This window comes from Capnocytophaga leadbetteri (assembly GCF_003054025.1).
GTDB classification, from domain to species: domain Bacteria; phylum Bacteroidota; class Bacteroidia; order Flavobacteriales; family Flavobacteriaceae; genus Capnocytophaga; species Capnocytophaga leadbetteri.
The window spans coordinates 115062-172732 of sequence record NZ_QBKG01000004.1 but is presented as its reverse complement, the minus strand read 5'-3'; the positions used below and the strand labels follow the sequence as shown (position 1 = coordinate 172732).

The following is a 57671-nucleotide window of genomic DNA, read 5'->3' as shown; positions in this document are numbered from 1 at the left end:
GGTTTTTTATAGTAAGTGATAAGGTTTTCTAATTGGTAGTCTATCGTAGCCTGTTTATCTTCATCGGTTTCTGCATCGCCAGTTTTAGGGCGTGCGGCTAAGAGTAATTGCACATCAGGGTCTTGAGTGTAGTTAGAGAGCGCTATTAAGACCTTTACAACCTCTTTCAGCGGCGCTTTAGGATTGCTGAGTACTCTATCGGCTAAACTTGCTTTAGCAGCTGTGCGCAACAGACCGGTATGGTTATACTCCAATGTTTCATCAGCTAATACTTGTGCGATGGTAGCCGGTTCGTGGTAAATCACCTCTCCTTCAGAGGTCAGAATGATAAGCTGGTCTTCGTTAGTGAGCCCTTTAGCTTTCAGACTTTTCAGCTCTTTAGCCGTCGCTAAGTAAAGTTCAAAGAGGTAAGGGTCTGTCAGCACTGTCTCCCCGTTCTGCTCATACCATTCAAATAGCTCTTTAAATTCCTTAGTAGCATTCTTGTTGTTAGGCTGATAAAGCAGCGCTACCAATCGATTATTTTTCTTAGCAGCTGCAAGGGCTGCACTAAGGCTATTAGCCTGTTTTAAGGTACTAAGGGCTTTCTTCTCTGGGTTAAATTCAGGTATATCTTTCTCTTCGTCAAAAGCGATAAGATGCTTCCACTGCTTTACCTTTTCGGTAGCTACAGGTTGCAATGCCTGCGCATCATTAGCCAACACTTTACTAAATACTATAGGATTAGACGAGAGTGATTTATCATTAAGTGTAAGCGTTTGCTTTTCAGGGTTATAGGTTGCTTGCAACTCATTTCTAACCGAATTTTCTGTATCAAAAGTAATTTCTACTCCGCTAGTATTTTTACCAATAAAATATTCTTCAATAATTACAGCTGTCTTTTTATCGCCTGTAATAGCTACACCATAAGCATTCACAAGGTAAAGATTATCCGTGCGCGGTATTTCTATAGTGTAATCATCTTGCCCTTGCAGTTTATTATACGCGCTTTCGTACACGATTTCTCCTTTGCTGTTTTCATAGCCTATATACAAGAAACGAGGGTCGAACATATTTATATCAGCCTCTTTAAACGTAAGGGTCAGCTGGTCTGTTGTACCTTGCGTTTTCACTACCCTAAAGCTATTACCGGTACCAAACTGCAAACTAATATTCTTATCTTTTGCGGTATAAGTACCCGTAGCCATCAGCGCATCTACCGTATTATCAGCATTGATGCGAAGCTGAAACTGTCGCGCTTCTTTTGATTTGTATACCCCGATAATGTCAGACGGCTGTGCTACTGCCACCAAAGGGAATAATGCACAAAGTGTAAGTATCTTGTTCATATTTTTAATTTGCTAATTTCCTAATTGTCTAATCGCTTCATTAGCTCATCTTTTAGTTTTTGTATGCCTTTGCCCGAAACTGACGAAATAAACAGATAAGGCACTTTCAGCTTAGCAGCCAATTCCTTATCTATAGCAGCGGTCAGTTCCTCATCAAGCATATCCGATTTAGAGATTGCCACCAACCGCTGTTTGTCCAAAAGTTCAGGATTGTACTTCTTGAGCTCATTGAGCAGTATCTCATACTCTGCCACTATATCATTAGCGTCTGCGGGAATGAGAAATAGCAATAGCGAGTTGCGCTCAATATGTCTCAAAAAGAAATGCCCTAATCCTTTCCCTTCAGCTGCCCCTTCTATAATACCAGGAATATCAGCCATTACAAACGATTGAAAGTCACGGTTCTCTACAATGCCCAAGTTAGGTTTGAGGGTAGTAAAAGGATAATCGCCAATTTTAGGCTTAGCAGAAGTGATAACTGATAGTAGGGTCGATTTACCTGCATTAGGGAAGCCTACCAATCCTACATCGGCAAGCACTTTCAGCTCTAACAACAGCTCGCGCTCCTCCCCCGGTAACCCCGGTTGTGCGTAGCGTGGCGTCTGGTTAGTAGCTGTCCGAAAATGCCAGTTGCCTAAGCCTCCTTTGCCGCCGCGTAGAGCGATAACCTCTTGCCCATCTTCGGTGATTTCAAAAAGGACTTCTTCTGTCTCTGCATCTTTTACGATGGTGCCCAGCGGCACTTCTAAGTAAATATCCTTGCCATCAGCCCCGAAACTGCGGTTAGCCCCTCCTGCCTCACCGTGTTCAGCGCGAAAGTGCTTCTGAAATTTGAAGTGTATGAGCGTCCATAGGTGCTTATTACCCTTTAGGATAATATGCCCCCCACGACCCCCATCGCCTCCATCAGGACCGCCTTTGGGTACGAACTTCTCGCGGTGCAGGTGCATAGAGCCTGCTCCCCCGTTGCCCGATGCCGCGTATATCTTTACGTAATCTGTAAAATTACCTTCCGTCATTATTGGGCTTTTATTTGGTCGATAGCCTTAGATAAGCGTACCGTAATCTCTTCTACTGTACCGATACCATCTACAGCGTGATATTTACCTTGTGCTTTGTAATAAGCGATAAGCGGAGCAGTCTTTTCGTTGTATTCTACAAAACGATTTTTTATCTTTTCTTCATCTTGGTCATCAGCGCGTCCGCTCACTTTACCACGCTCTACGATACGTTTTATAAGCACCTCATCATCAGCTTCTAAGGCAAGAGTACCGTGTATGCGCATTCCTTTAGACGACAAGAAAGCATCAAGAGCCTCAGCCTGTGCTATCGTACGTGGGAAACCATCAAAAAGGAAGCCTTCAGCATTAGGATTTTTTTCTACTTCCTCTTGAAGCATCTGTATAGTCACCTCATCAGGCACAAGATCGCCTTTTTCGATGTATGATTGTGCTAATTTACCTAATTTCGTCTCGTTTTTGATGTTGAAACGGAAAATATCACCGGTAGAGATATGCACTAAGTTGTATTTGTCTTTCAAAAAAGCGGCTTGCGTGCCTTTGCCAGCACCTGGTTTGCCAAAAAGTACTAAATTTGTCATTGTTATAGAGGTGTTTAATTGATATACTTGCGGTAAGTTGCGCCCTACCTCGTCAAAATCTAAGCCATAACCTACGATGAAACGGTTAGGAATAGGCTTGCCTACGTAGTCTATTTTGAAGTCTTTTTTGTAGGCATCAGGTTTGAAAAATAGGGTAGCAATTCTAAACGATTTCACTTTTTTATCTTTGAAGATACGGTATATCTCTTCCAATGTATTACCAGTATCTACAATATCTTCTAGTATTACCACGTCGCGCCCTTCTACCGAACCTGATAGCCCGATAAGTTCGTGTACCTTTCCGGTGGATTGAGTGCCTTCATAAGAAGACATTTTTACGAAAGAAATCTCGCATTCGCCTTTGTAATGTCTCACGAAGTCGGCAGCGAACATAAACGAACCATTAAGGACAGCAACAAACACAGGTCGCGACTCTCCTAAGTCCTGATAGACCTCAGCTGCCATACGGGCATTAATCTCATCAAGTTGCTGAGCACTGATATACGGCTCAAAAGTTTTATCGTGTATTTTTATAAGTTCCATTATATAATTATTAATGGTTATTTGTAAATGGTTAAAAACTAATTCTGTTAAATACTTTTTTAGGGTCTTCTTTTTGATGCAAGAAAGAATAAACTAATACAGCCATCTCTTCTTCAAATACAATATAATAGACAGCCATCTTATATTTTTTTGTGTATAATATCCTAGTATTTTTATATTTTTTAGGAGATATAAAAGGCATTGTTTTTAGGTAATCAAGATTTTTCAGAATTTCTTCATATACTTTATCTCCTAAACCTTCTTGTATTATATTATACCTTGTAATAAGGGCTTTAAGCTCTAGTTCAGCTTCTGTAAGAAAAATTAAATTATATTCCAAATTCACTTTTAATACTTCTTTTTAGTTCTTCATATGATATAACATCTTCTGGGTGGTTTTTGTATTTTTCAATACGTTGGTCTAATATTCGCTTGTGTTCTTCAGGGATGTCGTCTATTTCTTCGCAATAGGCTCTATCTCTCAAAAAACGATATTCTTCAATAGGCAATACAGCCCAAACATCATTTCCTTGAAAATCTTTAATATATTGTACAGCGCTATTCATTGTCTTAGAATTTTAGTGCAAAAGTAATCATTTTTTTAGAAACCAGCAAACTTCCTAATCCCTACGGCAAAGTAGCCCCCACTGCTATATCGCAACGGTGACCGGGTTGTCCGTGTGGCGGATTAGGTTTTCCTGAGAAGCCTGGTTCTGTTGTTCCCGTATGTTGTTGTGCCTGCTGAGGGTCTATCACCACCTGCTGTTGTACTACTTGTGGTTGTTGGGCTGGCGCTGCTGTAGTAGCCGCTGCGGGCTTGCTGTTGAGGGGGGCTCCTACCGGTATATCACAACGGTGACCAGGTTGTCCGTGTGGTGGATTGAGCTTTTCGCCATTAACCCCTACATAATTCTGAGGCTGCGACACTTGTATCACTTGCGGCTGCTCCATACCGTTCGATACTACCGGCATCGCTTCTCCCTGACCTACGGGGTGACTTACATTTTGGGCTTGAGCTATCACGTTGCCGTCATTAGGCAGAGGGGCTCCTACTGCTATATCGCAACGGTGACCAGGTTGTCCGTGTGGCGGATTGAGTGTCACCCCACCTCCTTGCTGGGTAGCAGGAGTTGAAAGTGCTGTCCCTTGGGCAAACGGATTAGCATCATTTGTTTTATCGCGTTGTTCTTCAGCCAACTGAGTATTAGCCATAGCATCTTCAGCTACGGTTATTTCTTGCGGATTATTTTTGCACCCTATAAGTGCCGCCGCCGAAAGAGCTATAAAAAATTGTATTTTCATTGTAGATAATAATTTCGGCAAAACTACAACATAATTTGCTAATTAGCAAATTTGCTAATCGACTAATCAGCTAATTGATAGTATCGTACCCAATCGATATACATAGCCACAGGCTTGTCGAAAGGCTTAACAAAAGGATTTATTATGATTTGTTGATATTCTTCTTCTGGCAGCACTCATTTGCTCTCTTACGCCACCTTTTTGCAAAAACACCTCTTGTTGTTTTTCTATTAATCGCCGAAGTAAAAAAGTAGTTTGGTTAATAAGAGTAATGCAAAGATTTGCTAAAGACGCATCATCATATTTAGGCAGCAAAGACGGATAAAGTTCAAAGATTTCCTTACTCGAAGCAAAAGTGCGAACCTTATCATAGCGAGGGTGTCCTATATGCCATTGTTCTTTATTTCTAACTCTCAAATAGTCTTCATAATCTATGAGTAGTTCCTCAAGACTTGCTTTAGCCACGTTAGTAAGTTTTATTTCAGTTTCAATCGAAGTAGTCGAAGCCTTACTTCCCTCAGCAATATTTTGTTTACCAGAGCGAGCCGCTTGGAGCATTTGGTCTATAGTACGGTCACCTTTAGTAAGAAAATGTTGAGTAAAGTAAAAAGTAATATCATAAATTACCTCTGCTTTTTGGTAAGCATACAAAGATCTGTAGCCTCCTTTCAATTTCAAAAAAGTTGTCATTATTTTGTTTTTAGTTTGTTATTATAGAGCACAAAGTTAGTATTTTTTTCGATACAACGGCCTATTTCCTCAATTTTTTTATCCCACCTGTCCCACTCGTCCCACCTGTCCCACTCGTCCCACCTGTCCCACTCGTCCCACTCGTCCCACCTGTCCCACTCGTCTCACCTGTCCCACTCGTCCCACCTGTCTCACTCGTCCCACCTGTCTCACCTGTCTCACCTGTCCCACCCGTCCCACTCGTCCCACCTGTCTCACAATCGCCGCTGCGGCTGGCACTCCCAGCCCTTTCAGCCCTCTCAATCCTCCTACCAAAAAAACTTTGCCAAAGGCTATAACATTATATGCTATAACCTTTGGCAAAGTTAAAATATACTAATTGGATAATTATTTAAGGGCTTCGTTTGCCACTTTACTCCAACCTGGGTTTTGGTAAATCACCGAATTATCTAAGTTAGTTTCATCAGGCGAAGTTAGGCGGAAGGCATCCATTGGTATAGGATTTAGATAGTGGGCATCATTCCATTTATAACCATCGTAGTATAGGTTGTTCACCTTATTGCGTTGGTAAGGACGTAGATACACGCTATTGGCTTGTGGGTTTACATTACCATTAGTAGCATCGCTTACTACCAATTTTGAAGTTCCATCTTGTTTCTTATACCAATCTTTCATTGGTCCCCAAATTCTAAAACCTTCTATAATGTAAGGAGTAGTTTTCATTTGGTCTAAGGCACGCCAACGTTTTAGGTCAGCCCAACGCATACCTTCTGCTATAAACTCGCAACGGCGTTCGCGACGGATGTTATAAAGAGTAGCATCTACTAAAACTCCTGCTGAATAAGCTCCCCAGTCACCGAGTTTTTCTTTGTTCATATCGGTATGGTTGATAGTATTTTGGTAGTTAGTATCTACACCTGCACGGCGGCGTAGTGCTTGCCAATAACTGATTGACGAACCATCTAAAGTACCATCAAGTACATAGTTAGCTTCCATATAGTTTAGCAAAGCCTCTGCTCCGCGAAATACTATCGAACCGGTAGTACCCTTATAGTGAGTAGTCGCATCGGTTTCAGAGTAGTTCAAACCTTTCTTTATACGATAACCTGTGGTAGCTCGGGTTTCTGCTGGATTAAGTATTTCAGGTACTGGAGCTTTTACTGGAGTGCCTTCGTGATAGTAAAGCGTATCGTTTTCTAATTTAGTAAAGATGCGTAAGCGGTCATCGCGTTTCTCTATAGTGCTAGTAAGGGTTTCATCACCTAAGTAGCCTGAAGCTCCATCATAGATAGGCAGACCGTTTTTCATTAGGTATGAATCTACCAAACCTTTGGTATAACCTGAACCCCCACCGTTGCGTGCTAATTCCATTTGTATATTATGTTGTTGCTCTGTTTTTGAATATCTTCTCCAGAATATTACTTCTTTATAAGCTTCCATATTATCATCAGCAAACATCATAAAATAAGGGTTTTTAGTTGCCATATTAGCATCTCTAGCTAGGCGTTTCCCTGTATTAGGGGTCAGATTACCCACCATTTTATCAGCTACTACTTTAGCAGCTGCTTTAGCTTCTGTTAAGAAGAATCTAATTTCATCATCTATATTGATGCTAAAGCCACTCAAATAGCTAGCTTGTGCACCAGGCCAACCGTTACCACCAGGCACTTGGGCAGTACCTTTGTGATATTTTAGCCAAGTACCTTCGTATAGAGCTACACGCGATTTTAGTAAGTAAGCCGCATCTTTGCTAATACGGTTCTTGCCATTTGGAGTGCTTTCGCTCAAAAGAGCAATCGCCTTATCAAGGTCTGAAAGTATAAAGCGTGCTACTTCGTTCTGAGGGCGGCGTTTACTTTGCTCAGTAAGAACTGCTTTTTCATCAGGCAACACCTCAGTGATGATAGGAAAGTCACCAAAGTTTTGCAACTTGTTAAAGTAGGTAAAAGCACGTAGAGTGTACATTTCACCTATGTATTGCTTAATATTAGCAGGATTACCTTGTATTTTGCCAGCTTCGTATTTAGGCAATACTTTCTCAAAGAAGTAGTTACACTCGCGTATCATACCGAAATCCCAGCCCGCACCATTAGCACTTACCCGCCATTCACCAGGCAAAAAGCGTGCACTTCCCCCAGGGGCTGCTTGGTTATCGGTAGCGTCGTCGTATCTGAACACAGAAAGTCCATACACACCAGGAGGTATAGTCGAAAATCCTACATTAGGGTATAAATTGATAGCATAGGCTGCCAAATCTCCTTCGTTTTCAAAGAACGCCTCAGGGGTTACCTTGTCCAAAGGTTCTCTGTCTAAGAAATCATTACAAGAGCTTAATAGTACTCCTGCTGATAGTGCTATATATTTAAAATATCTTTTCATCGTTTTGTCAAATTATAAGGTTAGACTTAGCCCAAGAGCCCATGTTTTTGATAGTGGATAGGTTTTAGAGCCTTCGCCTCCATAACCTATACCCAACATTTCTGGGTCGTATAGTTTGCTGAGCTTAGTGAAAGTGAAAATGTTTTCACCAGAAATATACACACGTAGATTGCTAATACCTACCTTTTGTGATACTTCTTGAGGAAGTGTATAGCCTAATTGTATGTTTTTAACCCTCATATAAGCTGCATTTTGTAAATAGCGTGTTTGGGTTTGACGGTTTCTACCAGAACCCCAGTCAGGACGTGGATAGTAAGAGTCTAAGTTAAGCCCAAGAGGGTGATTAGGGTCGTTACGGAAATAGTCTAAGTGTTCTTTAAACACTACTGTTTGCCATTTTCCTCCATTAGCTCCCCAGAAGTATGAACCTCCTACAGCATAGTCACGTTTTCCTACCCCTTGCAAGAAGATTTTGAAGTCAAAACCTTTGTAAGCAGCATCTAATGTAATACCATAGTTATAACGAGGAGTTTGGTTACCTATGATAGAAAGGTCGCCGTGGTCTTCTAAAGTATTCTTACCAGCTGATATTTTACCATCGCCATTAAGGTCTTCATACATTATATCACCAGCACTCCAGTTACTACCTAATTGTGTTTGGTTTACTTTAGCCAAGTGTTCGTTCATCTCTTCTTGGGTTTTAGCTATACCTTTAGTGGTATATCCCCATATTTCACCATCATATCTACCTTCATACCAAGTACTTAAACTACCTGAAGGGTTAGGGTATTTCAATATCTTTTGGCGAGAGTCTGCAAGAGTCAATCCTATACCGTAGTGGAAGTCTTCACCTATCTTATCACGCCAGTTTACTATCAATTCAAAACCTCTACTTTCCATATCGGCATTATTAGTTTTAGGCACAGCAGCTCCAAGTGTATGAGGCAATTCGCGTGCAGGCCCTATCATACCTATAGTAGTACGTACGAAGTAGTCAAAATTAAGGTTCAAACGGCCTTTCAAAGCGGTAACGTCAAGTCCTGCATTCCAAGAGCGAACGTTTTCCCATCCATAACTACTACTGATTAGCCCTGGCATCCAAGCCACATTAGGTTTCTTATCTCCCAATATCCAGCCTCCTGCACTAGTAGCATAGCCCATAACGGTATATAGTGGATACCAGTTTTGCGTATTTTGGTTACCCAATTCACCCCAAGAACCTCTAAATTTAAGAGTACTTACATAGTCGCGATAAGGCTCCCAGAATTTCTCTTGTGCTACGTTCCAACCTGCTGAGAAAGATGGGAAGAAGCTCCAACGTTGGTCGCGCAAGAAACGGCTAGTACCATCATAACGACCGTTTATTTCCAAAAGGTAACGACCTTGGTAGTCGTAGTTCACACGTCCAAAGAAACCTGCAGTAGCCCAGTGGTTATAACCTCCATTAGTAGTTTCCTTACCCGAAGCTGTGTTAAGGGTAGGCACTGATGAGTTGATAAGGTTTTGCTTATTACCGCTTAAGGCTCTACTCTTCAACAACTCTGACTGAAAACCTGCCATAAACTTAAAGTTATGCCCACTCTCTAAATTCAAATGATAATTAGAATAAATGTTAGGGTTTAAGAAGTTTTCTTTAGAACCTGATTCATATACTGATGAAGTTTCATTATCAACAATGTAAGGCTGATTTTGCGCGTCTTTAGCATAAGTAGTCAAATTATCTTGATGATAAAATTCGCTATAGATACGGTAGTTAAACTCTGCGTGCAAATCCCAGTTTTTAGTAAAGTTGTAGTTCAACGATAGTTGAGTATACATCCAATCTTTCTCTGATTTCTTTCTACCTCCATCGCGCAAATAAGGCACTTTACTTTCACGAGTAAAGTTACCATTAGGGTCTTTTAGCGGAATGATAGGCCAATAACGTATAATATCGTGGAAGAAAACTGCATTGTGTCCTAAATAAGAAGGTGCTTCGTAATTCTGACGAATAAAACGCACATTATAACCAACTGATAACTTATCGTTAACCTTAGTATTAACTTTACCACTTAAGGTATAGCGGTCTAAGTTTTCAGGTGCGTATTTAAAAAGACCATCGCGGTTTAGATAGTTAGTAGATAAGTAGTATTGACTCTTATCGCTACCTCCACTCACACTTAGGTTGTGTTCGTAAGAGTAGTAAGTTTTTTTGTAGTGCTCTTCTAACCAGTCAGTATTGGCGATAGGTAGTAGGTCGTGGTTATCCCACGCTTCCCATTTACCAGATGAGTTTTTAAACATCGCCTGACCTATTTTACCGTCTTGGTAGTCTTTTATTTGTTGTAATTTCCAATCTTGAAACTGAGTTCCTCCTACATCGGCATCATTAAAGTAAGTTGCCCAAGAGTAAGAGTCCGCATTTTTAGGACGAATGATAGGCGAATCAGCACGTAGATTAGAACTGTAGTGTACGGTTACTTTTCCTGATTTACCTTTTTTAGTAGTGATAAGTATCACCCCGAAAGGAGCACGCGAACCATAGATAGAAGCGGCGGCTGCGTCTTTTAGTACTGATATATTTTCTATATCATTAGGGTTGATAGCATTCATATTCCCTTCCATACCGTCAATAAGTACTAACGGACTAGAAGTAGAACCTGCACCTATAGTACCTGCCCCACGAATGTTGAATCCTTTGGTAGCATCAAGCTGACCTCCAGCTCCCGATGTAGAGATATTAAGACCAGGTACCAAGCCTTGCAAAGCCTCAGTAACGGTAGCTACTGGGCGCGACTCAATAGCTTTAGAGTCTACTGAACTAACCGAACCGGTTAAGTTCACTTTCTTTTGGGTACCAAAACCCACTACTACTACCTCACTTAGTTGTTGGGTGTTCTCTTTTAGTACCACACTAAGCGAGTAACTTTTACCCCCCCCTACGACTTTTTTAGATTGGGTGGTATAGCCTACTGAACTAAATTCAAGTACATCGCCGGCTTTAGCCTGCAATTCATACTTACCATCAATGTCAGTCGAGGTACCGTGTGTAGTGCCTTTCACCACTACTGAAACCCCTGGCATCGGTAGTTTGCTTTCATCAGTAACTGTCCCTTTTACTGATATGGTCTGCGCTAAGGCTGCACTAAAACAGCAACCTAACACAAACCAAATGACTGTTAAAAATTTTACTTTCATAAGTTTGGTTTTATTAAAATGAAATTACGGCGGTAAAAGTACACCCCTTTTTTTATATAAGCAAATATTTTGTTAATTATTTTATTTCATTTAACAAAATAAATTCTTAATAAATTGAAATACAATCGAAAATAAAAAAGAAAATAAAGAAATTAGAAAGGTACTAAACAAGAAAATGAAAGGTGAAAAGATAAAACAAATAAATTAGCAGGTTAACAAAATTGCTAACCTGCTAATTTCTATTGTTTTTATAATTCTCTAAACTTCTACCATCCAGGGTTTTGTCTGTAGCCTACTAACTGAAGTTGGTCGGTAGGTAGCGGATATAAATATTGTTTATCATTCCAAACACGGCCAGTTAGAGGAAGTGAAGGATACATTATCAAATAGTTATTGCTATCTACAGGTAGATTAGCTACTCCCGATCTGGCAGGGTATAGTGCTTTTAGGGCAGCGGTAAGTTTCATACCTCTGATAGTTTTAGGATTTTCTATCAATTTTCCTGCTTTCCAACGTACTATATCATCAAAACGGAAACCTTCTCCTATTAATTCAATACGGCGTTCTCTGCGAATTTCGTATAGTAGAGGGGTTACTGTATAGCCGTAGTTATCGGCATTAGCATCAGCACTCACTGTAGTGGTTAGGTGTGGCATACCCACACGGTCTCTTAGCTTGTTGATGCTGATATCCAAATCACCTTGACTCAAAGTTCCTAATTCATATTTAGCTTCTGCGTAGTTTAACAGTATTTCTGCGTAACGGAATATGAATAAATCCAAATCACTTTGCTGAGCTATCCATTGTTCTGGGTCGCTTGAGCGTCCTTTTATAAACCAATAACCAGAGCTTGTTTGTCCACTACCTACAGCAGGCAGGGTTACTACTTGTTGTCTTGTAGGGTCAGGATTTTCTGTCCATACAAATCCTGGGGTAGCAACTGTCTGTGCATAGCGAGGGTCGCGGTTAGCAGCTTCTCCTGCAGGAGTGGTATCGTCATAGGTAAATGAAGTACCACTAATAGGCTTACCATCAGTAAATAGGTAGTTTTCCATAAAGTCTTTGCTACAGCCGGTACTATTTTCACCCGCAGTACGAGTATAACCGTGGGTACCTATCCCTTGTATATAGGTGCGTGCCATTATAGCCTCACTATTGGTAGAAAGGTCTTTTTGTATAAACAAATTGCGGTAATCCTTTGTCGGATTTCCTGTGCTATACACTCTATATCTGCCTGAGTTTATAAGAGCTTGCGAAGCATCTGCTGCTGCTTGTAGCCAGCTTGTCTCATCACCTAATCCGTGATATTTCCTAAAAGTACCTTCCCATAGCGCTATTCTCGATTTTAGTGCTAAGGCAGCATCCTTATGTAGGCGTCCAGCTTCTGCCGATGCTTTTGCAGGCAAATGTTGTACCGCAAAGTCCAAGTCTTCTAATACTTTCTCCATCACTTGCTTATGTGGTACTCTAGGACCGTAGATAATAGGCGAAGCGTCGTTTACCTTAGTCAAAACCAAAGGCACATCACCAAAGGTCTTTACTTTATCCCAATAGTACAATGCTCTGAAGAAACGCACTTCTGCAGCAAATTGTTCTTTGTGCAAACCTGTTGAGCGGCTGTAGTTGTCTAAGAAAAAGTTACAGTTATAAATACCATTCCAATCTCCTGTAGACCAACCTCCTCCTGAAGCAGGCACTGTATAGTTCCCTGCCAAAAAGGTATTCACATTTCGGGGCACCATATTGTCAGAGTCGCCATCGTTATAGATAAGAATTTGCACTGGCAAACTACCGTAAAAACGATTAGCAAAAATCTTCAAGTCATTATCTGTGTTGAAGTACCCCTTTTCGTTAAATGAATCAGGTGGATACTTATCCAAAAAATCGTCATTCTTGCAAGCGGTTTGGCTTAAGCTCGCCAACAAAATACCCGCAAATACTATGTGTTTATATAGATTTTTCATTGTTTATGTTTTTTATGTTTAGTACTAAAAACGTGCTTGTAAGCCTAACGTTACGATACGGTTGATAGGATAATCTTGCGATAGCAACTCTGGGTCGTATGATTTAAGTAGCTTAGTCCATTCGCAAAGGTTCTGACCTGTCACAAACAAACGCAAATTTTGTATTCCTACGCGTCCCATTACATCTTTTGGTAATGTATAACCTATAGTTATTTGTTTAAGGCGTATGTACGAAGCATCTTGCATATAGCGTGTTTGAGTATTCATATTACCTCCACCAAAACGTAAACGTGGGTAATAAGCATCTCTGTTATCAGGTGTCCAGTGGTCTAACTGATTAGTAGCAGGTACATCCCATTCGTTAGTAAAGCCCCAGAAATAAGCACCTCCAAGTACCGCATCGCGTTTGCCTACTCCTTGGAAGAAGACTGTAAAGTCGATGTTCTTATACTCACCTCCTAAGTTCAAACCAAATGTATAACGAGCTTGCGAATTACCGATAATTTTTCTATCACCAGGGTTGTCTAACGTATTATTACCCCAGTCAATTCTGTTGTTACCATCTTGGTCTTTATACTTCACGTCTCCCGCTAACCATCTGTAGTTCCCTAATCTCGAATTGTCTACAGCAGCAGCTTCAGCATCTGTTTGATACAAACCTTCTGTTTCATAACCCCAAATTTCTCCTATCTCTCTACCTACGTAGTAATGACCCAAATCGTTAGTAGGGTTAAGGTCGTATTTGGTGATAAACGAACGGCTATCTGCTAAGTTGAAAGATACGTTATATTTAAAGTCTTCTCCTATCTTGTCTTTCCAACCTAATACCAACTCAAAACCTTTAGTTTCTAGGTCAGCTGCGTTACGTTGAGGAGCTCCTGTACCCAATACCGCTGGTAGAGGTATACCACTTACTAACATTCCATTAGTATTACGAATATAGTAGTCAAATGACCCTGTAAAGCGGTTGTCAAAGAAACCAAAGTCTACCCCAAAGTTGCGAGTCGCTACCTCTTCCCAAGTAAAGTTATTACTTACTAAGCCAGGAGCTGAAACGTATGGCAATTGTTGGGTACCAAATATATAACCTGTTTTAGTACCATATCCCATTGTAGGTAGATAAGGGTAAAGTGCAGATACTTGTTGGTTAGGCAGTTTACCGTATGAAGCTCTTAGTTTCAAATCGCTTACAATAGTATTGATAGGTTCAAAGAATTTCTCTTTAGAAATACGCCAACCCAAAGAAGCTGACGGACTAAATACATAACGGCTTTCACGGCTAAAGCGTGATGAACCATCATATCTACCATTTACCTCTACCAAATATTTTTGGTCAAACACATAGTTCAATCTGAAGAAAGAACCTATCAATGCCCAATCGCTTATGCCGCTACCTACTGATGGTTTTTCATCGTTGTTAAGTTTCAAAAACGGATAGTCTTGGTTTACTAAGTTTTTAGTCGATACACTGAATGATTCATTGTGTTTTTCTTCTTGGTTGTACCCCACCATTGCCTTTACATAATGTTTTTCAGCAAAAGTATTTTCGTACTGAGCGTAAATATTAGCTGCCTGATACAAATCGTGACTATTGTTTTCTGACACTCTCGAAGGGTTATTGTGTGGGTAATAACCCAAATCAGTTGCTTTCAGAGGGTCGTAAATGCTTGTGCCATCAGTAGGAGCTCCGTATTCTTTAAATTGCTTTACAAAGCTCTTACCATTGTAGTGATACGGATTCCAAGTGTAATCACCTACTATTTTCACGTGTTTAATAGGGGTAAGGGTAAAGCCGCTAGTTATCCAAATATCATCTGATTTATAAGTACTTCTACCTCCTGTTGCTATTACCGCAAAAGGGTTAGTAAAGTTTCCTTGTCCTGAGAAGTGTCCATCAGGGTGATATACAGGCATCAATGGTTTTACGTCTGTAGCAAAACGTTCTGGCGAGAAACCTAAACCAACATCTGAAGGCTGGTTGTTATCTTTGTGATTGATGGCAGATTTTAAGTGAAGTGATAACCACTTAGTAATATCAGTATTTAAGCTAAGGGTTACGTTATAACGTTCAAATTTTTGTTTAGCGGCTTTAAATAGCCCATCTTGGCTAAACATACCTACTGAAGCCAAGTAAGTAGTCTTTTCACTACCTCCTGAAAGAGATACGTTGTGCTGTGCTTGCGGAGCCCAACCTGGGAACATCTCTTTCACCCAATTGGTATTGCCCACATATCTGTATTTTTTAGGGTCATTAGGGTCAGGATATACTGAATTGGCAGGAGTCGGATTGTTCAAATATTCTTGTGCTTTTTCAAGGTCTGTTTGAGTGAAGTTTTGAGACCCTGTTCTACCACCTGATATTCTTCCTGTATTATCTGCCTCCATATACATTTTTAGATAGTCTACAGAGTTTACTAAGTCAGGTAATCTAGTAGGTCTTGTGATAGAGTAGTCGGTAGAGATATTTATCTGCATAGGAGTACTCTTTTTACCTTTTTTAGTAGTGATAAGCACCACCCCAAAAGCAGCACGTCCCCCGTAAATAGCAGCTGAAGCAGCATCTTTTAGTACAGTTACGTTCTCTACATCATTAGGGTTGATTTGGTTAGGGTCCATTTGTACTCCATCTACTAACACTAATGGCGAACCACCGTTAATAGAGGTAAAACCCCTAATGTTAAATGAAGAGCCAGCCCCTGGGCGACCGTTAGAGGTGCTGATGTTCAAGTTCGGAATAACCCCTTGTAGTCCTTGTCCTATAGTAGTAAGCGGACGGCTTTCAAGTACTTTAGCATCTACTGTCGCTATAGCTCCTGTTAAGTTTTCCTTTTTCTGAGTACCATACCCTACAACCACTACTTCAGTAAGTTCTTGGGTACTTTCTTTTAGTACTACACTAAGCGAAAGGCTTTTACCACTTCCTGCCACTTTTTTAGTTTGGGTAGTATAGCCTACTGAACTAAATTCAAGTACATCACCGGCTTTAGCCTGCAATTCATACTTACCATCAATGTCAGTCGAAGTACCGTGGGTAGTGCCTTTCACCACTACTGAAACCCCTGGCATCGGTAGTTTGCTTTCATCAGTAACTGTCCCTTTTACTGATATGGTTTGCGCTAAAGCTGCACTAAAACAGCAACCTAACACAAACCAAATGACTGTTAAAAATTTTACTTTCATAAGTTTGGTTTTATTAAAATGAAATTACGGCGGTAAAAGTACAGCCCTTTTTTTATATAAGCAAATATTTTGTTAATTATTTTATTTCATTTAACAAAATAAATTCTTAACAAATTGAAATACAATCAAAATCCGAAAGTAAAATAAAGAATTTAGAAGATGTAAAAATTAAAAAAACGAAGAGAACAATATAAGAAGAGTAAACAATGAGCGAACAATGAGCGAACAATGAGCGAACAATAAGCGAACAATAAGCGAACGATAACCGAATAATTCTCCCACTCGTCCCACCCGTCCCACCCGTCCCACTCGTCCCACCTGTCCCACTCGTCCCACCTGTCCCACTCGTCTCACCCGTCCCACATTTCTGCCCGTGCGGCTCGCACTCCAAATTAAATTTTGCCAATTCAAAAAATAGTAGTACCTTTGCACCGATATAAAAAGAGAAAGGCAGCAGGAGTTACCGCTCCCACTGCCTACCCATTAATAAGTAATTTTAATGAGGAATTTCTTTTTAGAAATTCTTATCAAAATCTTAATGAGCTTGAAGCTAAAGTTGAGGTTTACCTTCATTTTTCTCATTTTATATCGCAAAACACCTGCCCGTCTTGCATTGGCACCTTTGGCTTTCAAAGGTGCTGCAAAGGTAGGATACGCTAATGGCTTTAGCAAAATTTTGCCAATTCAAAAATTAAGGTTGCTTGCGTCTGCAAGCAACCTTTTTCAATTTGCTAATTTCCTAATTTCTGCAAGTTCTTCTTTCAGGTGCGCTACATCGGCTTCCAGCTCAGCTATTTTTTGGTAGTTCGTCACAGGGTCGAGGAACTCAAACGAAAGATGCATCTTACACTCCCATATCTCCTTCACATCTTCTATATGTATAGATAGGTGCGGATAGTCGCGGTTGTCCGACTTGCAATACAGCGTACCATACTTACTGATGCTATTCACCACGCGCTTCACTATCACCCCATCATTAGCCGTCACCACCACACACACGCGGTTGTTAGAGAGCGTATCCCAATCTTCAACAAACTTCCCCACCACATAACTACTGTCTTGCAAAGTAGGGTACATCGACAGACCGCTCACCTGAAACATACGGTAAGTACCATTTTGCATAGTAGGCAGACTATAGGTAGGTAGCTGCTCTATGAAGCGCTCATCGTCATATCCATTCAGGTACCCCGCTTGCGCACGCACAGGCACTAACGGAATGCGGTCATTATCGCGGTCATCTACCACTATCACCTTAGGCACCAAACTGCGCCCTTCCACCTTTATAGGTTTAATAATCTCCACTCGGGGCAACGACGGCAATGCACCCCCCGACTTTAGCATTTCGCCTTTTCCGGTGATAAGCCACTCCACATTCAGTTTAGGGTATTTCTCTAAAATCGTATTGAGTTTGTCAATGCCAATATTCTTCGAGATACTATTGATGTAGCCATTCGAGGCGTTTATTTCCTTCTCAAAAGCCGAAATAGTAAGGTTTTGGGCTTCTATAAATTGTTTTATTCTTTCTTTTACATTCATATACAAACACTTAAATACCAAAAGCAAAATTTTTAGAGAATTTCTTTTATAAAAATTTGCACAATAGAGAATATCTCTATACTTTTGCCTTGTAAAAAAGAGGGGACAAAAAGTTGCGACAAAAATACAAAACAATTGATAATTAACAACTAAATAAGATAAACAACAATGAAATCAACAAAGAAAACAAGCAAGAGCTATCAAGTCGAGAGGATGTTGATAGAGAGTCACCATTCGCGTCAGCAGAACTTAGCGCTGCGGGACAGAGCGGTGATAGAAGAATTTAATCGTCACGATGCCCGCTACATCCCCATCACCGTGATATGGCGCGAATTCATTCACCCCAAATTTTTCATCTCCCGACAGACTTTATACAGAATACTCAACCGCGAAATTTAGAAATCGACAAATTGGCAAATCGACAAATTGACAAATCGACAAATTGACAAATCGACAAATTATTTTTTGTAATTAAAAAAAAGTTCGTACCTTTACCGAAATTTTAGTACAGCTCACATTTAACCCTATCGGTCTAATTTATGAAAGACTTTAAAATAAGATTGCTAAAAAGTTTTTCGTGTATGCTGACCATCACATCTCCCCCTTTGAAGGGGGCTGGGGGGATGTTACAAACCGACAAATTAAATTAAAAAAATAGTAAGAATTATGACAAAATTTAGAACTGAGTCCGACCTTATTGGCGACTTACAAGTGCCTGCAGAGGCATACTACGGAGTGCAAACCCAACGTGCTATCGAAAACTTCCGCATTACCGGAACTAAAATGGGCGACTATCCTGAGTTCGTAAAAGCCATCGGCTACGTGAAGTTAGCGGCAGCACAAACCAATCACGAACTTGGGCTTCTACCCGACACCCTGCTAAAGCCTATCAGCCAAGCCTGCGAAGAAGTGATAAGCGGCAAGTTCGACAACCAGTTTTTGGTTGATATGATTCAAGGGGGCGCAGGTACCTCAGTGAATATGAACGCTAATGAGGTCATTGCCAACCGCGCGTTAGAGATTATGGGCTATGGACGTGGCGAATACCAACACTGCTCGCCTAACGACCACGTAAACCAGTCTCAATCTACTAACGATGCCTACCCTACTACCGTGAAGTTGGCTGTTATTAAGATGAACAAAAAGCTCATCGAACGCCTATCATTGCTCATCGAGGCATTCCGTCAAAAAGGAAAAGAGTTTTCTGATGTTATAAAGATGGGGCGCACCCAGCTACAAGATGCCGTACCTATGACTTTAGGTCAAGAGTTTGAAGCCTTTGCAGCCAACCTCGAAGAGGAAATCGCACGCCTACAAAGCAACGCCAAACTTTTCTTAGAAATCAATATGGGCGGTACAGCTATTGGTACAGGGCTTAATGCTCCTAAGGGCTATGCTCAGCTATGCGCTCAGAAGTTAGCGGCTCTCACAGGCGAAGCCTTCGTTACAGCAGCCAACCTTGTAGAGGCAACCCCCGACACAGGTTCGTATGTAATCTACTCTTCTGCCCTAAAACGTATGGCGGTAAAACTATCAAAAATATGCAACGACTTGCGTTTGCTCTCTTCAGGCCCTCGTGCAGGTTTAAACGAAATCAACCTACCTAAGATGCAGCCAGGGTCATCAATTATGCCAGGCAAGGTAAATCCAGTGATTCCCGAGGTAGTAAACCAAGTGTGCTTCAAGGTGATAGGCAACGACCTAACGGTTACCTTTGCAGCCGAAGCAGGACAGTTACAGCTAAACGTAATGGAGCCAGTGCTTTGCCAATGTATTATCGAGTCAATCGTATTCTTAGAACGTGCTATCGACACCTTGCGCACTAAGTGTATAGAGGGCATCACAGCCAACCGCGAAGTTTGTCTCAATATGGTGAAACACAGTATAGGTATTGTTACCGCGCTCAACCCACATATTGGGTATAAGAACAGCAGCAAGATAGCCAAAGAAGCGTTAGAGAGCGGCAAGTCAGTCTACGACTTAGTCCTTGAGCACAAACTGCTATCTAAAGAAGAACTCGACCAAATCTTAGACCCCAAAAATATGATTTAATAAGGTCTTTAGTGATGAATCGTTAGTCGTTAGCAGTCAGCATTCTAATGACTAACGACTCGTTACTAACTACTAATTCAAAATTTTCTTCTCCGTTTTATAAAATTTGGAACGATTTTGGCTGTGTATTTTTACGCATAAGAATCTTAATGTATCTTTTTTATGAAACGCTTATTATTAGTAAGTTTGCTACTTTCGGTTTTTGTTACCGCTTGTTCTGATAGCAAGGGGGGCGAAACCTATCTGCCTGCCTCGGTAGGCCCTATTAACAGCTTAGCTGTAGTAATTGATAACGACCTGTGGGAAGGGTCAGTAGGCGATACTATACGCCGCTACTTCGCTGCCCCTATCGACGGACTTCCTAATGAAGAACCCACTTTCTCCCTTCACCAAGTGCCTCCCCAAGTATTCGAGGGCAACACACGCAACAGCCGCAATGTGCTGATAGTCAGCCGTGGCAATCAGCCACAAGGCGCTATTAAAGAGAATGTGTATGCTAAACCTCAGGTAGTAGCCATTATCGAGGCTAAGAAAGTGCGCGACATTGCTTGCAAAATAGAGGAATATCACCGCCTATTTATCAATGCTTTCAAAGAAAACGAATTAGCCGAAACGCGTCATCGTTTTCAGAAATCGCTCAATACCGAAACCGAATACACACAGGCTCTGGGGGTAAAGCTACAGATGCCTTCTTTCTATAAAATAGTAAAACACGAAAACAATTTCTTCTGGATAGAGCGCCCTATCAAAGGGGGTCGTGCAAGTGTTATCCTTTACGAAATGCCGCTTAAGAGCATTCCCACTGACGAAGAGGGACGTGCTAAAGCGATTGTAAAAATGCGCGACTCGATAGGCGAAAAGTACATTCCCGGACCTGAAAAAGGAATGTATATGGTTACCGAAACCTATCTAGCACCCAGTGTAAGCGAAGTAAAGATAAAAAACCATTTTGCTTTAGAGAGCAAAGGCTTGTGGGAGGTAAAAGGTTTTGCTTTAGGTGGCCCTTATATCAACTACATTATTGAGGACAAAGCCAAGAACCGCCTATTAGTTGCCGAGGGCTTTCTGTATGCGCCAGGCGTATCAAAACGCGATGTACTATTTGAACTCGAAGCTATTATCAAATCAATTAGCTTTAATGATTAACAGCTATTTGGTAATTAAAAAAAATAATGTACTTTTGCACTATAAAATGATTTTGACATACAACCAATAAAAGTTATAACTCCCTCATTCCCCCTTTGGAGGGGGCAGGGGGAGGTCAAAAGACAAACCAACAAAAATTATAGCTACCCATTCCCCCTTTGGAGGGGGCAGGGGGAGGTCAAAAGACAAACCAACAAAAATTATAGCTACCCATTCCCCCTTTGGAGGGGGCAGGGGGAGGTCAAAAGACAAACCAACAAAAATTATAGCTACCCATTCCCCCTTTGGAGGGGGCAGGGGGAGGTCAAAAGACAAACCAACAAAAATTATAGCTACCCATTCCCCCTTTGGAGGGGGCAGGGGGAGGTCAAAAAAGAACCACCAATGCCAAACATTATACCTTATAACCCTAAACTCAGAGAGTTTGCTCGATATTTACGCAATAACAGTACTTTATCTGAAGTACTTTTATGGAAAGAAATCAAAAACAAAGCTTTAGGAGTAGAATTTAAGCGACAAGTACCTATATTAGAGTATATAGTTGATTTTTATTGCCAAGAATTGAAGTTAGCTATTGAAGTAGATGGTCATATACACGATTTCAGATATGTAGAAGATAAAGTTCGACAAGAGCAAATAGAGCAATGGGGAATAACTTTTATTCATTTCTCAAATGAAGATATTAAAACAAATATGTTTAGTGTAGTACTCTCTTTAGAAAGTAAAATAGACGAACTAAAAAAGATAACCTTTTCTGAGGAATAGGTAGCTAACACCTTTACTCAGTTATAAAAATTAAGAAATACAACAATTAACAACATAAAATATATGAATATTTTTTTAGGAATGGTAGGGCCTTGGCAAGTAGTAATTATTGTAGCCCTTATATTATTGCTTTTTGGGGGCAAGAAAATCCCTGAATTAATGCGTGGTTTAGGCACAGGCATCCGCGAGTTTAAGGACGCCACTAAAGACCCTGCTAAAGACAACGAGCAAATTAGCAAATCAGACAACGAACAAATCAACAAATCTGCAAATTAACAGATTGACAAATCGACAAATTGATATTATGCTTTTAACAACAACACCTACAATCGAAGGACATCCTATTAAGCAATATTTAGGCATCGTTACTGGCGAGACCATCATCGGGGCGAATGCTATTAAGGATTTTATGGCGGGGCTTACCGACTTTTTCGGTGGGCGCTCTACTACCTACGAAAAAGTACTTATCGAAGGCAAAGAAACTGCTTTAAAAGAATTACAACAGCGCGCTGCAGCCCTCGGTGCTAATGCAGTGGTCGGCATCGACCTCGATTACGAAACCGTAGGGGCTAATGGGGGTATGCTAATGGTAACCGCTAGTGGCACAGCCGTACAAGTATAATTAGCTCATCTGCGAATTGGCAAATCAACAAATCGGCAAATCGGCAAATTGGCTAACCAGCAAATTGCTCTCTTGGTACGCTACGGCTAAACGCGACTTGCCGTGGCGTGGCACAGCCGACCCCTATAAAGTCTGGCTCTCCGAGGTTATCCTCCAGCAAACGCGCGTAGTACAAGGGCTCCCTTATTACGAGCGATTTATCACTCATTTCCCTACCGTATCCGATTTAGCAAAGGCTTCAGAAGAAGAGGTGCTAAAGTTATGGCAGGGCTTGGGCTACTACTCACGCGCTAAGAATCTACATCATACCGCTCAGCACATAGCCACAGTGTTGGGGGGTGTTTTCCCTAAAAGTTATCAAGAACTTGTAAAACTCAAAGGCATAGGCGATTACACTGCCAGTGCCATTGCTTCTTTCTGCTATAACGAGCCTTGTGCAGTAGTCGATGGCAATGTATATCGCGTATTATCACGCCTCTTTGGGGTGCAGACGCCTATCAATACCCCTGCTGCTGCCAAAGAATTCAAAGCCTTAGCCAATGAGTTGTTAGACAAGCCTCGGGCAGGCGAATACAACCAAGCCATAATGGAGTTTGGCGCAATCGTCTGCACCCCTCAGTCTCCCGACTGTGCTAACTGCGTATTGCGCGACAGCTGTTGGGCTTGGGCTCATAATCAGGTAGGTGTTTTGCCTGCCAAACTCAAGAAAATCAAGATAAAGCAGCGTTACTTCAACTACCTCGTATGGCTGAGTGCCGATCAGCAAACCCTCCTTCAGAAGAGGGAAGGCAAAGATATATGGCACGGACTCTACGAATTTCCGCTTATCGAAACCTCTACGCTCCTCTCTGCTGCTGCCCTTACTGAGCTGCTAAGAGAGCAACACCCCCTCATCACTCCTTATTTGTATAACGAAAGCCCTGTTGTGCATAAGCTCACGCACCAGCACATACACACCTCGTTTTGGGTACTTACCACCCACTCTCCACTCGAAAAAGGCATATCTATCAGCCAGTTAGAGCGCTATCCTGTATCGGCTCTTACCGCAAACTTTATCAAAAACTTTTGGAAGTTATAAAAAAAATCGTACTTTTGTAACATCTTTTAACCCCATAACCCAATTTACCAATGAACGGATATGTAAATAAAGTTATCCTTGTCGGACGCATAGGCGAGGCAATAAAGCTAACCTATTTCAGCGAAGGCAATTGCGTAGGTCAGTTCAGACTCGCTACCCACGAAGAGTATACTAACCGCAATACTAATGAGCGCGTAGAGCACACCGAGTGGCACAATATAGTGGTACGCAATAAGCTGGCTGAAGCCATAGAAAAGTACACCCAAAAAGGCGACCTTATCTATTTAGAAGGACAGTTGCGCACACGCTCTTGGCAGGCTGAAGACGGCAGTCCTCGCTATATTACCGAGGTAGTAGTAAGCGATATGAATCTGCTGCCCAATATGCGCGCCCCTAAAGCTGCTACCCCACCGCCGGTAGCTGGCACCCCTACTACTCAATCGTCGCCTGAGTTAGATGCTAATGGAGTGCCGTTTTAATGTATAACGAAATTCTTTTATTTTGGAAACAGAACCCCTCTCGGCATCGTTGCTGATGCCCTTTTTAACCGTAGATATTGCGCTGATAGTACAATTTGCTATTTTTTGCTTACTGCTGCTCTGCTCTGCTATCATCTCTGGCTCCGAAGTGTCCTTATTTTCGCTCTCGCCTACTGAAATAGACGAGCTGAAAGAAGACCATAATTCTGCCAATAACCTGATAGCCAAAATGGTAGAAAACCCTAAAAAGCTGTTGGCTACCGTACTCATCGCTAATAACTTGGTCAATATCTCTATAGTGCTTATCTCACCAGAGCTGACCAACTTTGCCTTCGGAGGCATCAAAAACCCTATATTGCGCGATGTGATGGATATTGGGTTGGTAACCTTTGTGCTCTTGCTATGCGGCGAGATATTGCCCAAAATTTACGCTAACAGAAATAATTTAGCTTTCGCTAAGAGAGTGGCCTACTTCATCTATATACTCGATACCATTTTCACCCCTATCAGCCTACCGATGAAGTCTTTCACCGTATGGATTCAAAAGCGATTAGGCAAAACTAAGAGCAATATATCAGTTGGGCAACTTTCGCAAGCCTTAGAATTGGCATCAGAAGAGGATACTACCAATGAAGAAAAGAAGTTATTAGAGAGTATCGTATCATTTGGTAATACCGAAACCTGCGAAGTGATGGTGCCCCGCGTAGATATTTTTGCTCTCAGCGAGGATACCCCTTTTAGCGAAGTGTTGAGCGAGATAGTAAAAATAGGCTACTCGCGCATACCCGTATACCGCGAAAATTTAGACAATATTACAGGGGTTATCTATATCAAAGACCTGTTGCCTTATATCGAAAAGACTGATTTTGAATGGACTAAGGTAATGCGAAAAGCTTTCTTCGTGCCTGAAAATAAGAAGTTAGACGATTTGCTCAGCGAGTTCCAAGAAAAGAAAATACACTTAGCCGTAGTGGTAGACGAGTATGGCGGCACTTGCGGTATCATCACTTTAGAAGATATTATGGAGGAAATAGTAGGTAGCATCAATGATGAGTTTGACGATGATGATGTTACATACTCTAAGATTAATGATCACACCTATATTTTTGAAGGCAAGACTGTGTTAAAAGATTTTTACCGCATCGTAAAGATGAACGATGAAAACATCTTGCTTTTTGATGAAAAAAGAGGAGAAGCAGAGACCTTAGCAGGCTTTTTGCTCGAAATATCAGGCAACTTCCCTCAAAAAGGCAAACCTATTGTGTTTCACAACTATAGTTTCACCGTAGAAGCCTTCGACAAACACCGAATAAAGGAAATTAAAGTAAAAATTAACAGTTAATTGACGTGAAGTATTCAAAAATTATAGAAGCAGCCTATAAAACAGTAATGGAAGCTGAGAATGTAGGCACAGTACCTACTTATATCCCCGAATTGGCACAAGTAGACCCTAATAAGTTTGGGGTGTATTTCTATAGCCTCAACAAGCAATCCTTTGGCATAGGCGATTGCGACGAGAAGTTTTCGTGCCAAAGTATCTCAAAAGTATTAGCGTTGTGCTTAGCCTACAGCATCATAGGCGACAAACTCTGGAAACGCGTAGATGTAGAACCTTCGGGCACTTCGTTTAACTCGCTTGTGCAATTAGAGGCTGACAATGGTATTCCACGCAATCCGCTTATCAATGCAGGAGCCATAGTTGTATGCGACATTTTGCTATCTATTTTAGAAGATGCCGAAGCCGATTTCCTTACTTTCGTCCGCGATTTGGCAAATGATGAGTCAGTAAACTATTCTATCAGAGTAGCCGAGTCTGAAAAATCAGTAGGGTATAGAAATTTTGCGCTATGCTATTACATCAAATCGTTAGGAAATATAGAAAACGACCCTATAGAGGTGCTTAACTTCTACTTCAAACTCTGTTCGTTAGAACTCAGTTGCAAGTCTTTAGCCTATATATTTTCATTTTTAGCCAATGATGGTATTCGTATGCACGACCGCGTACAAATACTCACCGACACTTGTACTAAGCGGGTAAATGCAATTATGCAAACCTGTGGTTTTTATGATGAGTCAGGTGAATTTGCTTTCAAGGTAGGCTTACCGGGCAAGAGTGGTGTGGGCGGAGGCATCGTAGCCTTATTGCCTAACCACTACAGCATTGCCGTGTGGAGCCCTAAGCTAAATAACAAAGGCAACTCATACCGCGGAATGCTATTTTTAGAGGAATTTACTGCCCAAACCCATACCTCAATTTTTTAATCCGTAAATTTTATCGATTTGCTAATTAGCTAATTATTTGTATCTTTGCCGCCCAAAAACACACACTCTAATGACTATAGAAGCAATACAAAACGAGATAATAGAAGAGTTTTCACTCTTTGAAGATTGGATGCAGCGATATGAATATATGATTGAGTTGGGCAAGTCGCTGCCCCTAATAGCAGAACAGTACAAAACTGACGATTACCTTATCAAAGGGTGCCAAAGTCAAGTATGGCTACACGCTGACTACCAAGAGGGTAAGATATTCTTTACAGCTGATAGCGATGCCATTATCACCAAAGGTATTGTAGCCTTATTGGTGCGCATGTATTCAGGCCACACCCCCGAAGAGATTTTAGCGGCCAAAACTGACTTTATCGACCAAATAGGACTCAAAGAACACTTATCGCCCACCCGTGCTAACGGATTGGTGAGTATGCTCGAGCAGATGAAGCGATACGCCCTGCTACAAGCAAAAAAATAAGGACATAAATCTATAAACAAATGGCTGAAGAGACCACAAATACTCAAAAAATAATAGACACTGAAGTACTCGGCGAGAAAATCGTAGAAGTGCTTAAAACAATATACGACCCCGAAATACCTGTAGATATCTACGAATTAGGCTTAGTATATGATGTATTCGTAAATGAAGACTGCGATGTGAAGATACTTATGACCCTCACCTCGCCTAACTGCCCTGTAGCCGACGCCCTCCCTATGGAAGTAAAAGAAAAGGTACAGAGCATTGATGATGTTCACGAAACCATTGTTGAACTCACTTTCGACCCGCCTTGGCATCAGGATATGATGAGCGAGGTAGCGAAACTCGAACTCGGATTTTTGTAAACTAATTAATAAATCACTTATGAAAAAACTTTTATTCTCAGCATTATTACTTTCTGCTGTATCAATGGGTTTTGCCCAAGAAGAGAGCACCGATGGAGTTGCTCAAGACCCTACTGTAGCCCCTGAGCAAGAAGCTCCTGCTACCCCTCGTTGGACAAAAGGAGGCAATGCCTCATTAATGTTTTCGCAAGCTGCCTTCAATAACGATTGGACAGGAGGGGGTACTAACAACGTAGCAGCAAGCCTTGCTGTTAGCTATGCATTCAACTATAAGAAAGACCGTTTAGCTTGGGATAACAACCTATATATCGATTACGGTCTTACTAAGTTAGAAGGCGATGAATTCACTCGCAAAACAACAGACCGTTTCGAAGTAAACTCTGTCCTTGGTTATCAGATGACCAATCCAGAGTGGTTCTACTCATTCTTCTTCAACTTCAAAACCCAAATGACCGATGGTTATAAGTACACTTCTGGCACTCAGCGCGACCTTATAAACCAATTGCTTTCACCTGGGTATGTACAATTTGGTCCTGGTATCTTGTGGAAGAAAAGCGACAACCTAAAAGTGAATATCGCTCCTGCAACTTCTAAAATTACTACTGCCAGAAGCAGATGGACACAAGCTGGTAGTTTCTACGGAGTAGAGAAAGGTAAAACAATACGCTATGAGCTCGGTTTCTCACTTAGTGGCTATGCTAAATTCAATGTAATGGACAATGTTTCATTTGAAAACATACTATCATTGTATAGCAACTACCTTGATAAACCTCAAAACATAGATATTGACTACACTGCCAACTTAGTGATGACTATCAACAAGTATCTAACAGCAAACTTCACTTTCCAAGCTATCTATGATGATAATGCCGCTAAAGCCTTCCAAATACGCGAAGTATTAGGTTTAGGAGTAACTTACAAATTCTAAACATTTAGTAAATTTAATAATTAATAAATTAGCCCATTAACAGACGTGATTGTCTGTTAATGGGCTAATTTGTTAATATACTGACAAATAAGTAAGCAATCCTTAATAATATATTATTTTTTCGTAAAAAACTTTTGCGAATATCAAAAAATTATTTTAATTTTACGGCGAAATTAAGTTTGACTTACTCAAAAGCCTTACTCAATGACTTTTCCATAAGCCAAAAAAATACCACCACTATGATCGACCCACTTTTATTACCCTACCTCAGCATTATAGAGGATAGAAAAAAACACTTTACTGCCACCGCACGCACTATGCAAGGCGATGCCGCCCGATTGGCAGATAACTGCAACTCTCACCTGTACTACGGCTTACATTTTGAAGCTAACGAATGGGTGTTGCGCGAGTGGGCTCCTAACGCAACGGCTATATACCTCCTTTTTGAAGGTAATGACTGGCAAAAAAACAATCACTTCTCATTTAAAAAACTCAACAAGGAAAATTGGGAACTACGGCTCCCCACACATCTTTTGCACCACCAAATGCTCTACAAACTGTTAGTAGAGTGGGACGGCGGTAGCGGTGAGCGGTTGCCTTCACATACCCTACGCGCAGTACAAGACGATTATACTAAAGTATTTACTGCGCAAGTATGGCAACCCCTTGTGCCCTACCAATGGAAGCACTCTCGCCCCAATACTGCCGAACCGCCCCTTATCTATGAGGCGCATATAGGTATGAGTACCGAGCATCAGCGCGTGAGCACCTTTGTAGAGTTTCGTCTATACGTACTGCCTCGCATCGCTGATTTGGGCTATAATACCATACAGCTAATGGCTATACAAGAGCACCCTTACTATGGGTCGTTTGGCTATCAGGTAGCTAATTTCTTTGCGGTGAGTTCACGCTTCGGCACCCCCGAAGAGCTCAAAGAGCTCATCGACACAGCACACGGCCTAGGCATACGCGTAATTTTAGACCTTGTGCATTCGCATTCGATAAGCAATGAGGCAGAAGGGCTCAGTTATTTTGACGGTACTGATTATTTGTACTTCCATAGTGGTGAGCGCGGCAAGCACCCTGTGTGGGACTCTCGCTGCTTCGACTATGGCAAGCCCCAAGTACTCAACTTCTTGCTCTCTAACTGCAAGTATTGGCTCGAAGAATACCAGTTTGACGGCTTCCGCTTCGATGGAGTAACCAGTATGCTCTATTACGACCACGGACTTGGCAAAGCGTTTACTAACTATAGTTTTTATTATGACGGCAATGAAGATGTAGAGGCAATAACCTACCTAACGCTTGCCAACTTAGTCACACATCAGCTCTATCCTCAAGCTATTACTATAGCCGAAGAGATGAGTGGTATGCCGGGCTTAGCTTCGCCTATAACTGAAGGGGGTATGGGTTTCGATTTCAAGATGAGTATGGGCATACCCGACTATTGGATTAAGTTGCTAAAAGAAGTACCCGATGAACAGTGGCACGTAGGCGATATTTATTATGAACTGACCAACAAACGCGCCGAGGAACGCACCATAAGCTACGCCGAAAGTCACGATCAAGCTCTCGTAGGCGATAAGACCATATTTTTCCGTATGACCGATAAAGAGGTCTACACCGGTATGAGCGTGTTCGACCACAATCTCATCATCGACCGCGCAATGGCTCTACATAAAATGATACGCCTCGTAACGTTAGGCACTGCCGGCGGAGGCTATTTAAACTTTATGGGTAATGAATGGGGGCACCCCGAGTGGATTGACTTCCCTCGCGAGGGCAACGGCTGGAGTTACGCCCACGCACGCCGCCTCTGGAGTTTGGTTGATGACCCTAACTTAAAATTCAAATATCTGAACGCTTTCGACCGCGCAATGATACACCTAATAGCACGCAGCCGATTATTGACCTACGAGCCTCGTGTATTAGTACGCGACATCGAGCGGCAAATACTCGTATTCGAGCGTGGCAACTATCTATTCGTATTCAGTTTTAACCCTACCACCTCATATAGCGACTATCCGTTTGAGGTGCGTGCCGGCAAGTACCTAACCGTACTAAGTACTGACAACCCCGCTTTTGCAGGAGCTAACCGCATAGATGAGAGCATCGAACACTTTACCCAGTACTTAGAGAAGAAGAACCTTTTATCGCTGTATATACCCGCGAGAATTGCAATGGTTTTAAAATTTGACAATTGACAAAGGTTATATAAATAGTACCTCACATTTTGAAAAAAACATTATGAAACTTAAAAGACTCATCGGCATATTGTTAGATACTATTTATCGTGATAATATTTACTTGATAAGCCCTATAATTAATTGGACATTAATCGATGGGGTAAATAGGCACTTTAGAGATAATTACAACAAAGTATTACCAACCTTATTAAAATGGCAGGAAAAAGGGTATATCTCTTTAGTAAATGATGATGATATTATTTTTATTTTTCACCCTGAAAAACTACCTTTAAAAGAAGATTTGCGATCAGAGAGTGTTCTTGTAAAAAAAGAAGAAATTATTGATGATTTCATACAAAAAATAGAGGTATACTATAGAAATTTTGGAAGTGAATGGTCTATTTGTGATTTTTCTCAAAATGAAGTTCGAAAAGAAGTAATGAAAATTTTTCTACCTACTCTTGAACAAAAAGGCATTATCAAAATGATAACAGATGAAAGATTTGAAATCATTGATTTACCATCTAATCAATTAACAAGTGAGTAACAGTTTTTTAGACAAGAGCTCTAATATTTTATATATTTTTTTCACAGATCTAAGTAAGCAAAAAACAAGAAAATGGAAATCATAAGTTCAAAAAACCAACAACTCATCAAAGATTTATGTGATTGGAAAATCAATAGAGAAAAGTTTATAGAAAAAACTGCTTTTAAAGCTAATTATGAGCAGTTAAGATATTTATTGTTGAGTGTTAGTGTTAAGGATTATCTAGACGAAAATGATTATAATCAGTATTTTGATACCATTCTTTGGAAATTACCTAATAGTATGAGTAAAGAAGAAGATGAAGCTTTATTTCAAGAGTTTTTGTTATGTGATTTTCACTCTGAACACGAGGATATGGCAAGTGCTTTTCAGTCGACTTTTAACAATAATATAGAAAACATTCCTATCTTACTAAAAGCAATAGACAACGTTCCCAAATATTTAGAGCCTGAAGATTTTAAATACCCTTATGTAAGAAAAATCATTTATGCTATAGGTGCCCAGCCACAACCTGAGAGTTTTTTAGCTTTAGAGCAATTAGTTTCTCAGACTAACGATGTAGAAATAAAAAAATTAGCCTTACACCAGCTTGAGAAACGAAAAGAATTAGGTCGATGGGAGTATGAAAGAAATAATAAGTTATAAACTTAGTCAAAAGTTTAAAACTTTAACTATCTCTAAAACATAATAACGCGTATTATACTACAACCTAATTATTATTAATTATCAATTGTTATGTATTTATCATTCAAAAAAGACCAACTTATCAATCTAGAGTACTCTCTTAACAGAGAGTTCTTAGGTACCAACCGCGGAGGAGGCTACTGCTCCTCTACCCTTGTATTTTGCAATACCCGTAAATACCACGGGTTATTAGTAGTGCCTATCGAAAAATTTAGAGGCAAAAACTATGTAATGCTTTCATCACTCGATGAAACTATCATACAGCACGGACGCGATTTCAACTTTGGGGTACATAAGTACGAGGGCACTTATGAGCCACGCGGACATAAGTATATCGTAGATATTTCTTACGAAAAAGCTTTTACCGTTACCTACCAAGTAGGCGGGGTATTGCTAAAGAAAGAAATACTAATGATGCACAACGCTCCACAAGTATTGGTGCGCTATACACTACTCGAAGCGCACTCAGCTACTAAATTGCGCTTAAACCCTCTATTGGCTTTCCGCGATATACATTCGCTTAGCAAACAAAACCCTGTAGCTAGCACTCAACCCGAAGCTGCTGATAATGGCATACGTGCTCGCCTGTACCCTGAGTTTCCATACCTATATATGCAGTTTAGCAAAAAAGTTGACTTTATAAACAATGCGTATTGGAATAACAATATCTATTACACTAAAGAAAAAGAACGCGGCTATGACTATCAGGAAGATTTGCTAAGCATTGGTTATTTTGAAGTGAGCCTAAAGAAGGGCGAAAGCATCGTCTTTTCTGCTAGCATTGAAGAGGCTGAAAGCAAAACCCTCGAAAAGAATTTCAACAAATACCTAAAAGAACGCACTGAGCGCAACTCTGCTCAAGAGTGCCTACAGTACAGTGCTGCCCAATTCTTGATACACAAGGCAGGCGAAACACGCATCAAAGCAGGATATCACTGGTTTGACAGCAACACCCGCGATACCTTTATCTCTCTACCGGGTATTGCTCTTTCCGGCAATACAGCCAAGATATTCGATGAGGTGCTTACCTCTGCTTGCAAGTATTTTTATGAGGGACTTTTTGCCCGCGACATTAGTACCCACGTCACCAATCCTGTGTTTGATGCCGATACCTCATTGTGGTTCTTCTGGACGCTTCAGCAATACGAAAAAGAAACCAACAAGAGCAAAAAACAACTGTGGAAAGAATATGGCGAGCTGCTGAAAGCTATCCTACAAACCTACCGCAGCCGTAAGCACAAAACAATGTGTATGGACGACAACGGACTGATATGGAGTGATAACCTAAGTCGCCCCCTTACGTGGTTTGACGCTGAGGGCAATTACGGAGCTATCGTACCTAGAAATGGATATGTGGTAGAAGTAAACGCGCTATGGTATAATGCTGTATGCTATGCTATTGCAATGGCTGATGAGGCTAAAGATAAAGCATTTTTGAGCGAATGGGCTACTCTGCCTGCTACTATAGCCGAGAGCTTCAATCAGACTTTCTGGTATGAAGCCGAATCTTACTTAGCTGACTATGCTAACCACACTCATCAAAACACTGAAGTACGTCCTAACCAGCTATTGGCTTGTGCGCTTAACTACTCACCTCTTACTGAAAAAAGACAACGCAAGGTGTTAAAGATTATCACCCAAGAGCTCCTTACCCCACGTGGTTTGCGCACGCTATCACCTGAGAGCCCTCGTTATGAAGGCGAAGGTGTAGGCCCCGTATACGTACGCGATAAGGCAACTTTCAACGGGTCGGCACACCCTTGGTTGATAGGTTTCTACATAGAAGCTAACTTAAAGCTCTACGGCGATGCCTACATACCTGATGCTGAAAGTATCCTCGCTGACTTCGAAGAAGAACTCAACGACCACGGAGTAGGCTGCATTTCGGCTATCTATGACGGCAATCCACCATTCCAATCAAGAGGATGTATCTCTAAAGCCAAGAATGTATCAGAGATTTTAAGGGCACAATGGCTGCTAAAAGGTAATAAATAACTCAGAATTTAAACCCTTCAAAATCGAGGGGTTTAGAAAAATCAATAAAAGCGTATGAAGAATGCAAGAGTATTAATGTTTGGTTGGGAATTCCCCCCACACATCAGTGGAGGGTTAGGAACGGCTTGCCTCGGTATAGCTCAGGGGTTAGCCAAAAATGGCGTACAAGTACTATTTGTAATGCCCAAAGCCTCAGGTGATGAGGATAGTAGTGTGGCAAAGATTATCAATGCCAGCGATGTAGAAATGCTTCAGAACACCGAGAAGATAGAAGAGTTCTGGAAACATATCAATTTTATGGAGATAGGCTCTAACCTTGTGCCTTATCTCGACCCCGAAACCTTTGCTCGCGAGCGCGACCGATACCTCAAAGAAGGCGAAAACCGTGAACGCATCAGCTACCATAATAAATTTCAGTTTTCGGGCAAATATGGGGCTAACCTAATGGAAGAGGTATATCGTTATGCCTTAGTAGCTGGTACAATAGCCAAAAACCACGATTTTGATGTAATTCACGCCCACGACTGGCTAACCTATAGTGCAGGTATCATCGCTAAAAAAATATCAGGAAAACCGCTAATAGTACACGTACACGCTACCGAATACGACCGCGGAGGTGAGTTTAACCGCAATACCTTAGTGTACGACATCGAAAAACGAGGTATGGAGGCTGCCGACAGGGTAGTAACGGTAAGTAACTGGACGCGCAATATCGTTATAGAAAAATATGGTATCCCTGCTGAAAAAGTTATCACAGTGCATAATGCCGTAGACTTTAAAACCGATACCGAAGACCGTGAGGAACGCGGCATCAAAGATAAAATCGTAACTTTCTTAGGGCGCATCACTCTACAAAAAGGTCCTGAGTACTTTGTAGAAGCCGCTGCCAAAGTGATGAAACGCCTGCCTAATGTCCGCTTTGTGATGGCTGGTAGTGGCGAGAAGATGAACCCTTTAGTACGCCGTGTAGCCCAATTGGGCTTAGGCACTCGCTTCCACTTCACAGGTTTCTTGCGCGGCAACGATGTACAACGTATGTTCCGCTATAGCGATGTGTATGTGATGCCCTCTGTATCTGAACCCTTTGGTATTTCACCTTTAGAGGCAATGCGCTCTGGGGTGCCCACCATCATCTCTAAACAATCGGGAGTAGCCGAAGTGCTCCACCACGCTATAAAAGTAGATTATTGGGATATCAACGCCCTCGCCGATGCGATATACGGCGTACTGGCTTACCCCACCCTATCTAACTTTATGCAACGCGAAGGTTATGAAGAGGTAAACCAATTGAAATGGGAAACCGCCTCGCTGAAACTCAAAAAAATCTACGAATCTTTAATGTAAAACCACCATTATGAAAAAGTCAATTTGTATTTATTTTCAAATCCATCACCCCGAACGTCTTAGAAAATATCAATTCTTCGACATAGGAAAGAAACACAACTATTTTGACAACTACGCTAACCGCTCAGAATTAGAAGATTTAGCCGAAAACTGCTACTTGCCTGCTAACGCTTTATTGTTAGACCTTATCAAGAAATACGAAGGCAAATTCAAAGTTGCTTTCTCTATTTCGGGCTCAGCTATTGACCAGCTCGAAATGCACACCCCAGAGGTAATACGCTCTTTTCAGGAACTCGCCCAAACAGGACAAGTGGAGTTCTTAGCTGAAACCTATTCGCACTCATTGGCATCGCTATCTGAAGACACTGATGAGTTTGAATTGCAGGTAAAACGCCATAGTGCCGCTATCAAAGAGCTTTTTGGCAAAAAGCCGGTAACCTTCCGCAATACATCTCTGATCTATTCTGATAAAATAGGCAAAAGAGTAGCCGACTTGGGCTTCAAGACGATGCTTACCGATGGAGCTAAGCACGTATTAGGGTGGAAGAGTCCTAACTTCGTCTATAAAAATGCTTTAGACGAAAACCTCAACCTCTTGCTAAAGAACAGTAAGCTGAGTGATGATATAGCAATACGCTTTTTTGACAAAAACTGGAGTGAATACCCACTTACTTCAGAAAAATACGTTGATTGGGTATCGCACAGCCTACAAGATACTGAAGTGCTCAACCTGTTTATGAACTACGAAGTAATAGGGCACTACAACCGCGCTGAAAGTGGTATTTTCGATTTTGTGAGATATTTCATACAGCAGATAGCCGAAAACCCTAATTATCAGTTCTTATTGCCTAAGGAAGTTACTAAAAAGCATACGGCTAAAGATATACTACCTGTGCCTTACCCTATTTCGTGGACAGACGAAGAGCGCGATATCACTTCGTGGTTAGGAAACGAACTACAAAAAGAAGCCTTTACCGAGCTATTCAAAATACAACCTTTGGTGAAGAAGAAAAAGAATGCAGAGCTAAACGAAGACTATAGTAGGCTGCAAGCCAGTGAGCATTTCTATTTTATGCGCACTAAGCTATTCTCAGGTGCTGATTATCACAAGTACATTTTGCCTTACGAATCGCCGTATGAAGCGTTTATCAACTATATGAACGTGCTAAGCGACTTCATCGAGCGGGTGAAAGGCTAAATTAGTTACGAGTTTATAGAAAGTTTAATAATAATTTTAAAAAACAGACAAAATGAAATTAGAAAATGCTAAACCCAAAATCAATCATCTCTACGAAGAGATTGTCAGCAATGACGCCGTCGAAATGTCTGTATCTAATAGATTTGCAAGAAAAACCGTTGATGCGGAACGTAAGGTGAAAGCGTTAGACTCGGAAGAGTTTTTCTACGCAAATCCTCCTAAGGACAGGCAGAAAGGTGCCAAATATGAGGCTGATGAAAGCCTCATAGACAGTTCGCTGTATCTACCTTAATTTAGAAATTAATAATTTAGTCGTCAGTAGTGAATATTGGCGACTATTTTTTGTAGCAAAAATTGTTTTTCCATATATTTTTTATACCTTTGCCTCTGATAATAAATACGTTTAATTAAAAAAAAGAATATGAAAAAGTATTTAGCAGAAATGTTTGGCACTATGGTGCTAGTTTTAATGGGATGTGGTGTAGCTGTGAGCTTAGGCTGCACAAATGACATTCCTTCAACAGTAATTGGTACAGCCTTAGCATTTGGCTTATCGGTTGTAGCGATGGCTTATACCATAGGTGGCGTTTCAGGCTGCCATATCAATCCAGCGATTACGTTGGGGGTATTCCTTTCAGGAAGAATGAATGGCAAGGACGCTGTGGGGTATATGATCTCACAGGTTATTGGAGCGCTAATTGGTTCAACGCTTTTGTTTGTTTTAACCTCTAATGCAGGTTTGACAGGCACTGGCGCTAATGATTTGCAAGATGCAAATGTGACTGTTTTAGGCGGTCTGTTGGCAGAAATCATTTTCACTTGCGTATTTGTGCTCATCGTTTTAGGAGCAACGTCAAAAGAAAATGGGGAAACTAACAAATTTGCTGGCTTGGCTATTGGTTTAGGTTTGGTACTTGTTCATTTGGCTTGTATTCGTTATACAGGAACTTCAGTGAATCCTGCGCGTAGTATAGCTCCGGCACTCTTTGCAGGAGGGTCTGCTTTAGAACATCTTTGGATTTTCATTGTAGGGCCATTTATCGGTGCTTGTGGTGCTGCAGGTATTTGGAAAGTGATTGAAACAAAAAAATAAAAATCAATTGAATTTTATAAGAAACAAGGTGTCATTGGCACCTTGTTTTTTTATCCTTCAATTTGCTAATTATCAAATAATATGTACCTTTGCCCTTTATTCTTAACTAAATACAGCTATGGCAAAAGAAACCCCTCTGATGAAGCAATACAATCAGATAAAGAGTAAATACCCTGATGCTCTCCTCCTTTTTCGCGTTGGCGATTTCTACGAAACCTTTGGCGAAGATGCCGTAAAAGCTGCTCATACCCTCGACATAGTACTTACTAACCGCAATAACGGTAGCGAACGTTCGGAATTAGCGGGCTTCCCTTATCACTCTATCAATACATATCTGCCTAAACTGGTAAAGGCAGGATACCGCGTGGCTATCTGCGACCAACTAGAAGACCCTAAACTAGTAAAAGGCATTGTAAAACGCGGCGTTACGGAACTCGTAACCCCTGGTGTCGCCCTTAATGACGATATCCTACAAAGCAAAAACAACAACTTCCTTGCCTCGGTATGGCTCGGAAAACAGCTGTGCGGTATTGCTTTTCTCGACATCTCAACAGGTGAGTTTTTGGTAGCCCAAGGCGATAAACCTTATATAGACAAACTACTACAGAACTTCAAACCCAGCGAAATACTCATCGCTAAACAACAGAAAAAAGCCTTTGCTGAAAGTTTTGGCGAGGATTTTCACTGTTTCTTCTTAGAAGATTGGGTCTTCAAAGACGATTACGCCCGTCAAGCACTTACTAAGCACTTCCAAACCAACTCGCTAAAAGGCTTTGGTGTAGACGAACTAACCGAAGCAATACTAACAGCAGGGGCGATACTCTACTACCTTTCGGAAACCCAGCACCACCAATTACAACATATCACTACCCTACAGCGCATAGCTGAAGACGCATACGTGTGGCTCGACAGATTCACCATTCGGAATCTGGAGCTCTATGCGGGCAGCTCAGCTCAGTCGGTTACGCTTATAGATGTGATTGACAAGACTCTATCGCCTATGGGTAGCCGTACCCTAAAGCGTTGGTTAGCCCTTCCGCTAAAGAAAATAGAAAAAATAGAACAGCGACACGAGGTGGTAGCTTACCTGCTCGACCATACAGACACTCTTAGCCTAATAAAAGAGAATATCAGCCGTATGGGCGATATAGAGCGGCTTATCTCCAAAGTGGCAACACTGAAAATCAATCCGAGGGAAGTAGTGCAATTGTGCGCTTCGTTAGAACATATAATGCCTATAAAACAACAATGCTTACAATCGGGCAAAGAGTCGCTGAGCTTATTAGGCGATAAGCTGCACGACTGTCAGCAACTCTGCACGCGCATACGCCAAACCCTTACTGACGAAGCCCCCGTAAACATAGCTAAAGGCAACGCTATAGCAGCAGGCTTTTCGGCAGAATTAGACGAACTGCGCAACCTTTCGCATACAGGCAAATCGTACTTAGACGACCTGCTACTACGAGAAACCCAGCGTACGGGTATCCCCTCGCTAAAAATAGACAACAACAACGTTTTCGGCTACTACATAGAGGTACGCAATACTCATAAAGACAAAGTGCCTGCCGACTGGGTGCGCAAGCAAACCCTTGTGAATGCTGAACGCTACATCACCGATGAGCTGAAAGAATACGAGGCTAAAATAGTAGGGGCTGAAGAGCGTATCAGTCAATTAGAGCAATCGTTGTATGCTGAGCTGATAGGCTACATAAGCGAATACATAGCACAGGTGCAGACTAACGCTACCCTAATAGGGCAATTAGACACTCTCTGCGGTTTTGCTACCCTCGCCCTTGAGAACCACTACAATCGCCCTGAAATGAGCGAAAGCTATGTAATAGACATCAAAGAAGGGCGACACCCTGTGATAGAAAAACAACTGCCTGTAGGCACCCCCTACATAGCTAACGATGTGTATTTAGACCGCGACACCCAGCAGCTGATGATGATTACCGGACCTAATATGTCGGGTAAATCGGCTATACTGCGCCAAACGGCTCTCATCGTACTACTCGCCCAGATAGGTAGCTTTGTGCCTGCTACCTCAGCCCATATAGGCATAGTAGATAAGATTTTCACCCGCGTAGGAGCAAGCGATAATATATCAGTAGGAGAATCGACTTTTATGGTAGAAATGAACGAAGCTGCCCTGATACTCAACAACCTTTCTGACCGCAGCCTTATACTATTAGACGAGATAGGACGCGGCACCAGCACCTATGACGGCATCTCGATAGCGTGGGCAATAGCCGAGTACCTACACGAGCACCCCTCGCGCGCCAAAACACTCTTTGCAACCCATTACCACGAACTGAACGAAATGACTGAGCAGTTTGAGCGCATCAAAAACTACAACGTAACGGTAAAAGAAACCCAAGATAGCGTGCTTTTCTTGCGCAAATTGGCTGCAGGAGGTTCAGCACACAGTTTTGGGATACACGTGGCTAAAATGGCTGGAATGCCGCAATATGTAGTTCAGAAAGCAAATAAGATGCTGCAGAAACTCGAGCAGATGCACAATGTAAATACTACCGAAGCGGTAAAAGCTGCTCAGAAGGAAATGCAGCTCTCTTTCTTCGATATGAGCGACCCTCGTCTTGATGAACTCAAAAACGACCTACTGAGCTTAGATATCAACAGTCTAACGCCCGTAGAAGCACTAATGAAGCTCAACGAAATGAAGAAGCTACTCAATTAGACGATTTGCCAATTTGCTAATTTACCAATTATATATGACGTTTCAATTTAAAGAATTTAGTGTAAAGCAAGAACATAGTGCGATGAAAATCAGCACCGATGGGGTATTGCTCGGGGCGTGGGCACCGGTAGAAGACGCCGCATCAGTATTAGATATAGGAGCCGGTACAGGGTTATTGAGCCTTATGATAGCCCAACGCTGTGATGCCCCCCTAATAGATGCCGTAGAAATAGATGAAGCGGCTTATATAGAATGCACCGACAACTTCGAAAACAGTCCGTGGGGCGACCGCCTGTTCTGTTACCACGCTTCATTTGAGGAGTTAGTGGCTGAAATAGACACTCTTTACGACTTTATCATCTCTAACCCTCCTTTCTACACTGCTGACACTCAAGCTCCTGAGACAGCACGCAGTACTGCCCGTTCGGCAGCTGCGCTCCCTTTTGAAACCCTTATAGAAGGAGTAGCCCAATTGTTATCGGATAGAGGGCGCTTTGCAGTTATCATTCCTTATCAGGAAGAGGCTTCTTTTATCCGTTTGGCAGCCGCTCAAGGGCTTTACCCTCACGCATTGTTGCGCACTAAGGGGACTGCCACAACCCCTCTAAAACGCAGCCTTATCAGCTTTTGCCGGACAGAACAGCCTTACTCCCCTACTGAGCTTATTATAGAAGAAAGCAGAGGTATTTATACCCCTGCTTATAAAGCTCTTACTGAAGATTTTTATTTGCCAAAATAGGTAGCAAGCTACCTTAAAAACCTCTCGCAGATTGCACGGAAAGTGTGCTAGGTTTATAATTACAATATGTCAAAGAACGCGCTGAAAGTTTTAAAACTTTTACGGCGCAAAGTTCAGACATTAGGGTGAAGTAAAAAAATAGTTGTCTCATAATGTGACAACTTTGTCAAAGTTTTGGTGTATCTCTTGGCTCTCCAAATTAGGTTTCAGCCAAAAAACCTTATTATATAATACTTAAATACAACTTGTATAGTTATTTCTTAAATAACTCAGAATGACTACCTAAACGTAATAAAGATATTTCTCTTTCGTCAAGGTATTCTTCCCATATAATAAGCAAGTCTGGTTCTATATGACACTCTAAAGCTCCTTTGTATTGACCTATTAATTTATGAGGTTTCATTTTTCGTGGAATACCCTCTACACCACATTCTTGTAGCATACCTAAAACTTCAACTGTCTTTTGGAGCTTTTGGGTGTTATTAGAGATAACCTTTAAGTCTTTTTTGAAAGAAGTTGAATATTTCAATGAAAAAGACTTTTTTTCTTTTTCAGTCTCGTTATTAGTCATCTTCTTCTAAAATATCTTTAATCATTAGGTTTACATCAGTATATCCTTTCATAGAGTGTCTGTTTTCTCTCATCTCCATAAAAGCCTTATGTGTTTCCTCATTAGGGATAGATTTTTCTACTGGAATAGATTTTTTCTTATCATCAATAGTATCTAAAATAGTAGTCTTTATCTTGAGCCTTTCAAACAAATGTTGAATTATAGGAAAGTCGGCATTATTGATAGTTGCTTGTATAATTGTTGCATTCATAATATCTTTATTTTTTTGGCAAAGGTAATAATTAATTGACAATTAACAATTGATAATTGAAAACTAATTATTAGTAATACACAATGTCGTATTTGATGATTTTAGGGGCGTTGGTGTTGTGTATTTGCTTTTCGCGTACATTCTTTTGTGAATCGTAGGTGTAAGTGTAGCGTATGTAACTGCCCTCGCCAAGAGCATCGGCTACTCTCTCGCTTGTGCAGTCGCCTTGGGAATTGTATTGGTAAGTGTAGCGGCACCAATAATTGTAGTCCACACTCTCGTTTTTAATCTCCTTGCCTATCATATTGCCATTAGCCGAATAGGTATAGGTATCGTGGCGGTAGCAGTTACTGCCCTCGCATCGCTGTTCTTTGGTAAGTCGGTGGGCGGAATAGGTGTAAGTGATACGGTCGAAAGGGAAATCGCCACCTGAGTAATACACCGTAAGCTGTTGCCCCTTTGCAGGGTACTCATAATTGCGCTTTTCTAATACCTGTCCGTTATAAGCGTCTTTATAGCACAATAGTTCGTTATGTGCACCGTACTCGAACGTCTCTTCGCGGGTAGTGTCAGTAGCTCCGAAAATATTAGGGGTGCGTATTAGGGTAAGCATACCGGCATCGTTATAACTATAGTGGCTGGTATAACTAAGCGCATTTTCAGCTGTATATACTTCGCGCTGCATTAGCTTGCCCTCACTATCGAAAAGGTATTGCACGATGGGTTCTTCTTCGGCAAGTCGCAAGGCTTTTAGTTGTTTGTTATCGGTAGTTTCTGCCTCGTAAGAGGTTATTTTGAGGCTCTTCACCTTTCCTTTGAGGTGAAGTTGTTGCCAGCCTGTCATCTTTAGGTATTCGGTGGTGTATTGCTGCGCCCAAATGGGACAGGTTAGTAGAAAAAAGAATAGATACTTCATTTGTCGATTTGTCAATTTGTCAATTTGTCGATTTGTCGATTTGTCGATTTGTCAATGAACTAATCAGCTCATTTCATTGGCAAATCGACAAATTAGCAAGATTATTAAATTATCCTTGGTGTGTTTTCTTCAATAGGTCGTTTACTACTTTTACTGGGTTGAAGGTGATGATAGGCACTTCGACAAATAGGGTTATCCATTTTGCCATAGAGCCATTCCACAAACCAGGGAGCTCAAGGGCTTTCAGCGGTCTTCCCATATAGGTTTTGCTGGTGATAAATGCCTGTTGAGGGTCTACGTACTGCTGTAGGTCGAATTTTTGGCCTTTGTAGTCCTTAATGCCGCATACTAAATCTACCGGATTGAAGTGGGTAGACTGTTGGAAGATTTCCTTTTGCTTAGCGTTGCTCATATCTACTTGCGCCGATTCGATAATCTGTAGGCTGTAACTGCCATCAGCTTCTTTTATCCAGAAAGGACCTCCACCGGGTTCGCCTTCATTCTTCACCATACCACAAACGCGTATAGGGCGGTGTAGTTGCTCTTTGATGAACTCAAGAGCATATTGGCGGCGGAACTTGTACAAGTAATCAGGGACGTTGATATTTATCTCTTTGAGGAAGTTCAATATACGTTTTACCTCTTTTTTCTTCACTTTGTTATTATCAATACGATGCAATATTTTGAACACTTCGTCTTGCACCTCGCACAACTTGCCCGCTAAGGCTTCTTTGTAGAAAACCGTTTCATCGGTGTACTTTTTCACTACTACGTTATCGATATTTTTGATGAAGATAATATCAGCATCTATATCGTTTAGGTTGCTTAGTAGGGCTCCGTGTCCGGCAGGGCGGAAAAGCAGGTTGCCGTCTTCGTCGCGGAAGTACTCATTATCCTCGGTTACCGAAACAGTGTCGGTACTCGGTTTTTGGTAAGAGAAACTAACATTGAAGCGGATGCCGTAGCGCTCCTCGAGGACGGGTTTGATAAGGTTTAGCTCTTTGTAGAAAGCCTCGGTATGCTGCTCGGTGATAGTGAAATGCAAATCGGCTTCCTCATCGTCTGAAGCATAGAGTACTGCCTCGCGGAAGTGCTCTTCAAAAGGGGTTGCTATCTTTTCTGAATGGCGGTGGAAGGGTAGCAATCCTTTAGGCATATTGCCATAATTAAGTCCCTCTTCGTTGAGAAGGCTATTGACGATGATGTGTTTCTGAATATCTTCGTTTAATGAGGCAAAGTCGGGGTGGTGCTTATCGATATAGGCTTTGAGAAGAGGATAGAAAGCAAAGTGCTCGAGGCTATCGAAGAAAGCGCGTATTTCTTTATTGCCGGTACGATTGACATAGGCGGTAAACGACTCGCGGTCGGGTTCGAAAGCATCGCGAAAAGCAAACAACGATTTGAACATACGCGTAGCCGCGCCCGAGGCGGGTACGAACTTGAGTATGGTATTGCCCTTCTTGCGGTGTTGGTAGATAGCGGCATATTTGGCGGCTTCTTCTTTGGGTAGTGGCAGGATACCATCGTCTATGACAGCGGCTTTGTGGAGCTGAATAGGGGGTACACCTTGCTTGAATTGAGCTACTTGGGCATCGAGCATTGCTTCGGTGATGCCTTTTTTGATGAGTAGTTGTCGGTCTTTTTCTGTTAATTGACTCATAATATGTTGGTTTTTATTCTTTTTCTTTCCTCTGAATGAGGTGTCAAAGGTAAAAAGAAAAAAAATAAAAACCAAATAATTTGTGAATAAAATGTTAATCTATTTTAGGCTTTTTAAGCTAATTGACAAATTTGCATACGTGGAGCTGCCCTCTGAAGATGACCTTAAAGCTAAGGGAGCGCCAATGCGCCGGTAAGCAAGACTTGAAATGCAGCTGGTTATCGACTACGTGCATTCCGCCAAAGCCCTCGACTATGCTGAGCCAAGTGCCTGCCATAGAGGTGATATGGAGCCCCTCGTGAACCTCTTTGTTATAATCGTCTAAGTCGAGGCGAGAGGTGCGCAAGTAAAGCGCATAAGCCTCCTCCTTCTTATCTAAAGCTGCCGCCAAAACACTATGCACACAAGGCGACAATGAAGACTCGTGCACCGTAAAGGGTTCATAAAACTCGTAGTGCTTACGCAACTCCTCGTGGGTAAAGTGATTCCGGAAGAAATAAAAGCCCTGTAGCGTATCGGCTTGCTTGATGTAAGGGGAACGGAGGATTCTATCCCACGACCAATGCTGGTTGAGCGGGCGCTCTTCAGCAGGAATAGCACTCGCTGGCTTTAGTTCCTTATCAAGGAAGCCGTCTTGTTGCAAATATACTCCGTATTTTTCGCTGTAAGGGAAATACATATTTTGGGCTATATGCAGCCATTGCTGTAGCTCTTCTTGGGCAATAGCTTCTCTTTTAAACACCTCTACCTGCTCGGCAGCATAACGCAAGCACCATTGGGCGATGTAGTTAGTGTAGAAATTGTTATTAACGTTATTTTCGTACTCATTAGGGCCTGTTACGTCTAATATTACATATTTTTGTTTTTCCGCAGAAAAAGAGGCTCTTTGTGCCCAAAAACGCGCTATTGCCACCAGCACCTCTAAGCCGTAATCCTTTATATAGGCTTCATCGCCGGTGTAGCGGACGTAATTATAGATAGCAAAGACAATTGCCCCGTTGCGGTGTATCTCTTCAAAAGTGATTTCCCACTCGTTATGGCACTCCTCGCCATTCATTGTGACCATAGGATAGAGCGCTGCGCCACCCGTAAAACCGAGTTTTTTGGCGTTTTCAATCGCTTTATCTAACTGGTTGTAGCGGTACAAGAGCAAATTGCGGGCTACCTCAGCGCCTTTGGTTGCCATATAGAAGGGCAGGCAGTAGGCTTCGGTATCCCAATAGGTGCTGCCTCCGTACTTCTCGCCCGTGAAGCCCTTGGGGCCTATATTGAGATGGGCGTGTTTGCCGGAATAGGTCTGGTTGAGCTGGAAGATATTGAAGCGAATAGCCTGTTGGGCTTTGTCATCGCCCTCAATCTCGATGTCAGAAAGCTCCCAAATGGCTGCCCAGTCTTCTTTTTGCATTCTTAATAACTCCTCGAAAGCGTCTGTAGTGCTTAACAAAGCAGCATAAGAGGGTTGTGGAGCATCAGGAGAAGATAAGGTTTTATATCCTCCGTATTTTTCTATCCTGAAGGTTTGATTCTTCTTAAGAGCGACTTGGTATTGCAGGCCTATGTAGCTATCCTTTTTGTTTTGTTTTGAAGAGACTTCTAAGGCTTTGCCCTCTACAAAGAGTTTATTCTGCATAAAGGTAAGCACTTTGAAGTCCGTTTTTTTGGTAGCGGCGAGTATGTGAGCGTTATTGGTAGCGGCTTCTACTTCCAAGGTATTCCAGAAAAGCTCGTCCCAATTGGCATCGTTATTTTTTACGCCGCTATCTAAATAGCTTTCTATTTCGATAGTAGCATCGGTAGTAAGGGGGGTGATTTCGTAGCGCAAGGCACCGAGCTCGTCATAACGCAAAGAGAGCAAGCGCAGGGCTTTGACTTGTATTTCTTGCTGATTAGGCAGGGTAGCGGTGAACTGGCGCTCGTACCAGCCTTCTTTCATATTGAGTTCGCGGCGGAAGTTTTTGACTTCTGTGCAGGTGTTTAAGTCCAACACCTCGCCATTGATTTTGATGTGAAGTCCTATCCAACTGGGGGCATTGAGCACTTTGGCAAAATACTCAGGGTAGCCGTTTTTCCACCAGCCTACTTTGGTTTTATCGGGGTAATAAACACCGCCTATGTAGCTGCCCTGTAGGGTGTTGCCCGTATAATCTTCTTCGAAGTTGGCGCGCATACCCATAGCCCCATTGCCGAGGCTGTAGATGCTTTCGTGCTTGGTAACGTCTTCTTTGTAGAAGCCCTCTGCTATAATACTCCAGTTTTTCATTGTTTATTGGTGATTTGTGATATTAGCTGCAAAGGTAGTATATAATTAGCAGATTAGCAAATGTGGGGTCATCGTTCGGTTATCCTTCGCTCATCCTTCGCTTATCCTTCGGTGTAAGTGTATCTAAGGTATAGTAAGATTGGGAGGATTGGGAAGGCTGGGAGGAATGGGCAGAGGGGAATTTTTATTTGGTAGTCTAAAGAAGAATTTATATTTTTGCCTCGAAAATATCATCTTTTATGCAGAAAAATTATCTGATATTAGCTCATAAAAACCCTCTTCAGCTCGGCAGAATGATAGAGCGTTTGGACGACGGTGCTTCAAAATTCTTTATTCACCTTGATGCTAAAACACCTATTGAGCCTTTTGCTGCTTGCCTTGAGGGGGGGCACATTCGTTTTATAGAGCCTCGCGAGCGTTGCGTATGGGGTGATTTTTCTATAGTGCGGGCTACTATTCACCTTATGGAGGCAGCTAGCAAAGAACAAGGGGTTTTCATTTTGATGAGCGGGCAAGATTATCCGATACAATCGCAGAGGTATATTAATGCCTTCTTAGAGAGTAACAAAGGTTTTGATTTTATAGAGATTGAACCCCTAGAAGAAAAATGGAAGCCAAAAATGGTAAAAGATAAACTTGAGCATTATCATATTTTGCATTCGGAAGAACGAGGGCATAGCAACTGTTACGCTCCGTTTGCGCATTGCTCTGTTTTTCAGAAGCTAAGAACACTGACGCACCTGCTAAAAGGGAGGCTATCGCGGAAGAATTTTAGGTTGCTTTGTTCGCTGCCTAAACGCGTAGCTCCGTTTGAGCGTCAGTATGCTGGCAGTCAGTTTTGGGCTTTTTCTGAACGAACCTTTTACACTATGCTGAACTATATACGCGAGCACAAAGCAGTGTTAGAGGGGTATTATAAATATACTTCTTCGCCTGATGAGATATACTTTCACTCTGTGTTGATGGACTTAGTGGCTAAAGACTCTACCATAAAACTAAAAGACCCCATAACATACGTGAACTACTTTAGGAAAAACAACGTATTTGTAACAGAAGATTTTGAAAAACTCAGCTCGGCTAAGGGAAAACTCTTTGCGAGGAAGTTTGACACTGACATAGATATAGAAATACTAAACAAATTGGATTATCTGAATAAAAATGGAAAATAAAACACTTGCCCTCAAAACTTTTATCAAGAACGAATGGTTCTTATTACTGAGCTTACTACCCCTTCTTTTTACGGCAGTGTTACTACAGTTTATTACCCCTAATTGGAACGAAAGTGTACAAAGAACGGTGTTTTATAGTGTATTTCTTTATGATATAGCGATTATTTTGCTGTTTATATACCGAAATCACCGTTTTTTATTTGAAAAAGGCGAGTGGTTGCGCAATAGTATCACGATAGTAGGCTGCGGAGTAGTACTACTGTGGACGTATAAGCACAAAATAACCTTTAGATTGGATATTCTACTGCTCTTCTTATGTGCTTTATACGGTGTTATCTATCGGAAGTATATAAAACCTACTGCCCTTACTATTGCTTTCTTTGCGTTTATCGCAATAAGAATAGTAGGGCTTTTGTGGGCTGAACATTTGGAATGGGGTATAAATGTGCTTATTAAGGAAGAAAATATTATCTTTTTTGTACTTGTGCCTATTATTCTATTAGGTTTTTCGGTTAGCGAAAGGCAACAACAAAGTCTTATTCAAATATGTTTTAAAGGATTTTTAATGCTATTAGTAGCCAATGTAGTGTTTTACTTATTTGCTATCAGTTCGCTAGGCAGAAGTGTTTTTAGCTTTATTACTTTAAACAAAGGATATTTTTCTTATTATGAAATTTTGTTTTGGTCGCATTTCAAGCACCCTAGCTTTATTTCGTGGATTATCTTGGCAATAGGAGGTTTGAGTTTTATTTTATGGAAGAAAGGTAAAACTCTGATTTCTATTTCTGAGCTTATTATTTATGCTGTATTAGTTTTGTGTGTGGCTCTGATGGTGCAAGCAAGGGTAGTAATCATCAGTTATTTTATAGTAGTAGCTTTCTTTGTTTTTCTTTCAGTAGAAAAGCATATAAAAAAGTCATTGAAATACAGTATTTTAGGGCTATTGGTATTAATTGGTATTGGTACTGTATCGTATCTTATCACTCATACAGCTTATTTTTCTGACCCTATTCGCAATAAAATATATAATAAGGCTTTTGCTGCTATCAGAGAGGGGAATATTTGGATTGGCAATGGGACAGGATATCATCGGTATATTATTGGCAGTTACCCTTTTTATGTACATAATGACTTTGTAGCTACACTTGTTGATACTGGTATTTTAGGGCTAAGTATTTTTGTAGTATGGATTTTGTGCTTATTACTTTCAAAAGATATTCTAAAACAGTTTTTAGTAGTTGTTTCTCTACCTATAATGAATACTGATGTACTCTTTTACTTTTTTGAATATACTTATATCGTAAGTGTTCTTTTGATATTTATATTACTTGCGCCCCGATTTAAATCTGTAAAGCATACTTTACCCAATTAGAGAAGCTATATTTTTGCTTAATTTCTTCAGATAATGGCACAAAATCGCTCTCTAAAAAGTCTGCTAACCCTTCAAAGCTGTCATTTTCTACTACATAGAAGTTATTAGGATGATAAAAATCATGTAGTTTTATGCTTTTATTATCGGTAATTAGCTTCTTTTGGTATTTTATAGCTTCAAATATCCTAAACGATAAGCCATTGTGTTCTACGGTTTTTATATCTAAAAGTATAGCTGCTTTTTTGGTAGTTTTTAGGTTCTCTGCATAACTTATCCCCTTTGAGAAGAAAGAAAGATGAGGGTGAGAAAAAGGAGGTGTTTTTCTACCGTAAAACAAATTGATATTTAGTTTTAAATCGTATTGGGAGAGCGCATCTACTACTCTGATAAGTGATTGTATTCTGTCTTTCATATAAGCACCTACATACAAAACCTCTTTGCTATTGAGAGTTACCTCTTCTTCAGGAATATCAAAATAGAAGTTAGTGCAAGGCAAGAGATTAGGATAGCGGTCTTTGTATAGGTGATAGTCTTCAAGGTCAAAGACAAAGAAGCGTTCGAATTGGTTTATAATCTTGAATACTTTGGGGAAACGAGCAAGTCCGTCCCACTGATAGGCAACTACTTTATGGGCGGTATTATGTATTTTCTCTATCGTTTTTAGGTCTAACTTATCTGGACGAATCACGATAGCGTAATCGATACTTTTAGGGGCAAAACTACTCAAGGTTTGGCTTACTTCGGCGGTATAATAGTCGTCTATAAGCTGCTTCTTGTAGTCTTTATTGCCCAGAAAAGTCTTCTGTATAAAGTTGAGTATTCTATCTTTAGTTTTATAGCGAAATAGGGGCGATATAACTGTTACTTGCTCAAAACCCATATAGCGAAGGTTTTGCTCAATCACCTGATAAACGCCGAAGTCAGGAGGCATTATCAAGATGATTTTCTTATCGCTTACATCAGGAGTATTATCTGTTATTTTGTTGATATTCATACACTTTTGCTAAACAAGAGAATTTATACTGGGCTTTCAGTACTGCAAAAATAAAGCCCTTTTTGCCGTCTAAACAGCCCTTTTTGATAAAATAGTATTTAATAAACCAAAACAAAGGCGAAAACAATAGTTTTACCCAGCCTATCTTCTTTCCTTTACGCTGGTCAGCTGCTTGCGTGCTATAGTTGTTATTTTTGCTTAAAATAGTCGTTACCGAGTCGTTAGCTAAGTGTTCTGAAGCTAAATCGGGGCGGTTTCTGGGCATTTTAATCACCTGCCCTTGTACCTTTACGGTAGAATGTATTTCGGGCGACCAATAAGCTCCTTCTTTCTTAAAAAAGCGCAGTTTGAAGTCAGGAAAAGCAGAGCGCATATACTCGCCCATAAAATAGTTTTTAAAAGGGATATACACTCCCCCAAGATTAGGGGTTTCGGCTATTTTATAAAGGTATTCTTTTAGTTTTTCGGGTACTGTTTCATCTGCATCAATGACTAATAGCCAAGGGTGGGTAGCTTGTGCAATAGCATAATTGCGCGCAGGCTCTACATAAGGGGCACGCTCGCAATACACTATTTTGCAGCCGTATTGTTCAGCTATTGCTATAGTGCTATCAGTACTGTGCATATCGCAAATTACCACCTCGTCAAAATCTTTAACGGTGTCTAACACAGTGCGCAAATGCTTTTCGGCATTATAGGTATTGATAACTACAGATATTTTCATTGACTCAGATTTTATAATTAGTGAAACCCAAAGAGCAGATTTTTCAGCAGTAGCATTAGCGAGAGCTGAGGTAGTGCCCCAATAACCCAACTAAGTAGTAGCCAACGTAGTGGTTGAGCGGTAAGATAATACTGCGCAGTGATACTCGCCCCACTCATAAAGATGAAAGCTGCTATAAGATATGTCATATCTTTCTCAAACGAAAGACTCAGCAGTAGGGTGAATACCATCAGAGCTCCCATTCCCATTACAAATACATTAGGGGTGAACTTAAAGAAAAGCAGAAGAAGCAGTATCAGACACGACACTGCTAAGTTCATCAGATATACCCATAGTATGGGATAGTGGTCGATAGTAGTTATGCTAAAAGCTACTACCAACAGCATAACTATATAGCCGCAAAGTAACCATTTCTGCTTTTCGGCTGTTATGATGAAAGGGTGTTGTAGCCAGCCTCTCACAAACAAAATAAGATATATGAGTGAAGGCAGCGCTATGGTAACCAATAGCAGTAACAACCACGTAAATCTCACCATCTCAAAAGGTAAGAAAAACGGGATATTAAACAGCACTATCATCGCGCCGTAAATAGGCAACCAAATAGGGTGCGAGAAAAAAGATATGACGTAGCTAAAGCGCATAGTATATTATTCTTCAGTACTATCAGAAGTAGCCGTGGTATCAATCAGAGTGTTGCGCAAAGAGTCTAAAGCTGCTTGGCTCGCAGCCCCTTTGAAGTATTCTTCAAGCTCTTTTTCACCCATAAATAAACCTGCTTTATCTTTGAATATCGCCCATTGGGCAGCATAAAACTCCTTATCCAAAGTTTCGCTTAGCATCACTACTTCGCCATAGCGGTCTATGCAATACTGTATGCGTTTAGCATTGCTGTTTAGCTCACTTGCAGGCAGGTGAGTGTAATAATTAAGCTCTTCTTGATATTTCTTTATCACCTGTAGAGCGATAGCGCGTGCTTGCTCTTTCTTGCCTACTTTATAAGAACCTTGGATAAAAGGATCGAGAGTAAAGTAATACCCATAAGCATCTATCGGCATATTTTTCATCGCTATATCGATGATTTCAGAGGCTTTAGCGGTTTTTCCTTCTGCTATAAGCTGTTCGGTAAGGCGAGCGAGATTGCCGCGGAAAATAATACTGTTTTTGCGTGTTTCAGGGTCTAAGTAAATACCCTCTTTGCCCATATTGCCCCACGTCCATCGTTTTACGATATTGTACATCAGCTCAGAGTCTATGCGACCCATATCATAAGGATTATTCTTATCGATAGGCGTTTTGATAGGCACTAACTTGTATACAAGTCCGTCTAACTGTAAGTAGTCTTTCATCCACAGATATTCAGCGGAATCCATACTACCACCTGTGAAGTAGATAGGACGCTTCCAATCGTTGTTTGCCAAAATATCGAGCATCACTATGCGGGCTTTATCTATAGCTCCCGGTAGGGTAATATCGATATAATCTACTATCTTATCAGCATCTTCTGGTTTTACGATACCACTCTTCAGCACGTTTTCCTTATTCACCGGTATACGCAACTTATTGGTAGGATAGTAATAGAAATCTTGCTTATATTCGCCTGCTCCACGCGAACTACGTGTAGAAGGGTCGTCACTGGTAATCCAGTTTACAAAGTCTTTAATATTCCAACGGTTATCAGTGCGCTTTTGGTAGTAAATAGCCTCTCTTACTCCGTGAGCGTACTGTTTGTGTACCAACTGCCCTGGTATAGGGGTACTTTGGTAGGCTTGTCGCTTCATTTGGTCGATGTACCAATCAGTTTGTAATAAGCTAGTATTTATCACACGTACATCGGTGCGATAGCCCTCTATCTCTTGTGCGTACCACAGTAGGAAGGTATCATTATCACCTATGGTGAAAATCATAGCGTCTTTGTTTTCGGCTACCGATTCGAGGTAAGCATCGGCTATAAACTCGGCTGAGTATTTCTGAGAGCGGTCGTGGTCGTCCCAGTTTTGATACGCCATTACAGCAGGTACCGCTACAAGGCTAAGCACTGTGGCTGCTGTAGCTGCTATGTTGGGGTGTATATACTTGCGCGCAGCACTAAAGAGGGCATACACACCCAACCCTATCCAAATAGTAAAGGCATAAAACGACCCTACAAGAGCATAATCACGCTCGCGTGGCTCAAACGGACGTTCGTTTAGGTATATCTTAAGTGCCAAGCCCGTAAAGAGGAAAAGCACTAATATCACCCACGTTTGTCGTTCGCTCTTCATTGATAGGAATACAAACCCTAAAAGCCCTAAGAGGAAAGGAAGGAAATAATAGGTATTGCGCGCCTTGTTATTAAGCACATCGGAAGGGAGATGTTTTTGCGAGTCTAAGTGGGCACTGTCAATAAAGTTGATACCCGAAAGCCAGTTGCCGTGGTCGTTTTCGAGTTTGCCTTGTACGTCATCTTGCCTGCCGATAAAGTTCCACGCAAAGTAGCGGAAATACATATACCCGAACTGATAGTCGAATAAGTAAGCCATATTCTTCCAAAAACTCGGTTTTTCTACCTCTATATAATCGCGGTAGTCAGAAAGGAACTGGTCATAACGCTCTGCTGGCATCGGAGTTATCGACTGCTGACGCTGTATTTGTTGTAAAAACTGATATAGCTTAGGCTCTTGGTAGGCTTCTTCGCTAATCTTGAAGTCTAACTGCCCTGTTAGCTTCATATAGTTGGCAGCGTGCTGCGGACTCCACATACGCGGCAAAAAGCCCATTTGCTTTCTGTTAGAAGCTACTTGTGCATTCTTATATTGGTTTACGATAATATAACGCCCTGTAGTATAATCGCGTTCGTACTTAGGTTTGGCATCTTGGTAAGGGTAATCCTCGTCTATACCAGCGTATTTATCAGAGTACATAGGTCCATAAAACAAGTGCGTTTCGGGGTATTGCTCTAAGTTGTAGTACGCCAACAGCAAACGGGCATCGGTTGGACTATTTTCGTTGATAACTGTATCGGCATTAGAGCGAATAGGTATCATCAGCCAAGACGAAAAGCCTATAAATACAAAAAGCAGACACAAGGTAGCTGTCTGTAAGCGCACTTTCTTCTTCTGAGAAGCATATCTGAGTGCGAAAAAGAAAAACGCCACTAAGGTAAGCCCTGCGATAATAGTTCCCGAGTTAAACGGCATACCAAACGAATTGACAAAATACACTTCCAAATAACCAAAGTAAGCCAAGGTATATGGCAATATCAGTTTGAAGATAAGCAATAAGACTGCTATTGAAACTACATTAGCCAGAAGGAAGTTCCATACATTTTTCTTATAATGACTGTTGAAGAAATACAGCATACCGATAGCAGGAATAGTAAGCAGCGCCATAAAGTGCACCCCAAACGACAACCCTACTACCAACGAGATAAGCAACAACCAGCGGTCGCCGCGTGGCTCGTGCAGACTATCCGTCCACTTGATGCCCAACCAAAACATCACCGACATAAAGAGCATAGCCATAGCATATACCTCAGCCTCTACAGCATTGAACCAGAAGCTATCAGAGAACGTATAAGCCAACGCCCCTACTACCCCACTACCCATTACAGCTATTGTATGAGCTACTGATAGGGTATTGGCACTGCGCAAGGCTATCTTTTTTGCAAGATTGACGATGATAAAGTAGAGGAAGAAAACTGTAAATGCACTTGATAGCACCGACATATAGTTCACCAGCAAGGCAATTTTGTCGGTATTAGGCGCAAAAGCAGCAATAAAAGCCCCCATCATCTGAAAGAAAGGCGCTCCGGGTGGGTGACCTACCTCTAATTTAGCTGAAGTAGCAATATATTCGCCACAATCCCAAAAACTTACTGTAGGTTCTACGGTAAGGCTATAGGTAACTAAAGCAATAGCAAACACTGCCCACCCTACGATAAGGTTGTATTTCTTAAAGAGTTTATCCGTCATCATAACAAAATTAATATCAAGACGCAAAGGTACGGATAATTTAATAATTAGCAAATTAAACCTTCCTTTTTATTTTCTCCCTAAAAAAGCTATATTCATCTATTACTTTTATGCGCTTACGAGAGAAAAAAGTCTTTAGTAAATGATAGTCTTCAATGCTCAGTTTAATGTATAGCAAATAATCTATTTTCGAGGTATAAACCTGCATACGAGGATGTATTCTCGTAGACTTTCCTTGCTTTTTGGCAAAAAAGTGAATGTGATGAATACTATTTAAGGGAATAGTATTAGTAAGCTGTTCTTTATTAAAAATATAAAGTGACTCATTTCGTATTTCTAAAGCGTAGAAACTAGCCTTATAATTCCTTATAAAATCATAAGCAAAAGCTACTATAATAGCCATTAAAATAACTATTTCTACATACTCTATAAAAGGAGTATTTTCACCTTTCTGTTTCTCCATAAAATCTTGTACTGCCTCCCAAAACAACATCCTCACAAAAAAAACACAAAAGAAAACAAGCAAGACAGCCTGCATAATTCTATCATTAATGGCTTTCACTTTAATAACAGAAGGCAATTCTCCTTTTGCATATTGATTATATCTGATACGCCTATCGACCACCCATAAATAAGCAAATAAATATAATAATACAAAAAAGCCTAACGGAGAGAATAAACTTATCAGCTCATTTATAAAATCTTTATCGCTAAAGTCTGGTAAAGGTTTCTGCCATAAAGCATATAATAAATTGACAATCAACGCTATAATTAAAATTATACGCGCTATTTTCAGTAGCTTTTCGGCAAAAATCAATTGCTTTTTAGGATCTTTTTTTGTTATAACATTCATTATAAATTATCAAATTAAAAAAAGGCTCTCTTTTTTATGGTAAGAGAGCCTTTTTTAATTCGTACTAATATCTTTTGTTAAACGTTTATTTTACTTTTTCTACTATAGCTTTGAACGCTTCTGCGTGGTTCATTGCTAAATCGGCAAGAACTTTACGGTTAAGCTCTATGTTAGCAGCTTTTAGTTTCCCCATAAATTGAGAGTATGAAAGTCCGTGTAGGCGAGCACCTGCGTTGATACGCACGATCCAAAGCGCACGGAAAGTTCTCTTCTTATTACGGCGGTCGCGGTAAGCGTACTGCATCGCTTTTTCAACAGCGTTCTTGGCTACTGTCCAAACGTTTTTTCTGCGGCCAAAGAAACCTTTGGCTTGCTTCATTATCTTTTTTCTACGAGCTCTGCGAGCTACAGCATTTACTGATCTTGGCATAAATTCTTTTTTTAATTTTTTGTAGCAGGTGGTTTAGCTTAAATTAAACACTTAGGGGTACCTGCTCCACGGTTATTAAATGTCCTACTAATAAACAATTATTTTAAGCCTAATTGTTTCTTCACGCTTGCCTCGTCATTAGTATGTACAAGGGTAGCGTGGGTGAGCGCTAACTTGCGTTTTTTAGCTTTCTTAGTTAAGATATGGCTCTTAAACGCGTGTTTTCTCTTGATTTTTCCAGAGCCGGTAAGCTTGAAACGCTTTTTAGCTCCAGATTTGGTTTTAATTTTTGGCATTTGCTTCTTGAATTTTATGTCGATATTAGTACGTTTCTTTTCAATTCAGAATTTAGAATTCAGAACTATTTCTTTTTTGGCAGCGGGGCTAAGAACATCGTCATACGTTTGCCTTCGAGCTTAGGCATTTGCTCCACCTTACCATAGTCCTCAAGGTCGGTAGCCAAGCGCAATAATAGTATTTCGCCTTGGTCTTTATAGATGATAGAACGCCCTTTGAAGAACACGTATGCCTTCACTTTCGAGCCTTCTTTGAGGAACTTTTCGCCGTGTTTCTTTTTAAACTCATAGTCGTGGTCATCGGTCTGAGGGCCAAAGCGTATCTCTTTGATGACTACTTTGGTAGCCTTAGCCTTCATTTCTTTGTCACGCTTCTTCTGTTCGTAAAGAAATTTCTTGTAATCAATTACTTTACAAACTGGAGGGGTCGCGTTAGGCGAAATCTCTACTAAGTCGAGTTCTAGCTCTTCAGCGATTTCTAATGCTTTTCGTGTAGGATAAACGCCGCCTTCGATGTTTTCTCCTACCAGACGAACCTCTGGCACTCTAATCTCGCGATTGATGCGATGAGGGTTTTTGTCGTCTCTGCCCGGTGTGTTAGTTTTCTTAATAATGGCTATCTAAATTTTAAATTACTTTCAGTATTCTGATTTGCCGATTTGTCAATTTGCCAATTTGACGATTTGCCAATTTTGTATTGACTAATTAGCAAATTTGCTAATTGATTTGGCTACTTCATCATTGATGAGCTTAGCAAAAGCCTCTACGCTCATACTGCCCAAATCTTCACCTCCGCGCTTGCGTACCGATACGGTACCTTCTTTCTCTTCGTTCTCGCCTACAATTAGCATATAAGGCACTTTTTGGGTCTCTGCTTCGCGTATTTTTTTGCCCATTGTTTCGGCACGATTGTCTATCAGGGTGCGAATATCGGAATTTTCTAGCAATCTCAAAACTTTTTGAGCATAATTTTCATATTTTTCGCTCAACGATAGTACAATCGCTTGTGTTGGATTAAGCCATAATGGGAAGTTTCCAGCAGTGTGCTCGAGCAAAATAGCTACGAAGCGCTCCATACTTCCGAAAGGCGCACGATGTATCATCACCGGTCTATGCATCTCATTATCAGCACCTTTATACCATAGGTCGAAACGCTCTGGCAGGTTGTAATCTACCTGAATAGTGCCCAGCTGCCAGCTCCTGCCCAAGGCATCTTTCACCATAAAGTCGAGTTTAGGACCATAGAACGCCGCTTCGCCTGTTTCAATCACATAATTCAACCCTTTTTCTTTAGCAGCATTGATAATCGCATTTTCCGCTTTTGCCCAATTCTCGTCAGTACCGATGTATTTGGTTGGATTATCAGGGTCGCGCAATGATACCTGAGCGGTAAAGTTGTCGAACCCAAGCGAACCGAATACGTACAATACCAAGTCGATAACGTGCTTAAACTCAGCATCTAACTGCTCTGGAGTACAGAAGATGTGGGCATCGTCTTGGGTAAAGCAACGCACGCGGGTAAGTCCGTGTAGCTCACCACTCTGCTCGTAGCGGTATACCGTACCAAACTCAGCAAAACGCTTAGGCAAATCTTTATAACTCCAAGGGTGTGAGTTGTATATCTCGCAGTGGTGCGGACAGTTCATAGGTTTCAATAGGTACTCTTCACCCTCATTAGGGGTAGCTATCGGCTGAAAGCTATCTTTGCCATATTTATCCCAGTGACCTGAGGTAACGTATAGGTTTTTATGCCCTATATGAGGGGTAACCACTTGTTCGTAGCCTGCTTCTTTTTGTGCTTTTCTAAGGAAAGCCTCCAAGCGCTCGCGTAGGGCAGCTCCTTTTGGCAACCACAGTGG

General features: G+C 41.2%; 53 protein-coding genes (2 of these 53 cut by a window edge). 25 read left to right on the top strand and 28 right to left on the bottom strand.

All coding sequences use genetic code 11. The features are described 5' to 3' along the window. The 14 genes from C8P65_RS05715 to C8P65_RS05645 form a co-directional block, all read right to left on the bottom strand. A protein-coding gene (locus C8P65_RS05715) for a hypothetical protein (protein WP_107781974.1) crosses the window boundary here: on the bottom strand, window positions 1-1328 show its 5' portion. 886 nt of this gene lie to the left of the window's left edge; the window shows 1328 of its 2214 coding nt (coding positions 1-1328); it begins with the start codon at window positions 1326-1328; the stop codon falls past the left edge of the window. 20 nt (window positions 1329-1348) lie between these two features. After that, on the bottom strand, window positions 1349-2347 hold the full coding sequence (gene obgE / locus C8P65_RS05710) for a GTPase ObgE (protein ID WP_107781973.1): 999 nt from the start codon (window positions 2345-2347) through the stop codon (window positions 1349-1351). Beyond that, complete coding sequence (locus C8P65_RS05705; protein ID WP_107781972.1) at window positions 2347-3471, bottom strand: adenylate kinase; 1125 nt, start codon at window positions 3469-3471, stop codon at window positions 2347-2349. The genes obgE and C8P65_RS05705 overlap by 1 nt, the downstream gene beginning before the upstream one ends. 31 nt (window positions 3472-3502) lie before the next feature. Then, window positions 3503-3817: a type II toxin-antitoxin system RelE/ParE family toxin gene (locus C8P65_RS05700; protein ID WP_107781971.1), complete on the bottom strand. Its 315-nt coding sequence runs from the start codon at window positions 3815-3817 to the stop codon at window positions 3503-3505. Next, window positions 3801-4037: an addiction module protein gene (locus C8P65_RS05695; RefSeq protein ID WP_107781970.1), complete on the bottom strand. Its 237-nt coding sequence runs from the start codon at window positions 4035-4037 to the stop codon at window positions 3801-3803. Before C8P65_RS05695 ends, C8P65_RS05700 begins: the two co-directional genes overlap by 17 nt. 61 nt (window positions 4038-4098) lie before the next feature. After that, on the bottom strand, window positions 4099-4773 hold the full coding sequence (locus C8P65_RS05690; RefSeq protein ID WP_107781969.1) for a hypothetical protein: 675 nt from the start codon (window positions 4771-4773) through the stop codon (window positions 4099-4101). A gap of 126 nt (window positions 4774-4899) precedes the next feature. Continuing rightward, on the bottom strand, window positions 4900-5463 hold the full coding sequence (locus C8P65_RS05685; protein ID WP_211305886.1) for a four helix bundle suffix domain-containing protein: 564 nt from the start codon (window positions 5461-5463) through the stop codon (window positions 4900-4902). A gap of 78 nt (window positions 5464-5541) precedes the next feature. Continuing rightward, window positions 5542-5826 carry a hypothetical protein gene (locus tag C8P65_RS05680; protein WP_107781967.1) on the bottom strand — a complete coding sequence of 95 codons (285 nt, stop codon included), beginning with the start codon at window positions 5824-5826 and terminating at the stop codon, window positions 5542-5544. Window positions 5827-5850: 24 nt separating this feature from the next. Then, on the bottom strand, window positions 5851-7842 hold the full coding sequence (locus C8P65_RS05675) for a RagB/SusD family nutrient uptake outer membrane protein (protein ID WP_107781966.1): 1992 nt from the start codon (window positions 7840-7842) through the stop codon (window positions 5851-5853). A 12-nt stretch (window positions 7843-7854) separates the two neighbouring features. Then, complete coding sequence (locus tag C8P65_RS05670) at window positions 7855-11019, bottom strand: SusC/RagA family TonB-linked outer membrane protein (RefSeq protein ID WP_107781965.1); 3165 nt, start codon at window positions 11017-11019, stop codon at window positions 7855-7857. 266 nt (window positions 11020-11285) lie between these two features. Beyond that, window positions 11286-12983, bottom strand: a complete 1698-nt coding sequence (locus C8P65_RS05665; protein ID WP_107781964.1) for a RagB/SusD family nutrient uptake outer membrane protein — start codon at window positions 12981-12983, stop codon at window positions 11286-11288. A gap of 24 nt (window positions 12984-13007) precedes the next feature. Continuing rightward, a complete protein-coding gene (locus C8P65_RS05660) occupies window positions 13008-16163 on the bottom strand; it encodes a SusC/RagA family TonB-linked outer membrane protein (protein WP_107781963.1) in 3156 nt (1051 codons plus the stop codon). A 168-nt stretch (window positions 16164-16331) separates the two neighbouring features. Then, the gene (locus tag C8P65_RS05655; RefSeq protein WP_211305885.1) at window positions 16332-16526 is read right to left on the bottom strand and encodes a hypothetical protein; all 195 of its coding nucleotides are present in this window, start codon (window positions 16524-16526) and stop codon (window positions 16332-16334) included. A gap of 360 nt (window positions 16527-16886) precedes the next feature. Next, window positions 16887-17699: a S24 family peptidase gene (locus C8P65_RS05645; protein WP_107781961.1), complete on the bottom strand. Its 813-nt coding sequence runs from the start codon at window positions 17697-17699 to the stop codon at window positions 16887-16889. A 213-nt stretch (window positions 17700-17912) separates the two neighbouring features. Here C8P65_RS05645 and C8P65_RS05640 point away from each other — a divergent pair, with 213 nt between their 5' ends. The 23 genes from C8P65_RS05640 (at window position 17913) to C8P65_RS05525 (ending at window position 40367) form a co-directional block, all read left to right on the top strand. Next, window positions 17913-18098, top strand: coding sequence for a hypothetical protein (locus C8P65_RS05640; protein ID WP_107781988.1), 186 nt, complete (start codon window positions 17913-17915; stop codon window positions 18096-18098). Window positions 18099-18365: 267 nt separating this feature from the next. Next, window positions 18366-19751, top strand: coding sequence for an aspartate ammonia-lyase (aspA, locus tag C8P65_RS05635; RefSeq protein WP_107781960.1), 1386 nt, complete (start codon window positions 18366-18368; stop codon window positions 19749-19751). 162 nt (window positions 19752-19913) lie between these two features. Then, complete coding sequence (locus C8P65_RS05630; RefSeq protein WP_107781959.1) at window positions 19914-20897, top strand: DUF4837 family protein; 984 nt, start codon at window positions 19914-19916, stop codon at window positions 20895-20897. A gap of 384 nt (window positions 20898-21281) precedes the next feature. Next, window positions 21282-21662: an endonuclease domain-containing protein gene (locus C8P65_RS05620; protein WP_107781957.1), complete on the top strand. Its 381-nt coding sequence runs from the start codon at window positions 21282-21284 to the stop codon at window positions 21660-21662. Window positions 21663-21725: 63 nt separating this feature from the next. Beyond that, a complete protein-coding gene (locus C8P65_RS05615) occupies window positions 21726-21938 on the top strand; it encodes a Sec-independent protein translocase subunit TatA/TatB (RefSeq protein WP_107781956.1) in 213 nt (70 codons plus the stop codon). A gap of 28 nt (window positions 21939-21966) precedes the next feature. After that, window positions 21967-22284 (top strand): YbjQ family protein, encoded by a 318-nt coding sequence (locus C8P65_RS05610; RefSeq protein ID WP_009390047.1) that lies wholly within the window; start codon window positions 21967-21969, stop codon window positions 22282-22284. Window positions 22285-22300: 16 nt separating this feature from the next. Next, complete coding sequence (mutY, locus tag C8P65_RS05605; protein ID WP_211305884.1) at window positions 22301-23362, top strand: A/G-specific adenine glycosylase; 1062 nt, start codon at window positions 22301-22303, stop codon at window positions 23360-23362. A 50-nt stretch (window positions 23363-23412) separates the two neighbouring features. Beyond that, complete coding sequence (locus tag C8P65_RS05600) at window positions 23413-23841, top strand: single-stranded DNA-binding protein (protein WP_107781955.1); 429 nt, start codon at window positions 23413-23415, stop codon at window positions 23839-23841. Between the two features lie 55 nt (window positions 23842-23896). Further along, entirely contained in the window at window positions 23897-25183 is a 1287-nt protein-coding gene (gene gldE / locus C8P65_RS05595; protein ID WP_107781954.1) for a gliding motility-associated protein GldE, read from the top strand. 5 nt (window positions 25184-25188) lie between these two features. Further along, window positions 25189-26103, top strand: coding sequence for a glutaminase (locus C8P65_RS05590; protein WP_009390037.1), 915 nt, complete (start codon window positions 25189-25191; stop codon window positions 26101-26103). Between the two features lie 70 nt (window positions 26104-26173). Continuing rightward, a complete protein-coding gene (locus C8P65_RS05585) occupies window positions 26174-26590 on the top strand; it encodes a SufE family protein (protein WP_107781953.1) in 417 nt (138 codons plus the stop codon). Between the two features lie 20 nt (window positions 26591-26610). Then, window positions 26611-26955 (top strand): iron-sulfur cluster assembly protein, encoded by a 345-nt coding sequence (locus C8P65_RS05580; RefSeq protein ID WP_009390034.1) that lies wholly within the window; start codon window positions 26611-26613, stop codon window positions 26953-26955. 19 nt (window positions 26956-26974) lie between these two features. Then, window positions 26975-27883, top strand: a complete 909-nt coding sequence (locus C8P65_RS05575; RefSeq protein WP_095913925.1) for a DUF3078 domain-containing protein — start codon at window positions 26975-26977, stop codon at window positions 27881-27883. A gap of 239 nt (window positions 27884-28122) precedes the next feature. Next, window positions 28123-30087 carry an alpha-amylase family glycosyl hydrolase gene (locus C8P65_RS05570; protein ID WP_107781952.1) on the top strand — a complete coding sequence of 655 codons (1965 nt, stop codon included), beginning with the start codon at window positions 28123-28125 and terminating at the stop codon, window positions 30085-30087. A 43-nt stretch (window positions 30088-30130) separates the two neighbouring features. Continuing rightward, window positions 30131-30616 carry a hypothetical protein gene (locus C8P65_RS12235; RefSeq protein WP_245887335.1) on the top strand — a complete coding sequence of 162 codons (486 nt, stop codon included), beginning with the start codon at window positions 30131-30133 and terminating at the stop codon, window positions 30614-30616. Window positions 30617-30688: 72 nt separating this feature from the next. Continuing rightward, on the top strand, window positions 30689-31261 hold the full coding sequence (locus C8P65_RS05560) for a hypothetical protein (RefSeq protein ID WP_107781951.1): 573 nt from the start codon (window positions 30689-30691) through the stop codon (window positions 31259-31261). A gap of 90 nt (window positions 31262-31351) precedes the next feature. Continuing rightward, entirely contained in the window at window positions 31352-33295 is a 1944-nt protein-coding gene (locus C8P65_RS05555; RefSeq protein WP_107781950.1) for a glycogen debranching enzyme N-terminal domain-containing protein, read from the top strand. A gap of 54 nt (window positions 33296-33349) precedes the next feature. Continuing rightward, on the top strand, window positions 33350-34639 hold the full coding sequence (locus tag C8P65_RS05550) for a glycosyltransferase family 4 protein (protein ID WP_107781949.1): 1290 nt from the start codon (window positions 33350-33352) through the stop codon (window positions 34637-34639). Window positions 34640-34649: 10 nt separating this feature from the next. Then, complete coding sequence (locus C8P65_RS05545; protein WP_107781948.1) at window positions 34650-35837, top strand: glycoside hydrolase family 57 protein; 1188 nt, start codon at window positions 34650-34652, stop codon at window positions 35835-35837. A 52-nt stretch (window positions 35838-35889) separates the two neighbouring features. Then, window positions 35890-36129 carry a hypothetical protein gene (locus C8P65_RS05540; RefSeq protein WP_107781947.1) on the top strand — a complete coding sequence of 80 codons (240 nt, stop codon included), beginning with the start codon at window positions 35890-35892 and terminating at the stop codon, window positions 36127-36129. A 129-nt stretch (window positions 36130-36258) separates the two neighbouring features. Then, window positions 36259-36930 (top strand): MIP/aquaporin family protein, encoded by a 672-nt coding sequence (locus tag C8P65_RS05535; RefSeq protein ID WP_107781946.1) that lies wholly within the window; start codon window positions 36259-36261, stop codon window positions 36928-36930. Between the two features lie 118 nt (window positions 36931-37048). Then, window positions 37049-39628 carry a DNA mismatch repair protein MutS gene (gene mutS / locus C8P65_RS05530; protein ID WP_107781945.1) on the top strand — a complete coding sequence of 860 codons (2580 nt, stop codon included), beginning with the start codon at window positions 37049-37051 and terminating at the stop codon, window positions 39626-39628. Between the two features lie 34 nt (window positions 39629-39662). Beyond that, on the top strand, window positions 39663-40367 hold the full coding sequence (locus C8P65_RS05525) for a tRNA1(Val) (adenine(37)-N6)-methyltransferase (RefSeq protein WP_107781944.1): 705 nt from the start codon (window positions 39663-39665) through the stop codon (window positions 40365-40367). A gap of 253 nt (window positions 40368-40620) precedes the next feature. Here C8P65_RS05525 and C8P65_RS05520 read toward each other — a convergent pair whose 3' ends face one another. The 5 genes from C8P65_RS05520 to C8P65_RS05500 all read right to left on the bottom strand — a co-directional run bounded on the left by C8P65_RS05520 (window position 40621) and on the right by C8P65_RS05500 (window position 46024). Continuing rightward, window positions 40621-40938: a type II toxin-antitoxin system YafQ family toxin gene (locus tag C8P65_RS05520; protein WP_107781943.1), complete on the bottom strand. Its 318-nt coding sequence runs from the start codon at window positions 40936-40938 to the stop codon at window positions 40621-40623. Continuing rightward, a complete protein-coding gene (locus C8P65_RS05515) occupies window positions 40931-41188 on the bottom strand; it encodes an antitoxin (RefSeq protein WP_107781942.1) in 258 nt (85 codons plus the stop codon). The genes C8P65_RS05520 and C8P65_RS05515 overlap by 8 nt, the downstream gene beginning before the upstream one ends. A 70-nt stretch (window positions 41189-41258) precedes the next feature. Next, on the bottom strand, window positions 41259-42104 hold the full coding sequence (locus C8P65_RS05510; protein ID WP_146162919.1) for a hypothetical protein: 846 nt from the start codon (window positions 42102-42104) through the stop codon (window positions 41259-41261). Window positions 42105-42213: 109 nt separating this feature from the next. Next, window positions 42214-43764, bottom strand: a complete 1551-nt coding sequence (locus tag C8P65_RS05505) for a DUF4301 family protein (protein WP_107781986.1) — start codon at window positions 43762-43764, stop codon at window positions 42214-42216. A gap of 118 nt (window positions 43765-43882) precedes the next feature. After that, entirely contained in the window at window positions 43883-46024 is a 2142-nt protein-coding gene (locus C8P65_RS05500; RefSeq protein ID WP_107781940.1) for a family 65 glycosyl hydrolase domain-containing protein, read from the bottom strand. A 239-nt stretch (window positions 46025-46263) separates the two neighbouring features. Between C8P65_RS05500 and C8P65_RS05495 the strand changes: the two genes are divergently transcribed. Beyond that, window positions 46264-47193: a beta-1,6-N-acetylglucosaminyltransferase gene (locus C8P65_RS05495; RefSeq protein ID WP_107781939.1), complete on the top strand. Its 930-nt coding sequence runs from the start codon at window positions 46264-46266 to the stop codon at window positions 47191-47193. Beyond that, window positions 47183-48565, top strand: coding sequence for an O-antigen ligase family protein (locus C8P65_RS05490; RefSeq protein WP_107781938.1), 1383 nt, complete (start codon window positions 47183-47185; stop codon window positions 48563-48565). Before C8P65_RS05495 ends, C8P65_RS05490 begins: the two co-directional genes overlap by 11 nt. Here C8P65_RS05490 and C8P65_RS05485 read toward each other — a convergent pair. The 9 genes from C8P65_RS05485 to thrS form a co-directional block, all read right to left on the bottom strand. Then, window positions 48534-49559 carry a WaaS/CpsH family glycosyltransferase gene (locus C8P65_RS05485; RefSeq protein ID WP_107781937.1) on the bottom strand — a complete coding sequence of 342 codons (1026 nt, stop codon included), beginning with the start codon at window positions 49557-49559 and terminating at the stop codon, window positions 48534-48536. The genes C8P65_RS05490 and C8P65_RS05485 overlap by 32 nt on opposite strands. Next, entirely contained in the window at window positions 49534-50283 is a 750-nt protein-coding gene (locus tag C8P65_RS05480) for a glycosyltransferase family 2 protein (protein ID WP_107781936.1), read from the bottom strand. The genes C8P65_RS05485 and C8P65_RS05480 overlap by 26 nt, the downstream gene beginning before the upstream one ends. A gap of 17 nt (window positions 50284-50300) precedes the next feature. Continuing rightward, window positions 50301-50924, bottom strand: a complete 624-nt coding sequence (locus C8P65_RS05475; RefSeq protein WP_107781935.1) for a hypothetical protein — start codon at window positions 50922-50924, stop codon at window positions 50301-50303. Window positions 50925-50930: 6 nt separating this feature from the next. After that, the gene (locus tag C8P65_RS05470) at window positions 50931-54233 is read right to left on the bottom strand and encodes a DUF2723 domain-containing protein (protein ID WP_245887339.1); all 3303 of its coding nucleotides are present in this window, start codon (window positions 54231-54233) and stop codon (window positions 50931-50933) included. A gap of 55 nt (window positions 54234-54288) precedes the next feature. Beyond that, window positions 54289-55086, bottom strand: a complete 798-nt coding sequence (locus tag C8P65_RS05465; RefSeq protein WP_107781933.1) for a hypothetical protein — start codon at window positions 55084-55086, stop codon at window positions 54289-54291. A gap of 85 nt (window positions 55087-55171) precedes the next feature. Next, window positions 55172-55516, bottom strand: a complete 345-nt coding sequence (rplT, locus tag C8P65_RS05460) for a 50S ribosomal protein L20 (protein ID WP_009389968.1) — start codon at window positions 55514-55516, stop codon at window positions 55172-55174. 98 nt (window positions 55517-55614) lie between these two features. Continuing rightward, the gene (gene rpmI, locus C8P65_RS05455) at window positions 55615-55812 is read right to left on the bottom strand and encodes a 50S ribosomal protein L35 (RefSeq protein ID WP_009389967.1); all 198 of its coding nucleotides are present in this window, start codon (window positions 55810-55812) and stop codon (window positions 55615-55617) included. A gap of 65 nt (window positions 55813-55877) precedes the next feature. Next, complete coding sequence (gene infC, locus C8P65_RS05450) at window positions 55878-56423, bottom strand: translation initiation factor IF-3 (protein WP_084063412.1); 546 nt, start codon at window positions 56421-56423, stop codon at window positions 55878-55880. A 90-nt stretch (window positions 56424-56513) separates the two neighbouring features. Beyond that, window positions 56514-57671 carry the 3' portion of a threonine--tRNA ligase gene (thrS, locus tag C8P65_RS05445; protein WP_107781932.1) on the bottom strand. 786 nt of this gene lie beyond the right edge of the window, so 1158 of the gene's 1944 nt are visible here — the last part of the coding sequence; its start codon lies beyond the right edge, outside the window — the gene reads right to left on this strand; its stop codon occupies window positions 56514-56516.

What these genes read in the sequence shown, in the direction of transcription:
- C8P65_RS05500 (WP_107781940.1), bottom strand. Translation starts at nt 46,024, where the DNA reads ATGAAAAACTGGAGTATTATAGCAGAGGGCTTCTACAAAGAAGACGTT.
- C8P65_RS05535 (WP_107781946.1), top strand. Translation starts at nt 36,259, where the DNA reads ATGAAAAAGTATTTAGCAGAAATGTTTGGCACTATGGTGCTAGTTTTA.
- C8P65_RS05645 (WP_107781961.1), bottom strand. Translation starts at nt 17,699, where the DNA reads ATGAATGTAAAAGAAAGAATAAAACAATTTATAGAAGCCCAAAACCTT.
- C8P65_RS05485 (WP_107781937.1), bottom strand. Translation starts at nt 49,559, where the DNA reads ATGAATATCAACAAAATAACAGATAATACTCCTGATGTAAGCGATAAG.
- C8P65_RS05690 (WP_107781969.1), bottom strand. Translation starts at nt 4,773, where the DNA reads ATGAAAATACAATTTTTTATAGCTCTTTCGGCGGCGGCACTTATAGGG.
- C8P65_RS05545 (WP_107781948.1), top strand. Translation starts at nt 34,650, where the DNA reads ATGAAAAAGTCAATTTGTATTTATTTTCAAATCCATCACCCCGAACGT.
- C8P65_RS12235 (WP_245887335.1), top strand. Translation starts at nt 30,131, where the DNA reads ATGAAACTTAAAAGACTCATCGGCATATTGTTAGATACTATTTATCGT.
- C8P65_RS05465 (WP_107781933.1), bottom strand. Translation starts at nt 55,086, where the DNA reads ATGAATGTTATAACAAAAAAAGATCCTAAAAAGCAATTGATTTTTGCC.
- rpmI (WP_009389967.1), bottom strand. Translation starts at nt 55,812, where the DNA reads ATGCCAAAAATTAAAACCAAATCTGGAGCTAAAAAGCGTTTCAAGCTT.
- aspA (WP_107781960.1), top strand. Translation starts at nt 18,366, where the DNA reads ATGACAAAATTTAGAACTGAGTCCGACCTTATTGGCGACTTACAAGTG.
- C8P65_RS05555 (WP_107781950.1), top strand. Translation starts at nt 31,352, where the DNA reads ATGTATTTATCATTCAAAAAAGACCAACTTATCAATCTAGAGTACTCT.
- C8P65_RS05620 (WP_107781957.1), top strand. Translation starts at nt 21,282, where the DNA reads ATGCCAAACATTATACCTTATAACCCTAAACTCAGAGAGTTTGCTCGA.
- C8P65_RS05515 (WP_107781942.1), bottom strand. Translation starts at nt 41,188, where the DNA reads ATGAATGCAACAATTATACAAGCAACTATCAATAATGCCGACTTTCCT.
- C8P65_RS05560 (WP_107781951.1), top strand. Translation starts at nt 30,689, where the DNA reads ATGGAAATCATAAGTTCAAAAAACCAACAACTCATCAAAGATTTATGT.
- C8P65_RS05575 (WP_095913925.1), top strand. Translation starts at nt 26,975, where the DNA reads ATGAAAAAACTTTTATTCTCAGCATTATTACTTTCTGCTGTATCAATG.
- C8P65_RS05705 (WP_107781972.1), bottom strand. Translation starts at nt 3,471, where the DNA reads ATGGAACTTATAAAAATACACGATAAAACTTTTGAGCCGTATATCAGT.
- C8P65_RS05520 (WP_107781943.1), bottom strand. Translation starts at nt 40,938, where the DNA reads ATGACTAATAACGAGACTGAAAAAGAAAAAAAGTCTTTTTCATTGAAA.
- C8P65_RS05470 (WP_245887339.1), bottom strand. Translation starts at nt 54,233, where the DNA reads ATGACGGATAAACTCTTTAAGAAATACAACCTTATCGTAGGGTGGGCA.
- C8P65_RS05490 (WP_107781938.1), top strand. Translation starts at nt 47,183, where the DNA reads ATGGAAAATAAAACACTTGCCCTCAAAACTTTTATCAAGAACGAATGG.
- C8P65_RS05675 (WP_107781966.1), bottom strand. Translation starts at nt 7,842, where the DNA reads ATGAAAAGATATTTTAAATATATAGCACTATCAGCAGGAGTACTATTA.
- C8P65_RS05600 (WP_107781955.1), top strand. Translation starts at nt 23,413, where the DNA reads ATGAACGGATATGTAAATAAAGTTATCCTTGTCGGACGCATAGGCGAG.
- C8P65_RS05525 (WP_107781944.1), top strand. Translation starts at nt 39,663, where the DNA reads ATGACGTTTCAATTTAAAGAATTTAGTGTAAAGCAAGAACATAGTGCG.
- C8P65_RS05580 (WP_009390034.1), top strand. Translation starts at nt 26,611, where the DNA reads ATGGCTGAAGAGACCACAAATACTCAAAAAATAATAGACACTGAAGTA.
- rplT (WP_009389968.1), bottom strand. Translation starts at nt 55,516, where the DNA reads ATGCCAAGATCAGTAAATGCTGTAGCTCGCAGAGCTCGTAGAAAAAAG.
- C8P65_RS05510 (WP_146162919.1), bottom strand. Translation starts at nt 42,104, where the DNA reads ATGAAGTATCTATTCTTTTTTCTACTAACCTGTCCCATTTGGGCGCAG.
- C8P65_RS05540 (WP_107781947.1), top strand. Translation starts at nt 35,890, where the DNA reads ATGAAATTAGAAAATGCTAAACCCAAAATCAATCATCTCTACGAAGAG.
- C8P65_RS05570 (WP_107781952.1), top strand. Translation starts at nt 28,123, where the DNA reads ATGATCGACCCACTTTTATTACCCTACCTCAGCATTATAGAGGATAGA.
- C8P65_RS05695 (WP_107781970.1), bottom strand. Translation starts at nt 4,037, where the DNA reads ATGAATAGCGCTGTACAATATATTAAAGATTTTCAAGGAAATGATGTT.
- C8P65_RS05495 (WP_107781939.1), top strand. Translation starts at nt 46,264, where the DNA reads ATGCAGAAAAATTATCTGATATTAGCTCATAAAAACCCTCTTCAGCTC.
- mutS (WP_107781945.1), top strand. Translation starts at nt 37,049, where the DNA reads ATGGCAAAAGAAACCCCTCTGATGAAGCAATACAATCAGATAAAGAGT.
- obgE (WP_107781973.1), bottom strand. Translation starts at nt 2,347, where the DNA reads ATGACGGAAGGTAATTTTACAGATTACGTAAAGATATACGCGGCATCG.
- C8P65_RS05550 (WP_107781949.1), top strand. Translation starts at nt 33,350, where the DNA reads ATGAAGAATGCAAGAGTATTAATGTTTGGTTGGGAATTCCCCCCACAC.
- C8P65_RS05640 (WP_107781988.1), top strand. Translation starts at nt 17,913, where the DNA reads ATGTTGATAGAGAGTCACCATTCGCGTCAGCAGAACTTAGCGCTGCGG.
- C8P65_RS05610 (WP_009390047.1), top strand. Translation starts at nt 21,967, where the DNA reads ATGCTTTTAACAACAACACCTACAATCGAAGGACATCCTATTAAGCAA.
- C8P65_RS05505 (WP_107781986.1), bottom strand. Translation starts at nt 43,764, where the DNA reads ATGAGTCAATTAACAGAAAAAGACCGACAACTACTCATCAAAAAAGGC.
- C8P65_RS05480 (WP_107781936.1), bottom strand. Translation starts at nt 50,283, where the DNA reads ATGAAAATATCTGTAGTTATCAATACCTATAATGCCGAAAAGCATTTG.
- C8P65_RS05615 (WP_107781956.1), top strand. Translation starts at nt 21,726, where the DNA reads ATGAATATTTTTTTAGGAATGGTAGGGCCTTGGCAAGTAGTAATTATT.
- C8P65_RS05630 (WP_107781959.1), top strand. Translation starts at nt 19,914, where the DNA reads ATGAAACGCTTATTATTAGTAAGTTTGCTACTTTCGGTTTTTGTTACC.
- gldE (WP_107781954.1), top strand. Translation starts at nt 23,897, where the DNA reads ATGCCCTTTTTAACCGTAGATATTGCGCTGATAGTACAATTTGCTATT.
- C8P65_RS05585 (WP_107781953.1), top strand. Translation starts at nt 26,174, where the DNA reads ATGACTATAGAAGCAATACAAAACGAGATAATAGAAGAGTTTTCACTC.
- C8P65_RS05685 (WP_211305886.1), bottom strand. Translation starts at nt 5,463, where the DNA reads ATGACAACTTTTTTGAAATTGAAAGGAGGCTACAGATCTTTGTATGCT.
- C8P65_RS05665 (WP_107781964.1), bottom strand. Translation starts at nt 12,983, where the DNA reads ATGAAAAATCTATATAAACACATAGTATTTGCGGGTATTTTGTTGGCG.
- C8P65_RS05670 (WP_107781965.1), bottom strand. Translation starts at nt 11,019, where the DNA reads ATGAAAGTAAAATTTTTAACAGTCATTTGGTTTGTGTTAGGTTGCTGT.
- C8P65_RS05660 (WP_107781963.1), bottom strand. Translation starts at nt 16,163, where the DNA reads ATGAAAGTAAAATTTTTAACAGTCATTTGGTTTGTGTTAGGTTGCTGT.
- C8P65_RS05475 (WP_107781935.1), bottom strand. Translation starts at nt 50,924, where the DNA reads ATGCGCTTTAGCTACGTCATATCTTTTTTCTCGCACCCTATTTGGTTG.